At 66.7% G+C, this 53,966-nt stretch carries 55 protein-coding genes (2 of these 55 running past the window's edge); 22 read left to right on the top strand and 33 right to left on the bottom strand.

Annotation, left to right across the window (positions count from 1 at the left end):
* Together ACSQ89_RS29510 and ACSQ89_RS29505 are read right to left on the bottom strand one after the other, a co-directional pair.
* Positions 1 to 123 carry the beginning of a Bug family tripartite tricarboxylate transporter substrate binding protein gene (locus tag ACSQ89_RS29510; protein ID WP_436294143.1) on the bottom strand. It extends 858 nt beyond the left edge of the window, so only the first 123 of its 981 coding nucleotides appear in the window; its start codon is at positions 121 to 123; its stop codon lies beyond the left edge, outside the window.
* Between the two features lie 34 nt (positions 124 to 157).
* Positions 158 to 1,399, bottom strand: a complete 1,242-nt coding sequence (locus tag ACSQ89_RS29505) for a pyridoxal-phosphate-dependent aminotransferase family protein (RefSeq protein ID WP_436294144.1) — start codon at positions 1,397 to 1,399, stop codon at positions 158 to 160.
* A 112-nt stretch (positions 1,400 to 1,511) separates the two neighbouring features.
* Here ACSQ89_RS29505 and ACSQ89_RS29500 point away from each other — a divergent pair, with 112 nt between their 5' ends.
* On the top strand, positions 1,512 to 2,210 hold the full coding sequence (locus ACSQ89_RS29500) for a GntR family transcriptional regulator (RefSeq protein WP_436294145.1): 699 nt from the start codon (positions 1,512 to 1,514) through the stop codon (positions 2,208 to 2,210).
* Positions 2,211 to 2,224: 14 nt separating this feature from the next.
* Positions 2,225 to 5,269 (top strand): FAD-binding and (Fe-S)-binding domain-containing protein, encoded by a 3,045-nt coding sequence (locus ACSQ89_RS29495; protein WP_436294146.1) that lies wholly within the window; start codon positions 2,225 to 2,227, stop codon positions 5,267 to 5,269.
* A 9-nt stretch (positions 5,270 to 5,278) separates the two neighbouring features.
* On the opposite strand, the gene ACSQ89_RS29490 is transcribed toward ACSQ89_RS29495, so the two are convergent.
* Together ACSQ89_RS29490 and ACSQ89_RS29485 are read right to left on the bottom strand one after the other, a co-directional pair.
* Positions 5,279 to 5,692 (bottom strand): hypothetical protein, encoded by a 414-nt coding sequence (locus ACSQ89_RS29490; RefSeq protein WP_093107366.1) that lies wholly within the window; start codon positions 5,690 to 5,692, stop codon positions 5,279 to 5,281.
* 146 nt (positions 5,693 to 5,838) lie between these two features.
* Entirely contained in the window at positions 5,839 to 6,756 is a 918-nt protein-coding gene (locus ACSQ89_RS29485; RefSeq protein ID WP_436294147.1) for an EamA family transporter, read from the bottom strand.
* 74 nt (positions 6,757 to 6,830) lie between these two features.
* Between ACSQ89_RS29485 and ACSQ89_RS29480 the strand changes: the two genes are divergently transcribed.
* Genes ACSQ89_RS29480 through ACSQ89_RS29470 form a run of 3 tightly spaced genes read left to right on the top strand, consistent with a single transcriptional unit; the run spans position 6,831 to position 8,634 of the window.
* Positions 6,831 to 7,343 carry a MarR family winged helix-turn-helix transcriptional regulator gene (locus tag ACSQ89_RS29480; protein ID WP_436296604.1) on the top strand — a complete coding sequence of 171 codons (513 nt, stop codon included), beginning with the start codon at positions 6,831 to 6,833 and terminating at the stop codon, positions 7,341 to 7,343.
* 3 nt (positions 7,344 to 7,346) lie between these two features.
* On the top strand, positions 7,347 to 8,006 hold the full coding sequence (locus tag ACSQ89_RS29475) for an NUDIX hydrolase (protein ID WP_436294149.1): 660 nt from the start codon (positions 7,347 to 7,349) through the stop codon (positions 8,004 to 8,006).
* Between the two features lie 49 nt (positions 8,007 to 8,055).
* A complete protein-coding gene (locus tag ACSQ89_RS29470) occupies positions 8,056 to 8,634 on the top strand; it encodes a molybdopterin-dependent oxidoreductase (protein ID WP_436294150.1) in 579 nt (192 codons plus the stop codon).
* Positions 8,635 to 9,005: 371 nt separating this feature from the next.
* Here the strand turns inward: ACSQ89_RS29470 and ACSQ89_RS29465 are convergent, their stop codons facing one another.
* From ACSQ89_RS29465 to ACSQ89_RS29425, 9 genes are read right to left on the bottom strand one after another with little or no spacing between them, the layout of a single operon-like run.
* A complete protein-coding gene (locus tag ACSQ89_RS29465) occupies positions 9,006 to 10,031 on the bottom strand; it encodes a uroporphyrinogen decarboxylase family protein (protein WP_436296603.1) in 1,026 nt (341 codons plus the stop codon).
* Positions 10,032 to 10,053: 22 nt separating this feature from the next.
* Positions 10,054 to 10,758 (bottom strand): ABC transporter ATP-binding protein, encoded by a 705-nt coding sequence (locus ACSQ89_RS29460; protein WP_436294152.1) that lies wholly within the window; start codon positions 10,756 to 10,758, stop codon positions 10,054 to 10,056.
* The gene (locus tag ACSQ89_RS29455) at positions 10,751 to 12,499 is read right to left on the bottom strand and encodes a branched-chain amino acid ABC transporter ATP-binding protein/permease (RefSeq protein ID WP_436294153.1); all 1,749 of its coding nucleotides are present in this window, start codon (positions 12,497 to 12,499) and stop codon (positions 10,751 to 10,753) included. Before ACSQ89_RS29455 ends, ACSQ89_RS29460 begins: the two co-directional genes overlap by 8 nt.
* Positions 12,499 to 13,365 carry a branched-chain amino acid ABC transporter permease gene (locus ACSQ89_RS29450; RefSeq protein WP_436294154.1) on the bottom strand — a complete coding sequence of 289 codons (867 nt, stop codon included), beginning with the start codon at positions 13,363 to 13,365 and terminating at the stop codon, positions 12,499 to 12,501. The genes ACSQ89_RS29455 and ACSQ89_RS29450 overlap by 1 nt, the downstream gene beginning before the upstream one ends.
* Before the next feature lies 1 nt (position 13,366).
* Positions 13,367 to 14,581: an amino acid ABC transporter substrate-binding protein gene (locus tag ACSQ89_RS29445; RefSeq protein WP_436294155.1), complete on the bottom strand. Its 1,215-nt coding sequence runs from the start codon at positions 14,579 to 14,581 to the stop codon at positions 13,367 to 13,369.
* 47 nt (positions 14,582 to 14,628) lie between these two features.
* The gene (locus tag ACSQ89_RS29440; RefSeq protein ID WP_436294156.1) at positions 14,629 to 15,594 is read right to left on the bottom strand and encodes a Bug family tripartite tricarboxylate transporter substrate binding protein; all 966 of its coding nucleotides are present in this window, start codon (positions 15,592 to 15,594) and stop codon (positions 14,629 to 14,631) included.
* A 37-nt stretch (positions 15,595 to 15,631) separates the two neighbouring features.
* Positions 15,632 to 16,768 (bottom strand): CaiB/BaiF CoA transferase family protein, encoded by a 1,137-nt coding sequence (locus ACSQ89_RS29435; RefSeq protein WP_436294157.1) that lies wholly within the window; start codon positions 16,766 to 16,768, stop codon positions 15,632 to 15,634.
* Positions 16,765 to 17,571 (bottom strand): citryl-CoA lyase, encoded by an 807-nt coding sequence (locus tag ACSQ89_RS29430; RefSeq protein ID WP_436294158.1) that lies wholly within the window; start codon positions 17,569 to 17,571, stop codon positions 16,765 to 16,767. The genes ACSQ89_RS29435 and ACSQ89_RS29430 overlap by 4 nt, the downstream gene beginning before the upstream one ends.
* A 34-nt stretch (positions 17,572 to 17,605) precedes the next feature.
* Complete coding sequence (locus tag ACSQ89_RS29425) at positions 17,606 to 18,493, bottom strand: dioxygenase (protein ID WP_436294159.1); 888 nt, start codon at positions 18,491 to 18,493, stop codon at positions 17,606 to 17,608.
* A 107-nt stretch (positions 18,494 to 18,600) separates the two neighbouring features.
* Here ACSQ89_RS29425 and ACSQ89_RS29420 point away from each other — a divergent pair, with 107 nt between their 5' ends.
* Positions 18,601 to 19,509 (top strand): LysR substrate-binding domain-containing protein, encoded by a 909-nt coding sequence (locus ACSQ89_RS29420; protein WP_093107189.1) that lies wholly within the window; start codon positions 18,601 to 18,603, stop codon positions 19,507 to 19,509.
* Between the two features lie 93 nt (positions 19,510 to 19,602).
* On the opposite strand, the gene ACSQ89_RS29415 is transcribed toward ACSQ89_RS29420, so the two are convergent.
* The 5 genes from ACSQ89_RS29415 to ACSQ89_RS29395 form a co-directional block, all read right to left on the bottom strand.
* Positions 19,603 to 20,487, bottom strand: coding sequence for a hypothetical protein (locus tag ACSQ89_RS29415; RefSeq protein ID WP_436294160.1), 885 nt, complete (start codon positions 20,485 to 20,487; stop codon positions 19,603 to 19,605).
* Between the two features lie 83 nt (positions 20,488 to 20,570).
* Complete coding sequence (locus tag ACSQ89_RS29410) at positions 20,571 to 21,266, bottom strand: Crp/Fnr family transcriptional regulator (RefSeq protein WP_093107193.1); 696 nt, start codon at positions 21,264 to 21,266, stop codon at positions 20,571 to 20,573.
* Positions 21,267 to 21,362: 96 nt separating this feature from the next.
* On the bottom strand, positions 21,363 to 21,890 hold the full coding sequence (locus tag ACSQ89_RS29405) for a DedA family protein (RefSeq protein WP_436294161.1): 528 nt from the start codon (positions 21,888 to 21,890) through the stop codon (positions 21,363 to 21,365).
* A 134-nt stretch (positions 21,891 to 22,024) separates the two neighbouring features.
* Positions 22,025 to 24,262, bottom strand: a complete 2,238-nt coding sequence (locus tag ACSQ89_RS29400; RefSeq protein WP_436294162.1) for an NADP-dependent isocitrate dehydrogenase — start codon at positions 24,260 to 24,262, stop codon at positions 22,025 to 22,027.
* 182 nt (positions 24,263 to 24,444) lie between these two features.
* Positions 24,445 to 24,966 (bottom strand): winged helix-turn-helix domain-containing protein, encoded by a 522-nt coding sequence (locus tag ACSQ89_RS29395; RefSeq protein WP_436294163.1) that lies wholly within the window; start codon positions 24,964 to 24,966, stop codon positions 24,445 to 24,447.
* Positions 24,967 to 25,189: 223 nt separating this feature from the next.
* Here ACSQ89_RS29395 and ACSQ89_RS29390 point away from each other — a divergent pair, with 223 nt between their 5' ends.
* Together ACSQ89_RS29390 and ACSQ89_RS29385 are read left to right on the top strand one after the other, a co-directional pair.
* Positions 25,190 to 25,612, top strand: a complete 423-nt coding sequence (locus ACSQ89_RS29390; protein WP_436294164.1) for a tripartite tricarboxylate transporter TctB family protein — start codon at positions 25,190 to 25,192, stop codon at positions 25,610 to 25,612.
* Positions 25,612 to 27,117, top strand: coding sequence for a tripartite tricarboxylate transporter permease (locus ACSQ89_RS29385; RefSeq protein ID WP_093107201.1), 1,506 nt, complete (start codon positions 25,612 to 25,614; stop codon positions 27,115 to 27,117). Before ACSQ89_RS29390 ends, ACSQ89_RS29385 begins: the two co-directional genes overlap by 1 nt.
* A gap of 104 nt (positions 27,118 to 27,221) precedes the next feature.
* Here ACSQ89_RS29385 and ACSQ89_RS29380 read toward each other — a convergent pair whose 3' ends face one another.
* A complete protein-coding gene (locus ACSQ89_RS29380; protein ID WP_093107203.1) occupies positions 27,222 to 27,638 on the bottom strand; it encodes a DUF3037 domain-containing protein in 417 nt (138 codons plus the stop codon).
* Between the two features lie 99 nt (positions 27,639 to 27,737).
* On the opposite strand from ACSQ89_RS29380, the gene soxR reads away from it, so the two are divergent.
* The gene (gene soxR / locus ACSQ89_RS29375; protein WP_093107205.1) at positions 27,738 to 28,217 is read left to right on the top strand and encodes a redox-sensitive transcriptional activator SoxR; all 480 of its coding nucleotides are present in this window, start codon (positions 27,738 to 27,740) and stop codon (positions 28,215 to 28,217) included.
* A 10-nt stretch (positions 28,218 to 28,227) separates the two neighbouring features.
* Here soxR and ACSQ89_RS29370 read toward each other — a convergent pair whose 3' ends face one another.
* Together ACSQ89_RS29370 and ACSQ89_RS29365 are read right to left on the bottom strand one after the other, a co-directional pair.
* Positions 28,228 to 28,455 carry a hypothetical protein gene (locus tag ACSQ89_RS29370; RefSeq protein WP_093107207.1) on the bottom strand — a complete coding sequence of 76 codons (228 nt, stop codon included), beginning with the start codon at positions 28,453 to 28,455 and terminating at the stop codon, positions 28,228 to 28,230.
* A gap of 109 nt (positions 28,456 to 28,564) precedes the next feature.
* Positions 28,565 to 29,776, bottom strand: coding sequence for an MFS transporter (locus ACSQ89_RS29365; protein ID WP_436296602.1), 1,212 nt, complete (start codon positions 29,774 to 29,776; stop codon positions 28,565 to 28,567).
* 87 nt (positions 29,777 to 29,863) lie between these two features.
* Between ACSQ89_RS29365 and ACSQ89_RS29360 the strand changes: the two genes are divergently transcribed.
* A complete protein-coding gene (locus tag ACSQ89_RS29360; protein WP_436294166.1) occupies positions 29,864 to 30,493 on the top strand; it encodes a TetR/AcrR family transcriptional regulator in 630 nt (209 codons plus the stop codon).
* 24 nt (positions 30,494 to 30,517) lie between these two features.
* Here the strand turns inward: ACSQ89_RS29360 and ACSQ89_RS29355 are convergent, their stop codons facing one another.
* On the bottom strand, positions 30,518 to 30,907 hold the full coding sequence (locus ACSQ89_RS29355) for a hypothetical protein (protein WP_093107213.1): 390 nt from the start codon (positions 30,905 to 30,907) through the stop codon (positions 30,518 to 30,520).
* Between the two features lie 437 nt (positions 30,908 to 31,344).
* Here ACSQ89_RS29355 and ACSQ89_RS29350 point away from each other — a divergent pair, with 437 nt between their 5' ends.
* Positions 31,345 to 31,617, top strand: coding sequence for a hypothetical protein (locus ACSQ89_RS29350; RefSeq protein ID WP_139191689.1), 273 nt, complete (start codon positions 31,345 to 31,347; stop codon positions 31,615 to 31,617).
* Here the strand turns inward: ACSQ89_RS29350 and ACSQ89_RS29345 are convergent.
* The 3 genes from ACSQ89_RS29345 to ACSQ89_RS29335 form a co-directional block, all read right to left on the bottom strand.
* On the bottom strand, positions 31,614 to 32,198 hold the full coding sequence (locus ACSQ89_RS29345; RefSeq protein ID WP_093107215.1) for a BPSL1445 family SYLF domain-containing lipoprotein: 585 nt from the start codon (positions 32,196 to 32,198) through the stop codon (positions 31,614 to 31,616). The genes ACSQ89_RS29350 and ACSQ89_RS29345 overlap by 4 nt on opposite strands.
* Before the next feature lie 116 nt (positions 32,199 to 32,314).
* Complete coding sequence (locus ACSQ89_RS29340; RefSeq protein ID WP_093107217.1) at positions 32,315 to 32,503, bottom strand: hypothetical protein; 189 nt, start codon at positions 32,501 to 32,503, stop codon at positions 32,315 to 32,317.
* 56 nt (positions 32,504 to 32,559) lie between these two features.
* Positions 32,560 to 32,988: a hypothetical protein gene (locus ACSQ89_RS29335; protein ID WP_093107219.1), complete on the bottom strand. Its 429-nt coding sequence runs from the start codon at positions 32,986 to 32,988 to the stop codon at positions 32,560 to 32,562.
* 155 nt (positions 32,989 to 33,143) lie between these two features.
* Here ACSQ89_RS29335 and ACSQ89_RS29330 point away from each other — a divergent pair, with 155 nt between their 5' ends.
* The 4 genes from ACSQ89_RS29330 to ACSQ89_RS29315 are packed head-to-tail and all read left to right on the top strand — an operon-like array spanning position 33,144 to position 36,519.
* Positions 33,144 to 34,364: a helix-turn-helix domain-containing protein gene (locus tag ACSQ89_RS29330; RefSeq protein WP_436294167.1), complete on the top strand. Its 1,221-nt coding sequence runs from the start codon at positions 33,144 to 33,146 to the stop codon at positions 34,362 to 34,364.
* Positions 34,365 to 34,409: 45 nt separating this feature from the next.
* Positions 34,410 to 35,087, top strand: a complete 678-nt coding sequence (locus ACSQ89_RS29325; RefSeq protein ID WP_436294168.1) for a Vgb family protein — start codon at positions 34,410 to 34,412, stop codon at positions 35,085 to 35,087.
* A gap of 16 nt (positions 35,088 to 35,103) precedes the next feature.
* The gene (locus ACSQ89_RS29320; protein WP_436294169.1) at positions 35,104 to 35,874 is read left to right on the top strand and encodes a DUF899 domain-containing protein; all 771 of its coding nucleotides are present in this window, start codon (positions 35,104 to 35,106) and stop codon (positions 35,872 to 35,874) included.
* A 15-nt stretch (positions 35,875 to 35,889) separates the two neighbouring features.
* Positions 35,890 to 36,519 (top strand): hypothetical protein, encoded by a 630-nt coding sequence (locus ACSQ89_RS29315; protein ID WP_436294170.1) that lies wholly within the window; start codon positions 35,890 to 35,892, stop codon positions 36,517 to 36,519.
* Here ACSQ89_RS29315 and ACSQ89_RS29310 read toward each other — a convergent pair whose 3' ends face one another.
* Positions 36,520 to 37,296 carry an NAD(P)H-dependent oxidoreductase gene (locus tag ACSQ89_RS29310; RefSeq protein ID WP_436294171.1) on the bottom strand — a complete coding sequence of 259 codons (777 nt, stop codon included), beginning with the start codon at positions 37,294 to 37,296 and terminating at the stop codon, positions 36,520 to 36,522.
* Positions 37,297 to 37,363: 67 nt separating this feature from the next.
* On the opposite strand from ACSQ89_RS29310, the gene ACSQ89_RS29305 reads away from it, so the two are divergent.
* Complete coding sequence (locus tag ACSQ89_RS29305) at positions 37,364 to 38,266, top strand: LysR family transcriptional regulator (RefSeq protein ID WP_436294172.1); 903 nt, start codon at positions 37,364 to 37,366, stop codon at positions 38,264 to 38,266.
* 93 nt (positions 38,267 to 38,359) lie between these two features.
* Positions 38,360 to 41,734 carry an adenylate/guanylate cyclase domain-containing protein gene (locus tag ACSQ89_RS29300; RefSeq protein WP_436294173.1) on the top strand — a complete coding sequence of 1,125 codons (3,375 nt, stop codon included), beginning with the start codon at positions 38,360 to 38,362 and terminating at the stop codon, positions 41,732 to 41,734.
* A 16-nt stretch (positions 41,735 to 41,750) separates the two neighbouring features.
* On the opposite strand, the gene ACSQ89_RS29295 is transcribed toward ACSQ89_RS29300, so the two are convergent.
* Positions 41,751 to 42,452, bottom strand: coding sequence for a DUF899 family protein (locus ACSQ89_RS29295; RefSeq protein WP_093107235.1), 702 nt, complete (start codon positions 42,450 to 42,452; stop codon positions 41,751 to 41,753).
* A 148-nt stretch (positions 42,453 to 42,600) separates the two neighbouring features.
* On the opposite strand from ACSQ89_RS29295, the gene ACSQ89_RS29290 reads away from it, so the two are divergent.
* Entirely contained in the window at positions 42,601 to 43,734 is a 1,134-nt protein-coding gene (locus ACSQ89_RS29290) for a lipocalin family protein (RefSeq protein WP_436294174.1), read from the top strand.
* A gap of 30 nt (positions 43,735 to 43,764) precedes the next feature.
* Here ACSQ89_RS29290 and ACSQ89_RS29285 read toward each other — a convergent pair whose 3' ends face one another.
* The 4 genes from ACSQ89_RS29285 to ACSQ89_RS29270 form a co-directional block, all read right to left on the bottom strand.
* On the bottom strand, positions 43,765 to 44,643 hold the full coding sequence (locus ACSQ89_RS29285; protein ID WP_093107239.1) for a carbohydrate ABC transporter permease: 879 nt from the start codon (positions 44,641 to 44,643) through the stop codon (positions 43,765 to 43,767).
* Entirely contained in the window at positions 44,640 to 45,494 is an 855-nt protein-coding gene (locus ACSQ89_RS29280; RefSeq protein ID WP_093107241.1) for a carbohydrate ABC transporter permease, read from the bottom strand. The genes ACSQ89_RS29285 and ACSQ89_RS29280 overlap by 4 nt, the downstream gene beginning before the upstream one ends.
* A 79-nt stretch (positions 45,495 to 45,573) precedes the next feature.
* The gene (locus ACSQ89_RS29275; protein ID WP_093107243.1) at positions 45,574 to 46,902 is read right to left on the bottom strand and encodes an ABC transporter substrate-binding protein; all 1,329 of its coding nucleotides are present in this window, start codon (positions 46,900 to 46,902) and stop codon (positions 45,574 to 45,576) included.
* 45 nt (positions 46,903 to 46,947) lie between these two features.
* Positions 46,948 to 48,021, bottom strand: coding sequence for an ABC transporter ATP-binding protein (locus tag ACSQ89_RS29270; protein WP_093107245.1), 1,074 nt, complete (start codon positions 48,019 to 48,021; stop codon positions 46,948 to 46,950).
* 151 nt (positions 48,022 to 48,172) lie between these two features.
* Between ACSQ89_RS29270 and ACSQ89_RS29265 the strand changes: the two genes are divergently transcribed.
* Genes ACSQ89_RS29265 through ACSQ89_RS29255 form a run of 3 tightly spaced genes read left to right on the top strand, consistent with a single transcriptional unit; the run spans position 48,173 to position 51,779 of the window.
* A complete protein-coding gene (locus tag ACSQ89_RS29265; RefSeq protein ID WP_436294175.1) occupies positions 48,173 to 48,952 on the top strand; it encodes a FadR/GntR family transcriptional regulator in 780 nt (259 codons plus the stop codon).
* Positions 48,949 to 49,965, top strand: a complete 1,017-nt coding sequence (denD, locus tag ACSQ89_RS29260) for a D-erythronate dehydrogenase (protein ID WP_436294176.1) — start codon at positions 48,949 to 48,951, stop codon at positions 49,963 to 49,965. Before ACSQ89_RS29265 ends, denD begins: the two co-directional genes overlap by 4 nt.
* Complete coding sequence (locus tag ACSQ89_RS29255) at positions 49,965 to 51,779, top strand: IlvD/Edd family dehydratase (RefSeq protein WP_436294177.1); 1,815 nt, start codon at positions 49,965 to 49,967, stop codon at positions 51,777 to 51,779. Before denD ends, ACSQ89_RS29255 begins: the two co-directional genes overlap by 1 nt.
* A 13-nt stretch (positions 51,780 to 51,792) precedes the next feature.
* Here the strand turns inward: ACSQ89_RS29255 and ACSQ89_RS29250 are convergent, their stop codons facing one another.
* Together ACSQ89_RS29250 and ACSQ89_RS29245 are read right to left on the bottom strand one after the other, a co-directional pair.
* The gene (locus ACSQ89_RS29250) at positions 51,793 to 52,617 is read right to left on the bottom strand and encodes a YihY family inner membrane protein (protein ID WP_436294178.1); all 825 of its coding nucleotides are present in this window, start codon (positions 52,615 to 52,617) and stop codon (positions 51,793 to 51,795) included.
* A 3-nt stretch (positions 52,618 to 52,620) separates the two neighbouring features.
* Complete coding sequence (locus tag ACSQ89_RS29245; RefSeq protein WP_436296601.1) at positions 52,621 to 53,376, bottom strand: sterol desaturase family protein; 756 nt, start codon at positions 53,374 to 53,376, stop codon at positions 52,621 to 52,623.
* 118 nt (positions 53,377 to 53,494) lie between these two features.
* On the opposite strand from ACSQ89_RS29245, the gene ACSQ89_RS29240 reads away from it, so the two are divergent.
* Positions 53,495 to 53,966, top strand: the start of a protein-coding gene (locus tag ACSQ89_RS29240) for an alpha/beta fold hydrolase (RefSeq protein ID WP_436294180.1). The gene runs 1,238 nt beyond the window's last position; only the first 472 of its 1,710 coding nucleotides appear in the window; its start codon is at positions 53,495 to 53,497; its stop codon lies beyond the right edge, outside the window.

Below are 53,966 nucleotides of genomic sequence, written 5' to 3'. Positions count from 1 at the left end.
CGGCGGAAAGCCGACCACGATGCGCACCGGCCCGTTGGGCCATTCCTGCGCGAACACGCGCGGCACGCCGAGCGTGACTGCCGCCGCCGCGCCCGCGGCCTGGATGAGGGAACGTCGTTGCATGAGTCGCGGTCTCCTTGTTGGTGAATGAATGGGCTCAGGCGGCCTTCTGCAATGCCGCCGGCGCCGCGTGGCTCGCGAAGTGGTCCATCGTGGCCTGCACGCCGCTCGCGGCGAGCTTCACGCCCGAGAGCTTGAGCCCCATCTCGACGCCGGCCACCATCGCGACCAGCGTGAGGTCGTTGCTGTCGCCCAGGTGGCCCATGCGGAACATGCGGCCCTTGAGCTTGCCGAGGCCGGTGCCGAGCGAGAGATCGAAGCGCTGGTGAATGAGGCGCCGCACCGCATCCGCATCGACGCCCTCGGGCGTGATCACGCCGGTCAGCACCGGGGAGTAGACGGCCGGGTCGGCGCACTGGATCGGCAGGCCCCAGGCCTCGACCGCGGCGCGCACGCCGGCGGCCCAGCGCTGATGCCGCGCGAACACCTTGTCCAGGCCCTCGCCGAGCAGCATGTCCAGCGATTCGGCCAGGCCGTAGAGCAGGTTGGTGTTGGGCGTGTAGGGCCAGTAGCCGTCCTTGTTCATCTCGACGATCTCGTCCCAGGCCCAGAAGGCGCGCGGCAGCTTCGCGCTCTTCGATGCTTCCAGCGCGCGCGGCGAGAGCGCGTTGAAGCTGATGCCCGGCGGCAGCATCAGGCCCTTCTGCGAGCCGCTGATGGTCACGTCCACGCCCCACTCGTCGTGGCGGAAGTCGGCGCTCGCGAGGCCCGAGATGCTGTCCACCATCAAGAGCGCCGGATGGCCCGCCGCATCGATGGCCTTGCGGACCGCGGCGATGTCGGAGGTGACGCCGGTCGAGGTCTCGTTGTGCACCACGCACACGGCCCTGATCTTCTTCTCCGTGTCCTTGGCGAGGCGCGCCTCGATCAGGTCGGCCTGCACGCCGCGGCGCCAGCTCGGCGCATGCGGCAGCTGCTCGTCGCTGCCGGACCAGGCCAAGAACTCGGTCGACACGCCCAGGCGCGCGGCCATCTTCTGCCACAGCGCGGCGAAGTGGCCGGTTTCGTACATCAGCACGAGGTCGCCGGGGCTCAGCGTGTTGGCAAGCGCCGCTTCCCAGGCGCCGGTGCCCGAGGACGGGTAGATGACGACCGGATGCTTCGTCTTGAAGATCTTCTTGATGCCCGCCAGCACCTGCAGCCCGAGGGCGCCGAACTCGGGGCCGCGGTGGTCGATGGTGGGCAGGCTCATGGCCCGCAGGATGCGGTCCGGCACCGGGCTCGGGCCGGGGATCTGCAGGAAGTGCCTGCCGGTGGGATGGAAGTCGAGTTGAAGCATTCGGGACTGTCCTTTCTTTTTCAGTTTTGCATGCAAAATTCGATCTGTCGTGCTCGTTAACCCCTAGTCTCCTCGATTGAGCGGGCCACTATTTGCATTCAAAATGCATTTCATGGCGGAAATCATTGAAATCTCTCGGCTCGCGCTGCATGACCAGGTGGCGTCGCGGCTGCGCACCATGCTGGTCGAAGGCCAGATCGCACCCGGCGCCAAGCTCAACGAGCGCGAGCTCAGCGCGCAGCTGCGCGTCTCGCGCACGCCGCTGCGCGAGGCCATCAAGCTGCTGGCGGCCGAAGGCCTGGTGGACCTGCTGCCGAACCGCGGCGCGGTGGCCGTCAAGCTCACCGAGGCGGACGTGGTCAACACCTTCGAGCTGCTCGCCATGCTCGAAGGCATGTCGGGCGAACTGGCGGCCCAGCGCATCACCGAGGAGGAGCTCGCCGAGCTGCGCGCGCTGCACTACGAAATGATGGCCTGCTTCGCACGCCGCGATCTCTCGGGCTACTACCGCATCAACGCGCGCATCCACACCGCGATCAACGACGCGGCCAGGAACCCCGTGCTCGCGAGCACCTACCGCTCGATCAATGCCCGCGTGCAGTCGCTGCGCTTTCGCACCAACCAGAACGAGGCCAAGTGGAAGAGCGCGGTGGCCGAGCACGAGCGCATGGTCGAGGCCCTGGCCGCACACGACGCGGCCGCGATGCGCACGCTGATGATCGAGCATCTCAACCGCAAGCGCGACACCGTGCTGGAGCTGCTGCGCGCCGGCGAGATCTATCCCGCCAAGGCCCAGGCGGCCAAGAGCTGAATCGACGAGAACCCATGCGCATCGAGCCCGCGAGCCATCTCCAGCCAGCCGGTACCGTCCTGCCGCCCAACGAAACCTGCGAAGCGCTGGCACGGCGCCTCGCCGCCGAGACCGAGGGCGAGGTGCTGTTCGACGCCGCCTCGCGCGGCCGCTATGCGACCGACGCTTCGATCTACCAGATCATGCCGGCCGGCGTGCTGGTGCCGAAGACCGAGCGCGACATCGCGACCGCCATCGACATCGCGCGCGACCTCAAGGTGCCGGTGCTCGCGCGCGGCGGCGGCACCAGCCAGTGCGGCCAGACCACGGGCGCGGCGCTCGTCATCGACAACAGCAAGCATTTCCGGCGCGTGCTCGATCTCGACGTCGAGGCGCGCCGCGCCACGGTCGAGCCGGGCATCGTGCTCGACCACCTCAATGCGCAGCTCTTGCCGCACGGGCTCTGGTTCCCGGTCGACGTGTCGACCAGCGCGCAGGCCACGCTCGGCGGCATGGCCGGCAACAACTCCTGCGGCTCGCGCTCCATCGCCTACGGCAACATGGTCCACAACGTGGCGGGCGCGAGCGCCTGGCTGTCCGACGGCGAGCTGGTCGACTTCGGCCCGGTCTCGGAGCTCGGCGCGCGCGCGTCCGACATCGCGCTGCACGTGCAGCAGCTCGCCAGGCAGCACCGACACGAGATCGCCGAGCGCTGGCCCAAGGTGATGCGGCGCGTCGCCGGCTACAACCTCGACATCTTCGACAACCAGAGCGAGAAGCCCTACACCGCCGACGGCAGCGTCAACCTCGCGCACCTGCTGATCGGCGCCGAGGGCACGCTGGCCTACACGCGCAGCCTGACGCTGAAGCTCGCCGAGCTGCCGCGCGCCAAGGTGCTCGGCATCGTCAACTTCCCGAGCTTCCATGCGGCGATGGACGCGGCGCAGCACATCGTGAAGCTGGGGCCGACGGCGGTCGAGCTGGTCGACCGCACGATGATCGAGCTGAGCCTCGCCAACCCCGCGTTCAAGTCCACCGTCGAAACCGCCCTGATCGGCCGGCCCGCGGCCATCCTGCTGGTCGAGTTCTCGGGCAGCGAGAAGGCCTGGCTGCTGCCCAAGCTGAAGGACCTGGCCGACCTGATGGGCGACCTCGGCCTGCGCGGCAGCGTGGTCCAGATGCCCGACGACGCGGCGCAGAAGAACCTGTGGGAAGTGCGCAAAGCCGGCCTCAACATCATGATGAGCCTCAAGGGCGACGGCAAGCCGGTGAGCTTCATCGAGGACTGCGCGGTGCCGCTCGAGCACCTGGCCGAGTACACCGATGGCCTCACCGCCGTGTTCGCCAAGCACGGCACCCGCGGCACTTGGTACGCGCACGCGTCGGTCGGCACGCTGCACGTGCGCCCGATCCTCGACATGCGCACCGACGGCGCCGCGAAGATGCGCGCCATTGCCGAAGAGGCGAGCGAGCTGGTGCGCAAGTACAAGGGCGCCTTCAGCGGCGAGCATGGCGACGGCCTGTGCCGCGGCGAATGGATCGAATGGCAGTTCGGCCCCGCGATCAACGAGGCCTTCCGCGCCATCAAGAACAAGCTGGACCCGCTCAACCTCTTCAACCCCGGCAAGATCATCGATCCGCCGAAGATGGACGACGGTGCCCTGTTCCGCTTCGCGCCGCCGTCGGCGCCGAGGCCCTACAGGCGCATCCCGCTGGTGCCCGTGCTCGACTGGTCGGCCTGGAACGTGCAGGCCGACCCGGTGACCGAGGAGACCACCGCGCCCGGCACCGGCGGCGACGTCAGCGGTGGCTTCGCCAAGGCCGTCGAGATGTGCAACAACAACGGCCACTGCCGCAAGTTCGACGCCGGCACCATGTGCCCGAGCTACCGCGTGACGCGCGACGAGAAGCACCTCACGCGCGGCCGCGCCAACACCTTGCGCCTCGCGGTCTCCGGCCAGCTCGGGCCCGAGGCCTTCACCAGCGAGGCCATGTACGAAACCATGGACCTGTGCGTCGGCTGCAAGGGCTGCAAGCGCGACTGCCCGACCGGCGTCGACATGGCGAAGATGAAGATCGAGTTCCTGGCCCACTACAAGAAGAAGCACGGCCACACGCTCAAGGACCGGCTGATCGCCCGGCTGCCCGACTACGCGCACGCCGCGAGTCGCTTCCCCTGGCTCATGAACCTGCGCAACAGCGTGCCGGGCGCGGCCTGGCTCGGCGAGCGGCTGCTGGGCCTCTCGGCCAAGCGCTCGCTGCCCGCATGGCGCAGCGACACCTTCTGGCGCGCCGGCGATGCCTCGATGTTCGTGAATCGCGACATGGCCATCGCCGCCGCCTGCGTGGGACGCAAGGTCGCGGTGCTGTTTGTCGACACCTTCAACGGCACCTTCGAAAGCGAGAACGCATTCGCTGCGGCGCGCGTGCTCAAGGCCGCGGGCTACATGCTGCACACGGTCGAGAAGGACGGCGGCCACCACTGCTGCGGCCGCACGTACCTCGCCAATGGCATGGTGGACGAAGCCAAGGCCCGCGCCGGCGCGCTCGTCGATGCGCTGCTGCCGCTGGCCGAGGCCGGCATCGCGATCGTGGGCCTCGAGCCTTCGTGTCTGCTGACGCTGCGCGACGAAACGCTGGTGATGGGCCTGGGCGCGAAGGCCGAGACGGTCGCGAAAGAAGCGCTGCTGTTCGAGGAGTTCATCGCGCGCGAAGCCAAGGCCGGCCGCTTCAAGCTGGGGCTCAAGCCTGCCGGCAAGCCGATCCTGCTGCACGGCCACTGCCACCAGAAAGCCTTCGGCGCGGTGAGCCCGATCCTCGATGTGCTGCGGCTCATTCCCGACGCGAAACCGGAGTTGATCGAAAGCTCCTGCTGCGGCATGGCCGGCAGCTTCGGCTACGAAGCCTCGCACTACGAGGTGTCGATGCAGATGGCCGAGGCCAGCCTGCTGCCGGCAGTGCGCAAGAACCCCGACGCGATCATCGTCGCCGACGGCACCAGCTGCCGGCACCAGATCGCCGACGGTGCGCAGCGCGAAGCGGTGCACGTGGCGCGGCTGCTCGACGCGCTGAGGGGCTGACCCGACGGCTTAGCGGACGGTCGACATGACCGTGGCACGGCACCTGGGTTGTTCACGCGGCGCCAGCAGGACGCAGTTGTCCAGCGCGCGTCGCTGCATGTCGCTCAGCCTTGGCCGCTCCACGGGGCGTGGACCATACCGATAGTCCGGCTCGTAATAGACCGGCGGTGGCGGTCCGTAGTACCTCGGCGCCGGACGGTAGTAAGCGGGCGGCGGCGGCGGCTCGTAGTAAGTGGGGGGCGCTGGTTGATAGTAGACCGGCGGCGGGCTCGAGTAGACGGGTTCCGGCTCGTAGTAAGTCGGGGCGTCGATCCCGATGGACCAGCTCACCTCGGCATGGGCCGCAGCGGAAGCCGAGAGTGCGGCGGCCACCACGGCGGTTGAAAAGGCGCCTTTGACAAATGCACAGCGATTGAAGCTCACGGGATTCTCCGAAAGAAGGGCGAAAGCGCCTGCGGCAGTCCCAAACGCTCCATCCGCAGGCTTCGTGGACACGATGATGCTCCTGCAACCGCTGTTCGAGCGGCGTCAGCGCGCGCCCTGAAGGGACGTCGTCGAAGCCTGCGGGCTCAGTAAGTAACCTCCGCGCTGCGCGCTGCGGTATTCGCCTTGGGAGCGGCCCGGCGGCTCATGGCCCATTGCACGGCGAGGATACTGACCGGCACCGCGACCAGCCCCACGAGCGACAGCCCGCGCATCGCCTGGCCCAGCAAGGCCCAGCCGAGGATCACTGCCGTGAGCGGGCTCAGCAGGCCGAGCGAGGACACCGCCACCGGCGACAGGCGCGCGATGCCGCGGAACCACAGCGCATAGGCCAGCAGCGCGCCGACGATCGAGAGATAGGCATAGGCCGCGACTTGCGTGCCGGTCAGCTGCGGGAGCGGCGGATCGATGGCCCAGGTCATGGGCAAGAGAATCAGCCCGCCCAGCAGCAACTGCCAGCCGGTGAGCGCCAGCACCGGCATCGCGGGCTGCCAGCGTCGCGTCAGGTAGGTGCCGGCCGCCATGCAGGCGGCGCCGGCCAAGGCCGCGGCGATGCCGACCGGATCCCACACCGAACCCGGCGACAGCAGCAGCGCCGCCATGCCGGCGATGCCCAGCACCGCGGCGCCGACCGCCAGCTGCGGCGGCCGGCGCTGGTCGAGCGCCCAGGCAAGGCCCATCACCAAGAGCGGCTGGATCGCACCGACCACCGCGGCCAGTCCGCCGGGCAGCCGGTAGGCCGCGACGAAGAGCAGCGCCTGGAAGAAGCCGATGTTCAACGCCGACAGCACGATCAGTCGGCCCCATTCGCCGCGCGCCGGCAGGCGCCGGCAGTACAGCGCCAGCAGCAGGCCGGCCGGCAGTGCGCGCAGCAGGGCCGCGGTGAAGGGCCGGTCGGGCGGCAGCAGCTCGGTCGCGACGATGTAGGTCGAGCCCCAGATGGCGGGGGCGAAAGCGGTCAGGAGGACGTCGGTCCAGGCGATCGAGCCTTGTGTGTTGCGCATCGCATTTATCTCTACGTCAAGATAAATGGAGCCTAGCAGATAATCTTGACTTCAAGATAAATGGGGTTTTGCCGATGGGTGCGAAGAAGCGACCGGCGGATGCGGTGGACGCGATCCTCGATCAGTGGCGCCGCGAGCGCCCGGACCTCGACGTGGGCGCGATGGGCACCATCGGCCGCATCAAGCGCTGCGCGGCGCTGCTGCAGCGCGAACTGGACCGATGCTTCTCGGACTTCGGCATGACGCGCTGGGAGTTCGACGTGCTGGCCACGCTGCGGCGCTCCGGCGCGCCCTACTGCCTGGCGCCGACCGCCCTCTTTTCGTCATTGATGATCAGCTCGGGCACCATGACGCACCGCCTCAAGGGGCTGGAGTCGCGCGGCCTCGTGAAGCGCGTGGCCAACCGCGAAGACGCGCGCAGCACGCTGGTGCAGCTCACGCCCGCCGGCCTGAAGCTGATCGATCGCGCGGTGGACGCGCATGTCGAGAACGAGCAGCGGCTGCTCGCCTCGATCAAGTCTGCAGACCTCGCCGCACTCGATGCGCGGCTGGCCTTGCTGCTGGCCGCGCTGGAGCCTCGGGAGTGATCGATGCTGCTCGATGACACACTGCGTGCCCTGATCGCCGGTCGGCTTGGCGGCTTCGAGCGGCAGGCGCTGAGCGCCCCCGGCTCGAAGCGTGCGGCCGTGGCGCTGGCGCTCGTCGAGGAAGGCTTCGGCGCAGCGCTGGCGGGGCTTCGCACACCTGCGGCGTGGAGTCAGGACGCCGCCGTGCTCCTGACCCGACGCCCGTCCCACATGCGCAACCACCCGGGGCAATGGGCGCTGCCGGGCGGCAGCATCGACGGCGCCGAGTCTCCGGAAGAGGCCGCGCTGCGCGAACTGCACGAAGAAGTCGGCCTTGAGCTCGACGAGGGCGCGATCCTCGGCCGCCTCGACGACTTCGTCACCCGCTCCGGCTTCGCGATCACGCCGGTCGTCGTCTGGGCAGGCGCCGCACGCGCGCTGGTGCCGAGCGAAGCCGAGGTCGCCAGCATCCATCGCATTCCCCTCACCGAGTTCATGCGCGCGGATGCGCCCCTGCTCGATCCCATCGAGGACAGCGAGCACCCGGTGCTGCGCATGCCGGTCGGAGACACCTGGATCGCGGCGCCGACGGCGGCCTTCCTCTATCAGTTCCGCGAGCTGTGCATCGCCGGGCGCACCGTGCGCGTCGCGCATTTCGAGCAGCCCTTGTTTGCGCGCAAGTAGGGGCTGCGCAGCGATGGACGAATGCAGACGCACCGCCCACAATCGACCGATGAACAAACGACACTTCCTTGGCACCGCCACGCTCGCCGGGCTGTTGCCTGCAATTCACGCATCGGCTGCAGAGCCGACCCGCAAGAGTCCGGGTCTGTTGACCGTTAGCGGAGCGATAGCCAAGTCCAACCGAGGCCCCGTCGATCCGGCGCTCGACCAATTGATGGCGAAGCACAGCGTCAAGTTCGACAAGGCCTATGTGTTCGACTCCGAGGCATTGCGCCGCCTGCCGGTCGTTCGAATCAAACCGACGCTCGAGTACGACGCCAAGGCGCATTCGCTCGCGGGCCCGCTGTTGACCAGCGTGGTGGAGGCCGCGGGTGTGGCCGGCGACGCGATGCTGGCCCTTCGTGCGGTGGACGGCTACGTCGTACCGCTGCGCATGGCCGACGCGCGCAGCTATCGGATGATCGTTGCCACCGAGATCGACGGCGCTCCGCTCGCGCTGGGAGGGCTGGGCCCGCAGTGGGCGATCTATGAGGCCGATACGCTCGCCGCGTTCAAGGACAAGCCGCTCAAGGAACGATTCGCCCTCTGCCCCTGGGGGCTCTACAGCATAGAGGTCACGCGCGGTTGATTGTTGGCGAAGGTGCGTGGGTGTCGGCCGTGGAGAAAAGAAGCGTACTCAATGCAAGAGCAAAGCATGCGAGCAGCACGGGCCAGCCAAAGGCAAGGACCAATGCCAACGTCGCGAAGGGGCTGAAAAGGAGGGCGGCAGATCGCATACGTGTCTCCGAATTTGATTCCTACTGACAGACCCGTCGCGTCAATTCGAGTGGCGGGCCTTGCCTGGGGCCTCAATGTAGGCGTGAAGGCAAACGTGGACATGAGCGCTGCGCCCTTGTTTGAGGAGGACAGAACGCTTGTCTTCGTGCTGCTTCAGGCATGACAAAACGCTTACCAAGGTGCTCGCTGCCTTCGGCGAGCGGCCGGCACCACGCGCGGGCCCTAGGCCGCGTGTTCCTTGCGCAGCACCTTCGCCGCCGCGACCATCGCCCGCAGCTTGCCAATAGCCGCATCGCGCGGCAGATACTTCATGCCGCAGTCGGGCGCGAGGATCACGTTCTCGGGTTTCACGTAGGGCAGCGCGCGCTGGATGCGCTCGACGATGGTGTCGACCGATTCGACCTCGGGCGTCGAGAGGTCGATGCAGCCCACCATCACGCGCTTGCCGTCCAGCGCGGCCAGGGCCGAGCAATCCAGGCGCGACTGCGCGGTCTCGATCGACACCTGCTTGCAGCTGCACTGCGCGAGCTCGGGCAAGAAGGAATAGCCGCTCGGCCGCTCGTGGATGATGGCCGCGTAGCCGAAGCAAATGTGCACCGCGGTCGTGCCGGTGATGCCGTCGAGCGCGCGGTTCAGCGCGTTCAAGCCGTACTGCCGCGCCTTCTCGGGCCGCGCCTGCATGTAGGGCTCGTCGATCTGCACCACGTCGGCGCCGGCGGCGAAGAGATCGCGGATCTCCGCGTTCACCGCGTCGGCATAGTCCATCGCCGCCTCTTCCTCGCTGCCGTAGAAGTCGTTTTGCGCCTGCTGCAGCATCGTGAACGGCCCGGGCACGGTGATCTTCACCTGGCGGTCGGTGTGGGCGCGCAGGAACTTCAGGTCGTCGACCTCCACCGCATGGCGGCGGCGGATGCGGCCCACGATGCGCGGCACCGGGTTCGGATGGCCCGAGCGGTCCAGCGCCGTGCCCGGGTTGTCGAGGTCGATGCCGTCGAGCGCGGTCGCGAAGCGGTTCGAATAGCTCTCGCGCCGGATCTCGCCGTCGCTCACGATGTCGAGGCCCGCCTCTTCCTGCGCGCGGATCGCCATCAGCGTGGCGTCGTTCTGCGCCTCCTCCAGGTACTGCGGCGGAATGCGCCACAGCTCGCGCGCCCGCACCCGCGGCGGAAAGCGCCCCGCCAGCTTGGCGCGGTCGATCAGCCATTCGGGCTGCGGGAAACTGCCGACGATGGTGGTGGGGAAGAGCATGGTTTCTCCAGATAAGAGTGGTTCAAACGCCCAGGTAGGCGCGCTGGATCTCGGGCCGCGCCAGCAGCTCGTCGGGCACGCCCTCGGCCACGATGCGGCCTTCCTCGAGCACGTAGGCGCGCTGCGAGACCTCCATCGCCATCGCGACGTTCTGCTCCACCAGCAGCACCGACATGCCGTCCGCATTGATGCGCCGGATCGCGGCGAACATGTCGCCCACGATGCGCGGCGACAGGCCGAGCGACGGCTCGTCGAGCAAGAGCAGCCGCGGCCGCGCCATCAGCGCGCGCGCGATCGCGACCATCTGCTGCTGTCCGCCCGAGAGCTCGCCCGCCGGACTGGCGAGCTTCTCGCGGATCACCGGGAACAGCTCGATCACCTGCGCCAGCGTCTCCTGCCGCTTCGCCTTGGCATGCGGCAGGTAGCTGCCGAGCTCCAGGTTCTCCTGCACGCTCATGCCGGTGAAGAGGCGCCGGCCCTCGGGCACCAGCGCGATGCCGGCCTCGCAGAAGCGGTGCGCGGGCAGCTGCGTGATGTCCTGCCCGTTGAGCATGATGTGTCCGCTGCGCGCACGCAGCATGCCGGCGATGGCGTTGATCAGCGTGGTCTTGCCGGCGCCGTTCGGCCCCACCACGCACAGCAGCTCGCCGGGCCGCACCTCGAGCGACACGCCCCACAGCGCCTGCGCCGCGCCGTAGGCCACTTGCAGATCGCGTACCTCAAGCATGGGCGGCCTTTCCCAGGTAGGCGGTCATCACCTCGGGCCGCTGCATCACGTCGGTGGCCGCGCCTTCGGCCAGCAGCTCGCCGTGGTTGAAGACCACGATGCGATCGGTCAGCGCCATCACCGCGCGCATCACGTGCTCGACGAAGACGATGGTGGAGCCCTGCTCGCGGATGCGCCGGATCAGCGCCACCGCGCCGTCGATCTCGTGCGGCGTCAGGCCGCACAGCACTTCGTCGAGCAGCACCAGCCGCGGCCGCGAGGCGAGCGCGCGGGCGAGCTCGAGGAACTTGCGCTGGTGCAGGTTGAGGTCGTCGGGCCGGGCGTGCGCCTTGTCCTCGAGGCCGGTGAATTCCAGCCAGGTCCGCGCCTGCTTCGCGGCCGCCGTCGGGTCGCGCACCGCGCCGCCGAACATGGTCGCGATCGCCACGTTCTGCAGCACGTTCAAGTGGCCGAAGGGCCGCGGGATCTGGTAGGTGCGCGCGATGCCGCTGCCCGCGATGCGGTGTGCCGGCAGCCCGTTCATGCAGCGGCCCTCGAACCAGATCGCGCCGCCGGTGGGCGCGTAATGGCCGCTGACGACGTTGATGAAGGTCGACTTGCCCGAACCGTTGGGCCCCAGCAGGCCGAGGATCTCGCCGCGCCGCACGTCGACATCCACGCCGCCGAGCGCGCGCACGCCCTTGAAGGCCTTGCTCAAGCCCTGCACGCGCAGCAGCACATCGCCCTGCGCGACCGCGGTTGAAGTGCGGACCGGCACCTCGGCCGCTGCAGGCAAGGCCGGCTTCGCGGCCGGTGCGCGCCGCAAAGTGCGTCCCAAGGTGCGCCGCACGCGTTCCAGGATGCCGTCTGGCATGAACAGAATCGCCGCGATCAGGATGACGCCGATCAGCGCCTTGCCGGCCACTGCATGGTCGGCGGCCGTGAAGCTGTAGAGCAGCCCGGTGATTGCGACCGCGCCGATTGCCGGCCCGGCCCAGTGGCGCGTGCCGCCGAGCACGCTCATCAGCACCACCGTCAGCGGCACCGTGATCGTGAACACCTCGCCCGCCGTCACGTACGAGAGGAACAGCGCGTGGATGCCGCCCGCCACGCCGGCCAGCGCGCACGAGACGGCCAGCGCCACCAGCTTGTAGCGGTAGGTCGGCACGCCCATCACCTCGGCCGCGTCCTCGTCGTCGTGGATCGCGAACAGGCCGGCGCCGAACTTCGACACCTGGATGCCCCACGCGATCAGCAGCGTGCCGATCGCCGCAGCAAGCGCGAGCAGGTAGAAGGTCGACGACGGCGTCGGCCCGATCTTCGGCACCGGCACCGCCGCGAGCGAGACGCCGTTGCCGCCGTCCAGCGGCGTGTTGACCACGATGGTGCCGATCACGAAGGTGATCGCCAGCGTGAGCAGCGCGAACAGCTCGCCGCGCACGCCCTTGACGCGGAACACCACCGCACCCAGCGCCACGCCCAGCACCGCGGCCACCAGCGCAGCCGCGGGCAGCGTCCACAGAAAGGGCCAGTCGTAGCGCGCCATCAGGTTGGCGCTGGTGTAGATGCCGGCGCCGAAGAAGGCACCGTGCCCGAAGGAGAAGTAGCCCGAATAGCCCGACAGGATGTTCCACGAGGTCGCGAGCACGATCCAGTGCAGCATCAGGTAGAGCAGCGAGTCGTAGAAGGCCGGCAGGCCGAGCTGCGGCACGACGGCCAGCGCGACGCCCGCGGCGAGGATGATCAGTGGAGTGCGTTTCATCAGCCCGTCTTCCCCGGCCTGAAGATCAGGATCACGATCAACAAGGTGAACGAGACGATCGGCGCCCACGAGGGCGCGGTCACCGCCATCGTGATGGCCTCGCTCACGCCGATCAGCGTGCCCGCGACCAGCGGCCCGAGCGCGCTGCCCAGCCCACCGAGCATCACGGCCGCAAACACCACGCCGACCCACGCGTACATCTGCGAAGGCGCGAGCGTGAAGCTCAGGGCCAGGCACACGCCGGCCACGCTGGCGAGCGCCGCGCAGGTGCCAGCGAGCACCAGCCCCAGCGCCTTCTGGTTGACGCCGAAAGCGGCGGCCACCGGCGCGTCTTGCGCGGCGGCGCGCATCGCGCGGCCCAGGTCGGTGAAGCGCAGCACCGCCCACACCGCGAAGGCCAGGCCCACGGCCAGCACCAGCGTGATGAGCTCGGGCACCGGCACGAAGAGCCCGCCGATCCTGAACTTCTCTTCGCCGTAGCTCGATTCGAGCTTGCGAAAGTCGGCGGTCCAGATCGACTGGATCACGCTCTCGGCGATGCCGGTGAGCCCGAAGGTCAGCAAGAGTGAATTGAAGGGCGTCACCTTGAAGCGCACCATCACCCAGTGCAGGCCCGCGCCGAGCGCGAAGAAGAACGGCACGATGACGACGAGCGTCAGCAGCGGGTCCATGCCCATCGTCGCCATCTGGTAGCAGAGGTAGGCGGCGAGAAAGGCGAAGGCGAAGTGCGCGAGGTTGATGAGCCGCAGGAGGCCCCAGCTCAGGCTGAGGCCCAGGCCCATCAGCCCGTACAGCGCGCCGACGAAGATGCCCGAGAGGATGGACTGGGACAGCAGCGAGATGCTGGGCAGCGTGAAGCCCGACATGTCAGTGCGTGATCAGCTTGGCGCCGCCGGAGGTGACCTCCTTGGGCCACACCACCACCCACTTGCCGCCCTGGATCTGCTTGATGCGCATCAGGTCGTCGCCGAAGTTGCCGGTGCCGTCGAAGCGCAGCTTGCCTTGCAGCGTGTCGACCTTGTTCGCCTTCAGCCAGGTGCCGATCGCCTTGTCGTCCAGGCTCTTGGTCGCGACCACGCCGGCCTCGAGGATCTGCCACGCGGTGTACGAGGCAGCGGCCTGGGTCTCGACCGAGGTGTCGGTGAAGCCGGCCTTCGCGGCTCGCTCGGCGTAGAGCTTGACGAATTCGGCCGCGCCGAAGTTGGAAGTGAAAGGCGGCTGCGCCTCGAAGATCGTGGCCGAGAGCGCGTTCTTCGCATCCGGTGACGCGAGCAGCGGCCCGGGCGCGGGGTACAGGTAGAAGTGCTGCGGCGGCGAATAGTCGATCTTCTTCATCGCGTCGAGCAGCAGGTTGCCCTCCAGGCCGATGGCGCCGACCCACACGAAGTCGGGCTTGGCGTCCTTCACGCGGTTGGCGATCGGGCCGAAGTCGCGGTTGCCGAAATCCCATTCGAGGAACAGCACTTCGGTCAGGCCGCGCTTCTTGATCACCTCGCGCGCACCCGCGCTCATGAACTGGATCGAGGGGAACTTGCTGGTCACCACCGCCACTGTCTTCGGCGGCTTGGGCGAGGCGGCGAGCGCGTCGAACAAGGTGTTGGGCACGGTGGTCGCCGGGTCGGAGCCGATCGACCAGGCGGGGAACTGCATGTCGTACTTGGCGAGCGAGGGAATGCCCAGCGTGTGATGCACCAGCACCTTGTTGTAGCGCTGCGCCACGCCCATCGCCGAAAGGATCGCGCCGGTGGCATAGGGCCCCATCAGCAGGTCGACCTTGTCGGCGGTGACCAGCTGCTCGTACAGCGTGCGTGCCAGGTCGGGCTTGGACTGGTCGTCCTTCACCACCCACTCCACCGGCCGGCCCAGCAGGCCGCCGCGCTTGTTGAGCTGCTCGATGTAGATGTCGCCCACCACCTTGTGGATCTGGGCCGTGGCCGAGAGCGGCCCGGTCAGCGCCAGCGTGCTGCCGATGCGGATCGGCGCACCCGTTGGCTGCTGTGCCATCGCGAAGCCGGCCGCGGCCAGTGCGATGGCGCCCATGGCGGTGCGCCGCCCGATGCTTCTGAGGTTCTGCGTCTTCATGGTTCCTGTCTCCTTTAGGTTCTTGTGAGCGAAACGAACGAAAGCTGTCAGTCGACTTGCGCACCCGAGCGCTTGACCAGCCCGGCCCATTTGCCGAGCTCGGTCTTGTTGAAGGGCTGCATCTCCTCGGCGCGCATCGGCTTCGATTCGATGCCCTGGTCACGCAGGCGCGCCATCACATCGGGTTGCGCGAGCGCGGCGGCGCTGGCCGTGCGCAATTGCGTCAGCGTGGCGGCGGGCGTGGCGGCCGGCGCGTACAACATGAACCACGCAACGAGGTCGAAGTCGGCGATGCCCTGCTCCATCAGCGTCGGCACATCGCTCGCCGCCGCGCTGCGCACCGCACCGCTGGAACCCAGCGCGCGCAGCTTGCCGGCCTTGATCTGCGGCATCACCGCGGCCGGGTGATAGAACATGAAGTCGACCTGCGACGAGATCACGCCCGTCAGCGCCATCGCGCCTTCCTTGAAGGGCACGTGGAGCATCTTGCCGCCCAGGCGCTGCGCCAGCAGCTCGCCCGCGAGGTGCCCCGAGGTGCCGTTGCCGGCCGAGGCGAAGGTCACGCCCTGCGGCCGCGCGGCGGCCTGGGCCAGGTCCTTCAGCGACTTGAGCGGCGACTCGGCCGCCACCACCAAGAGCGTGGGCGTATAGCCGATGAAGGCCACCGGCGCGAAGTCGCGCATCGGGTCGTAGGGCAGCTTGCTGAAGAGCGCGGCGTTGATGGCGTGCGTGCCCACCGTGCCCATCACCAGCGTGCGGCCGTCGGGGGCCGACTTGGCGACCATGTCGCTGCCGGTCGAGCCGCCCGCGCCCGCGCGGTTGTCGACGATCACCGTCTGCTGCAGCGCCTTGCCCAGCCCCTCGCCGACCACGCGCGCCACCGTGTCGGTGGTGGTGCCGGCGCCGAAGGGAACGACCATCTTGATCGGCCCCTTGTCTTGCGCCTGAGCCGTGCCCAGCATGAGCAGCACGCCCGCGGCGAGCAGGGTGCGCATCGTTGTCTTGATCGTCATCGCTTGTCTCCGTTGTCTCTATTTATCTACTTGCTATCTACTTGCGTTTCAGCGCGGCACGTATCTCGTCGCTGTGCTCGCCCAGCATCGGCGGCGGCCGCACCTCGAGCGCGCGCTCGCCGTCGAAGCTGACCGGCGAACGCACCGTGCGAAACAGCCCCATCACCGGATGCTCGGCCGAGGTCATCAGCTGCAGGTGCTTGGCCTGCGGGTCTTCCAGCGCCTCGCTGGTGTCGTACATCGGCGCGTTGGGCACGTCCTCGCGCTGCAGGCGGCGGCACCATTCGTCGCGCGTCTGCGTGCGGAAGCGCTCGCCCAGCAGCGCGATCAGCGCCTCCTGGTTGTCGATGCGCGCGTCGCGGGTCGCGAAGCGCGGGTCCTGGAAGATGTCGGGCTGCTCGATCGCTACCGCCAGGCCTTGCCAGAACTTCTCGGGCGAGGACATGTGCAGCGCGATCCACTTGTCGTCCGCGCAGCGCAGCACGTAGGACTGCGACACGCTCGGCCGGCTGTACGGCCCCATCACCTCGTCGACCTGGAAGAAGTGCGTGAACGCATCGAGGTTGAAGTGCGCCATCGCCTCCAGCATCGACACCTCGACCTTGCGGCCGATGCCGGTGTGGCTGCGCTCGTACAAGGCGCCCAGCACGCCGTAGGCCGCGTAGAAGCCGGTCAGCGAATCAGCAATGGCAGGGCCGACCACGCGCGGGTTCTCGGGGTTGACCAGCAGATTGAGAAACCCGCTCGCCGCCTGCGCGACGGTGTCATAGGCCGGCCGGTTGGCCGCAGGCCCGGTGGCGCCGAAGCCGCTGATCGCCACGTAGATGAGCTTCGGGTTCAGCGCCTGCAGCCGCTCCGCGCCCACGCCCAGCTTCTCCGCCACGCCGGGCCGGAAGTTCTGGATGTAGACGTCGGCATCGGCAATCAGCGCGTCGAGCACTTCACGATCGGCGCTGTCCTTGGTATCGAGCGTGATGCTGCGCTTGTTGCGGTTGTAGGTCTGGTAGTGCGGGCTGTACAGGCCGTTCTTGAAGGCGCGGAAGGGGTCGCCCGTCTTCGGCTGCTCGACCTTGATCACGTCGGCCCCCAGGTCGCCCAGCAGCATGCCGGCCGCCGGCCCCGTGATGAAGGTGCCCTGCTCGATGACCTTGAGGCCTTTCAATACAGGGATCATTCGTGCTTCCCGAAGCCCGGAGGCAGCTCGCCGTCGTATTCCATCTCGCGCGTCGCCTGGTAGGAGAGCGCAAAGCCGATCGGCTGGCGGATCTCTTCCACCATGTGCGCGATCAGCCCCGCGGTGCGCGCGAGCATCGGCACGCCCTTGAGCCCTTCGACCGGAAAGCCCGCGCCCAGCAGCACCGAGGGGATCGCGCCCGACACGTTGAGCTTGAGCGGCTTGCCCAGCACCTCGGGCAGCAGCCTTTCGCATGCTTCCGCGATCTCGACGAAGCGCAGGTCGGTGCCCGCCGCCTTGGCCACATCGAACAGCGCGCCCACGCGCTCGTCGCGCTCCTTGTGCAGCGGATGGCCGTAGCCGGGAATCGAACGGCCCGCCGCGCGCCAGGCCTTCATCACCGAAAGCGCCGCCTCGTCGAGCGCGCTGCCGGCCTGTACCTGCTCATCGATCTCGGCATACATGCGCCCCGCCGTCTCCGACGAGCCCAGGACCACCGAGCCGCAGCCGAGGATGCCCGCCGCCACCGCGCCCTGCATCGCATCGGGCGCCGCGGCGAAGGTCATGCGCGCGGCCTGCACGCTGGGCACCAGCCCATGCTCTGCGATCGCGACCAGCGTGGCGTTGAGCACCGCGGCCTGGCCCGGTGTCGGCATCTCCCCGGTGAGCAGCAGGAAGAAATGGTCGACGAAGGAGAGCTTGCCGATCAGCTCCTTCGACAGGTCATGGCCGCGAATGACGATGGTGTGGGCGTCCGAAGTGCAGATGGACGTGCGCGGCACGGTGGCCTTGCCGATCTTCATAAAAATCCTTGCAAAAAAAGAAGAGAAGTGGAGTTCAGGCCGACACCGGCGCAAGCCGCACATCGAAGCTCGCCGAGTGGTACGGCACGCGCATCTCGCGCCCGTCCACCGCCTTGCCCGGCGCATGCGTCTCGAAGTCGACCACCAGGCTGTCGCGCTTGCCGAAGACCGCGTCCTGGTCGATGTAGGGGCTGCCGCCCACGAACACCTGCGTCGTCAGCGTCACATGGCCCGGCGCCGAGACCTGCAGGTGGATGTGGCCGGGGCGGTAGATGCTGCGCTCAGTGGCATGCATCATCCGGCCCACCGGGCCGTCGTCGGGAATCGGGTAGTAGGCGGGCCGGATCGACCAGAACCAGTAGCGCCCCTGCGCATCGGTGCGAAAGCGCCCGCGCGCGGCCATCGTGGGCTCGCTGCTCAGCTGCACGTCGTACTTGCCCTCGCCGTCGCCCGACCACACGTCGAGCAAGGCGCCTTCCAGCGGTGCGCCGTGCACATCGGTCACCCGACCCATGTAGAAGGTCGGCTCGCCGCGCGCGCTACCGCTGATGTCGGCGCCCAGCGGCATGTCGGGCGCGCCGGGCCAGTAGAACGGGCCCTCCACCGTGGCCTCCGTCGCCTCGGTCGCGCCCTGTGCGCCGCCGCTGGCGCGCGCCTGATCCAGCGCCACCACCATCATCGACAGGCCCAGCGTGTCGGAGAGCAGGATGAACTCGGGCCGCTTGTCGGTCGAGATCTGCCCCGTGGCTTCGAGAAACTTCATCGCCGCCAGCCACTCGTCGGGCTTCAGGTCGACCTCGCGCGCAAAGGCGTGAATGTGCTTGACCAGCGCCGTCATCAGCTCGCGCAGGCGCGGGTCGGGCGTCGCCGCGAAAGCCTCGAGCACGTCCTGCGTAATGCTGTCCTGGTTGTAGTCCGCCATGTCTTGTCTCCTGGTTCTGGCCGGACGATAGGCCGCGCAGGTGGCCCCGACAAATGATGAATTTCCATGGATATGATCGATGGCATCGATCATTCGCGGGGGTTTGTATGGAGATGAGGCATCTGCGCTACTTCGTCGCGCTGGCCGATTGCCTGAGCTTCACGCGCGCGGCCGAGCGCGTGCACGTGACCCAGTCGACCCTTTCGCACCAGATCAAGCAGCTCGAGGACGAGCTGGGCCAGCCGCTCTTCGAGCGCATCGGCAAGAAGGTGGTGACCACCGAGGCCGGCGAGCTGCTGCGCGGCTACGCCTCGCGCGCATTGAAGGAGGTGGACCAGGGCGTGGCGCTGCTCAAGCCCGGCGCCGGCAACCTCACGGGCAAGGTGCGCATAGGCGCCACGCACACCTTCAACATCGGCCTCATCCCCGAATGCGTGGCGCAGTTCCTCGCGCGCCATCCGACCGTGCGCATCAGCGTGGAGGAACTCGCCGCGGAAGTGATCGCCGCACGGCTTAGGGACGGCGAGATGGACCTCGGCATCTCCTACCGACCGCAGGACTCGGCCGGCCTGTGGTTCGAGCCGCTCTACAACGAGGAGATGGTGCTGGTCGTCTCCACTCACCATCCGCTCGCCGGCCGCAAGCGCATCCGCATGGTGGAGCTGCACCGGCAAGACCTGGTGCTCGTCTCATCCGCCTTCTCGACCCGCACCATGCTCGACGAGTGCTTCCACGCCTGCGGCGCCGAGCCGACCGTGGTGGCCGAGATGTCGACCGTGGCGCCGATGCTCGCGCTGGTGGCGCGCACGATGATCGGCTCGATCGTGGCGATCAACGCGGTGCCGGAGGCGATGGCGGGGCTGAAGGTGATTCCGCTGGAGAGCCCGACGCCGATACGCACGCCAGGGATCTTGTGGCGGCTGAAGGAGGCGAAGCCGGCTGCCGTGCAGTCGTTTGCTGTGATATTGAGGAAGACGGCGTTGAGTAACAGCCTCAGGCGCGAAGGGCCGGGGTAAGGGAGGCTGCCGGTGACGAGCTAGATGGAATCCCTTTGCTTCTCGATTGGGATGACGTGCGGCAGGCTCTAGTGCGATTCCGCCCCGGCGCGCTTACTCCGGCAAGGGGTTTGCAAGGCGCTTGTATTCGTTGCGCTTCATGGCGAGATAGTCGTCCCGCTCCACTTCGTGCAGTTGCCGCGCATAGCGCTCCGTGCTGTCGAACCATGTCGCGAGGCGCGGCGCCAGTTGTTTGGGGGCGTCCATGTAGGCGTCGATGGCGAGGTAGTAGCGCATGGTGTTGCGCTCCACCACGCCGCGCACGCCGCCCACGTATTCCGGCTGGCCCGCCGAGTCCTTGCCCATCGCGGTGAATCCCACCTTGTCTGCGCCGATGGTCGCGAGGTAGCCCCGCATCGCGATGCGCGCTGCCGCCCCGTAGGCATAGGCGTAGCCGAGATGAATGAAGGTCTTGCCGTTGCCGAGCGGCGTCGCCTCGAGTTCGATGCGGTAGTCGCGGGTGGACAGCGGCCCCTTGTCGGCGCTCAATCGCACGCTGAGGTAGTCGTCGGTGATGGTCGGCGGCTGCCAGACGAAGTTGACGCGCTGCGCCTCCGAAAGCGGCTGGTCGAATTTGCGGCCGACCGAGACGACGAGTGTCCTGGCACTTTCTGTCCCGCGCACCACACAGTACTTGGTGTTGAGGTGCAGCATCAGCACATCGCACCAGACGCCGGGCTGGCTCAACGAACCGTTCACCTGGTCGACCGGGTGATTCAACACTGCGAAGATATCGCCGCTCAATTGACCGGCGGCTTCCGTCGATTCGAGCACCAGCGGTCGCCCAAAGGCGTTCTGGTCGAACTGCGACTGAACGGCGTCATATTTGGCCCGCAAGGCAGCGGCGCTTCCGAGCTGTGCCTGCGCCTGGGCGAGCACCGGCAGGATCAGGAGCCAGACCCACAGCGCCAGGCGGCGAAGTGTTGTCGCGCGTTTCATGATGTTTCACATTGTCATCCCGCATCGGGAGCCTGGCTAGTTGTTGAGTTGCAATAGGTCGTTCGCGCTGGGTCATCGCATGATCAGGTGACCAGCGATTCGGCCGCGAGCCGGTCTTCCAGGCGCTGCCGGTCAGCCAGGAGCCGTCCAGCCACCAAGGTCACCACCTCGAATCCAAAGGCCGGGTTCTGGAAATAGAGCGACTTGAAAGTCATCTCGTCCATCTGCAGCACGGTGCAGTTCGTGGCGCAGCGGGCGGTCAGCGTGCGTTGCTTGTCAGGCGCAAAGAACCCAATCTCGCCGAACAAGCGGCCAGGCTCCATGGTCTGCCCGATCTCGACAAACTCGATCTGCCCTTCAGCGAGGAAGTACAGGCGCTTTGCCGCATCGCCTTTGCGAAACAGGATTGCATCTTTCTTCAGTCGCCGCCGGCGCATGTAGGGGCGCAGCCAGACGCCGGAAAAGTCGCTCGACGCCGCCGCGACCTGCACGCGGCGCGTGAGGCGGACCATCTGGGCTGCGCGGAAAATGTTGATCGGCAGCAGTGCGCCGTGCAGGAGCACCAGGATCAGCGACGGATGCAGCGCGCCGTAGATCAGAAAGCCCAGGTTGCCGCCGATCGCAAGGCAGCGCAGGGGGATCATGGTCTTTACGAAGGAACTCACGATCACCAGCGTGCCGGCGGCCCCAGCCGAGCAGAGCGCAACGATGCCGGACGGAGTGGCCAAGGCCGAGGTCAAGCCGGCAACCGCGGTGTCGAACAGTGCGAGCGTTGACATGAGCTTTCCCTCTCGGTGCGGTCCTGGACGGTGTGATGATGAACGAACTGAGCGTTGGTGGACGTTCAATTGCAATCCGAACTCACCCCGAGCTCTTCACACCCACTGCTGCAGCCACTTGAGGCCGAACGCGCCGGGAGCCAGGATGCCGGTCGCCCACACGACAGCTGAAGCGATGTTGGCAATCTGAAACGTAGACGCGGGCATTTCGCAGATGCCTGCCACCAATGGCACAGACGCGCGAAGGGGGCCGAGGAAGCGCCCGAAAAATACGCCGACCACTCCCCAGCGCTCGAAGAGCCTATGACCGCGCGGGATCAGGTCCGGATGGCGAGACAGGGGCCAATAGTTGCCGACATTGCTCTTCAGCCGTCCGCCGATCCAGAAGGACAACCAGTCCCCCAGGACGGCCCCGACGACGGCCGCGCACCACAGCGGCCAGAACGCAATGCCGCTCCCCCCGATGAGCCAGCCGACACCAAACAAGATCACGGTCGCCGGCAACAACAGGGAAATGAACGCCAACGATTCCCCGAAGGCGAGGGCCAGCACGATAGGAGCGCCCCAGGCCTCATGCGCTCGGATGAAGGCGATGGTTGCCTGAGTGATTTCGTCAAGACTCATTGGCCGCACGGCACCGCGAATACCTCGACCGGTGATGCCTTGCCAATCTGGTCGCTTCGCAGCTTGACGTTCTTCGTCGCCATTCTCAGACTTCCTTCTGCCTCTCAATGTCTGGTCTTGGCCGCGCCCTGCCTTCAGCCCGACACGGCGGCCAGCGCCGCGTTGAACGTTGCGCTCGGCCGCATCACCGCATCGGTCTTGCGCACATCCGGCAGGTAGTACCCGCCGATGTCGGCCGGCTTGCCTTGCACGGCGGCGAGCTCGTCCACGACCTTCTGCTCGTTGGCGGCCAGGGCATCGGCGAGCGGCTTGAAATGGGCGGCCAGTTCCTTGTCTTCGGTCTGCTCGGTCATGGCCTGGGCCCAGTAGAGCGCCAGGTAGAAGTGGCTGCCGCGATTGTCGAGCTGACCGGTCTTGGGCGAGGGGCCCTTGTTGTTGTCCAGCAGCTTGCCGGTGGCGGTGTCGAGTGACTTGGCCAGCAACTTGGCCTTGGCGTTGCCGGTCTTGATGCCCAGTTCCTCCAGGCTCACGGCCAGCGCGAGGAACTCGCCCAGCGAATCCCAGCGCAGGTGGTTCTCCTCCACCAGCTGCTGCACGTGCTTGGGTGCCGAGCCGCCGGCGCCCGTTTCGTACATGCCCCCGCCAGCCATCAGAGGGACGATGGACAGCATCTTGGCCGAGGTGCCCAGCTCCATGATGGGGAACAGGTCGGTCAGGTAGTCGCGCAGGATGTTGCCGGTGGCGCTGATGGTGTCCAGCCCGCGGATCACGCGCTCCAGCGTGTAGCGCATGGCGCGCACCTGGCTCATGATCTGGATGTCCAGTCCGGCGGTGTCGTGCTCGTGCAGGTACATCTTGACCTTGGTGATGAGCTGCGCCTCATGTGGGCGGTAGGCGTCGAGCCAGAACACCACCGGCATGCCCGAGTTGCGCGCGCGCGTGACGGCGAGCTTGACCCAGTCGCGGATGGCGGCGTCCTTGACCTGGCACATGCGCCAGATGTCGCCCGCTTCCACGTTCTGGCTGAGCAGCACCTCACCCGTATCGAGATCGGTGATGTTGGCCACGCCGTCCTCGGGGATCTCGAAGGTCTTGTCGTGTGAGCCGTATTCCTCGGCCTGCTGCGCCATCAAGCCGACGTTGGGCACGGTGCCCATGGTCTTGGGGTCGAAGGCGCCGTGCCACTTGCAGAAGTTGATGATCTCCTGGTAAATGCGGGCAAAGGTGCTCTCGGGCATCACGGCCTTCACGTCCTTCAGCCGGCCGTCGGCACCGTACATCTTGCCGCCGTTGCGGATCATCGCGGGCATGGAGGCGTCCACGATCACGTCGTTGGGCGAATGGAAGTTGGTGATGCCCTTGGCGGAATCCACCATCGCCAGCTCGGGGCGATGCTCGTGGCAGGCGTGCAAGTCGCGCCTGATCTCATCCTGTGTACTTTCAGGCAGCGTGGCGATCTTGTTGTACAGGTCGACCATGCCGTTGTTGACGTTCACGCCCAACTCCTCGAACAGCTTGGCGTGCTTTTCGAAGGCGTCGCGATAGAAGATCTTGACGCAGTGGCCGAACACGATGGGGTGCGACACCTTCATCATGGTGGCCTTCACGTGCAGCGAGAACATCACGCCTGTCTTGTGCGCGTCCTGGATCTGCCGCTCGTAGAAATCGAGCAGGGCCTTCTTGCTCATGAACATCGAGTCGATCACCTCGCGCTCGAGCAGCGAAACCTTCGGCTTGAGCACGATGGCCTTGCCGCTCTTGGTGATCAGTTCCATTTTCACGTCGCGCGCCTTGTGCAGCGTCATCGACTTCTCGCCGTGGTAGAAGTCGCCGTGGTGCATGTGCGAGACGTGCGAGCGCGACGCCTGACTCCACTCGGCCATGTGATGCGGGTTCTTGCGCGCAAATTCCTTCACTGCCTTGGGCGCGCGGCGATCGGAGTTGCCCTCCCGCAGCACCGGGTTCACCGCGCTGCCGATGCACTTGTTGTAGCGCGCGCGGATATCCTTCTCCTCGTCCGTCTTCGGGCTCTCGGGGAAGTCGGGAACCTTGTAGCCCTTGTCCTGCAGTTCCCTGATGGCGGCTTTCAGCTGGGCCACCGAGGCGCTGATGTTGGGCAGCTTGATGATGTTCGCTGCGGGCCGCAGCGTCAGCTTGCCCAGCTCTGCCAGGTTGTCCGGCATCCGCTGCGTTTCGGTCAGCACCTCAGGAAACTGCCCCAGGATGCGGGCCGCCACCGAGATGTCGCTGGTGGCGACGTCGATGCCCGCCGGCGCGGCGAAAGCTTGGATGATGGGCAGCAGCGAGGCCGTGGCCAAGCGCGGCGCCTCGTCGGTGAGGGTGTAGATGATCTGGGAGTTTCCGGCGGTCATGGTGGCTTTCGGGCGGGCTGAACAACAACGCAATGCCACGAGATTGACTGCGTGGCGAACGGGCGCAAACTTTAACAAGTTTGAGGCGCGGCGCGCACGGCATTGTGGGGGCTTGGGCCGTGGCTCGCCGGTGCCGGGCAACTGTTGAGGCGCCGCCGTTCAAGCCGGTGTATAGGCCAGGTTCACGGTGGTGAAGAACTCCTGCGCATGACTCGCCTGGCCGCGCCCGCGGCGATAGCGTGAAGGTGCTTGGTCAAGAGGACGGCCGCAACTTCAGAGAGGTGGGCAACAACGATGGCCCGCTGCGGATAGCTCGTCTTGAGCACGCTACCGACCGACCGGTCTTGGGTGAATTCTGCGGCGTCACGGCCTTCCTGACCATCCCCGAGTGCCTTGCGCAGACCCGCGATATGAACTCTGAGATTGCCGTCCACGACGACGTTTCGCGGCCAGACTCTTTGAACAATCTTGGCGTTGCTCACGAACCTGCCGGCGTTCTCTACCAACAACAACAGGATCTCGAGCGCACGGCTGCCGAGTCGCACCGGCCGCCCCGCATCCTGGAGGATGTGTGTGGTGGGCGACAGACTGAACGGACCGAAGTGGATCAGATCCTCCGAAGAGGTGCCGGCGGGCGCGTGACGCCGTTGCAGCGGGCTGAGGGCATCGGCCGATTCGACGGGCCACATTCTCACGTTGCTCATCTCGGTTTCTCCGCGACGCCCGCATCGCCGTTTGATACGGGCAGAAACGCAATTAAACCTCAGCCATCGGACATTGCCGTGGAAGCGAAGCGGACGCTCGCATCACCGCATCGAACGTCCGCCCGCTACGTATTTCCCCTCACGGGCTGGTCAGATTCCGATCAGTGGCAAGGCAGGACCATTCGCGCCGGTCAGCAACTGCCACACCGGAGACAAACATCCCATGATCGATCGAAACCTCGCCCGAGGGCTCTTCCTCATCGCGATCTCGCTGGCCTTCGGGCTCCAGTCCCTGCGCTACCCGATCGGCGATTTCAGCCGCGCGGGGCCGGGCCTCTTCCCTGCCCTGGTCAGCTCCCTGCTGTTCCTCGTCGGCCTGGCGACCGTGATCCGTTCGCGTTTTGTCGAACGCGTGCACCTGGACCTCAACCTCAAGAACATTGCCATCATCCTCACGAGCCTCTGCGGACTGGCCGCGATCTCGATGTACGTGAACATGATCGCGGGCATCGTCTTCATGGTGTTCTGCTCCACCCTGGCCGGCACCTCCTACTCATGGGTGCGCAACGTCAAGATCGCCGCCGGCCTGGTCACGATGGCCCTGGTCCTCCAGAAACTGCTCGGCCTGAACCTGCCGCTCTACTGATGGACGTCCTGCACAACCTGGCGTTCGGCTTCTCGCACGCCCTCACCCTCCAGAACCTGATGTTCTGCGCCCTCGGCTGCACCGTGGGCACGCTCGTCGGCCTGCTGCCCGGCCTGGGCCCGCTGGCCACCATCAGCCTGCTGCTGCCGCTGACCTATTCCATCCCCACGGGTGGCGCGCTCATCATGCTGGCCGGCATCTACTACGGCGCGCAATACGGCGACAGCGTGAGCGCCATCACGATGAAGATCCCGCACGCCAGCAGCATCGTGGCCTGCATCGACGGCTACGCGATGACGCTCAAGGGAAAGACCGGCCTGGCCCTGTTCACCGCCGGCGTCTCCAGCTTCATCGGCGGCACGATCGCCATCGTGGTGCTCGCATGGCTGGCGCCCGTGCTCGGCGAAGTGGCCTTCCTCTTCGGCCCTGCGGACTACTGCGCCATGATGATGGTCGGCTTCGTGTGCGTGAGCTTCGTCACCACGGGCAGCCTGCTCAATGGCCTTGCCATGTGCCTGATCGGCGTGCTGCTCGGCCAGATCGGCACCGACGTGAATAGCGGCACCGCGCGCTTCACCATGGACCTGCCCTTCCTGATGGACGGCGTCGGCATTGTGAGCATCGCGCTCGGCTGCTTCGGCATCGCCGAGATCACCAAGAACCTCGACGCCCGCGAGGAGCGCTCGCCTTTCAACGGCAAGATCAACCTGATCCCGACGTGGGCCGAGTTCAAGCGGATCATCCCCAGCGCCTTGCGCGGCGGCGCGATCGGCTCCTTCCTGGGCATCCTGCCCGGCGGCGGCCCCACCATCGCGCAGTTTGCCGCGTATGCGATCGACAAGAAGGTCAGCAAGTACAAGCACGAGATCGGCACCGGCTGCATCGAGGGCGTGGCCGGCCAGGCCGCGGCCGACGAAGCGGCAGCGCGCACCAGCTTCATCCCGCTGATGAGCATCGGCATCCCCGAGAACGCGGTGATGGCGCTGATGCTGGCCGCCTTCGTCATCAAGGGCATCCAGCCCGGGCCGAACATGATCGCCAGCCACCCCGACCTGTTCTGGGGCCTGGTGGCCAGCATGTGGGTGGGCAACGTCTTCCTGCTCGTGCTGAACGTGCCGCTGGTGCGCTACTGGCTGTCGGTGTTCAAGATCCCGTACAGCGTGCTGTTCCCGTCCATCCTGTTCTTCTGCTGCATCGGCACCTACAGCGTGAACAACAGCATGGAAGACATCTTCATCACGGCTGCGTTCGGCTTCGTCGGCTACATGTTCATGCGGCTGGAGCTGGATGCCGCCCCGCTCATGCTCGGCTTCATCCTCGGCCCCATGCTGGAAGAGAACTTCCGCCGCTCGCTGCTCCTGAGCCGCGGGAGTTTCACCATGTTCTTCACCCGGCCCATCAGCGGCACCTTGCTTGCGTTGATCGGCGTGTTCGTCGCGTGGCAGGTGGTGGCGTTTGTGTTCCATGCGCGCAAGCGGGGTGTGCTTCAGCAGCCGGTTGCGTAGTGGACTTTGAATCGAGAAAGCTGGTAAGCATGTCGTGCGTTCAGTCGTCTTCGTGCTGCTGCTTCCTCCACATCAACAACGAGGCGCAAGACGAGGCATTTCACTCAACGCCCGCGTCGAGAGTCATGCCTGGTGACGAAGCGCTCGTAGAGCAACTGCAGCGTCGCGGCCAGCGGACCGCCGATGCCTGAGCCAGTAGGCGACCAGTGGAGTGCGCTGTCTTCCAACGGCAGCACGCAACGGATCAATCCCTCGATGGACATGCCTTCGCGGGCGTGCACCTCGGAACACCGGGCGGCATCGATAGCGTCGAAGCACGCCTGCAGGCGCGTCATGCGGGCGAGAAAGATCTCGGTTTCCAGAGATGGAAAGGCACCCTTGGCGCGGCGGTAGTCGGTGTTGAACTTCGCCGCAACGCAGGGCGCATCGCACGAGGCGACAACGACACCGACGTTGATGAACTCGGCCGTGCCGACGTCGTGCACGTAGCGAAGGACCCTGTAGGTGTAAGGGCCTTCCATCACTCGATCGTGGACGAGCGCCAATGCGTTTGCTCTACGAATAACGTAGACAAGCTACGGGACCAAAACCTCAACTAAAGTTGAGGCCGAGAGGTCCCGATGAAATCCAAGCCAGAACCCATAGATCGTTCCGCCACGCTTTCCGTCGGCGAGGTCGCGCAACGCAGCGGCGTCCCGGTCTCCACCCTTCATTTCTACGAATCCAAAGGCCTCATCGCGAGCCATCGGGCGCCGAGCAACCACCGTCGCTATGCGCGTGAGGTGCTCCGGCGTGTGGCGTTCATCCGTGTCGCGCAGCGGGTGGGCATCGCGTTGGCCGACATCTCCGATGCCCTGGCGACCCTCCCCACCTCGGCGGCGCCCAGCCGCGCGGACTGGGCGCGGCTTTCCGCCGGCTGGCGCGCGGAGCTGGACGAGCGCATGGCTCAGCTCAAGAAGCTGCGCGACACCTTGGACGACTGCATCGGCTGCGGCTGCCTGTCCATCGACCGCTGCCGGCTGCGCAACCCTGGCGACAAGCTGGCATCGCAGGGACCCGGCGCACGCCGCCTGGTGGTCATCCAGCGCGCGGAGGGCTGAGGGCCTGCTGTCACCCCGCGTCGATGGGGAGCAGCAGCGACATCAGCTCGCTCTTCTCCACCGAGTTCATCGCGCGCGCCAGCCGGCCGAGCTGGGCCTGGTAGCAAGGCAACATCAACGCCGCGGTCAGCGCGTGGACATCGTTGTTCCGCGTGAGATGGTCACTGCACGCGGCAATGCTGCGATGGATTTCGAGCGCGTGCGCGACGCGGCCGGAGGGTTGGGAATCACAGTTCATGCGCCGCACTGTGATCCCTCAACCTAACTTGAGGTCAAGCGGAAATTTAGTCAGGAGGCAAGAAAACAGAGCCCGCCACGTCGTGGTGGCTGGCCGCCGCACTTCGAGTTCAGGCGGCTGCCGGGCACCGGTCGCCGATGCAGTGCGAAACCGTAAGGCCACGCTGGCCGAGGAGTGCGGTGAGAAAGGCGACGCCACCGGCTGCGACTGAAGCCCAGAATCCCTGGCCAGGGCCGAATGCGTCGATGACCCAGCCGGAGGCGAACGAGCCGATGGCCATGCCGATGCCGATCCCGGTCATCACCCAGGTGATGCCTTCAGTGAGCTTGGCGGCCGGGACGAGCCGTTCGACCAGGCCGAAGGCCGTGATGAAGGTTGGCGAGATCGCTGCGCCGCTGATGAACAGGGCGAGTGCCAGCATTGGAACGTTGCCTACGAACAGCAGCGGCACGGTCGTCGCCGCCGCGATGGCGATCGCGATGGCGAATTGGCGCGAAAGCGGCATTCTGGGCTTCAAGGCGCCGAACACCAGGCCGACGAACATGGAGCCGAGGGCATAGCCGCCAAGCACCAGACTGGCCGCGGCCGCGTTGCCGAATTCGGCCGTGAGCGCAATGACGGTCACCTCCGCCGTACCGAAGATCGCGCCGATGGCCACCATCGCGAAGGTCAGGATCTGGACCGGGCGCAGTTTGATGGTCGGCGCGCCGCCGCTCTTGGCCGTCGGCTGCACCTTGGGCTCGGTACCCTTCTGCAGGATGAAGGCTGCGGAGCCGACGGCCAGGAACAGGGTCGAGGCGAGCGGGCCGGCCTCCGGGAACAGGGAGACGCTGAGACCGACGGCCAGGGCCGATCCCGATATATAGACAAGCTCGTCTGCGACCGACTCGAAGGCGAAGGCCGTGTTGAGCTTGGGTGTGCCGCGGTACAGCTGCGTCCACCGCGCCCGGACCATGGCCGGCATGCTGGGCATCGCGGCGGCGAGCAGCGCGAATGCGAACAGCGTCCAAACCGGGCCGCCGAAATGCGTCGCGACCAACAGACCGATGAAGCCCGCCACCGAAAGCGTCGTCGCCGGCGTCAGGATGCGACGTTGGCCGAGCCGGTCCACGAGACGGGAAATCTGCGGCGCGACGAGCGCGTTGGTCAGCGCGAACGTGGCGGCGACCGCACCCGCGAGCCCATACGCGCCGTGCGTCTGGGACAGCATGGCGACGATGCCGATCGTGGACATGGCAACCGGCAGGCGGGCGATGAAGCCGGCCGCCGCAAAGCCCTTGGCTCCGGGCGGCTTGAAGATCTCGCTATAGAGGTTGAGCATCGGGAAACACCTTGCAAATGAGCAGTGGCACAATGACATACGCAGTGTATGTCAAAAACATACGCCGCGTATATGAAAGGAAAAGCAATGGCACACAGACCGCGCAAGGAGATGCTTGCCGAGACACGGGCAAAGCTCGTGGATGCGGCGCGCCAGGCGTTCGGTTCGGTCGGCTACGCGGCCGCGTCGATGGACGACTTCACGGCCGCAGCCGGTCTGACGCGTGGCGCCCTCTATCACCATTTCGGTGACAAGAAGGGGCTGCTTCAGGCGGTCATCGCCGAGATCGACGAGGAGATGTCGCAACGTCTGCGCGCCATCGCTGCCAAGGCGAAGGACCCGTGGCGCGGCTTCGTCGATGAAAACATCGCCTACATCGAGATGGCCCTGGAGCCCGAGATCCGGCGCATCGTCATGCGCGACGGCCCCGCGGTGCTCGGTGATCCCTCGACCTGGGCGAGCCAGAGCGAATGCAACCGCTCGATGACCGAGAGCCTCAAGGCGCTGAAGAAAGACGGCTACATCATCGACGTTGATCCGGAGGGTGCCGCCCGTCTGCTCAGCGGCGCCGCGTTGCACGCGGCGCAATGGATCGCCAATGCGGACGATCCGGCCGCCACGTCGAAGCGCGCGGTGAAGGCGTTCAAGGCGTTGCTGAACGGGCTTCTCGTCGAGGGCGCGAAAATGTCGCGGCGGCGGGTCAGTAGGACGTGCTGACGGCGGCGGAGTTTCTTCGCAGTGCTATTCAAACCGTATCTCGGCCACCGTCGGGGCATCGGGCCCCTTGGTATTTGAGTTCGCGATGGCGCCGTCTTTCGTGAACCAGTAGCGGCAGCCGGTTCGCATCACCATCGTGACGCACATATAGCCATCGGCGTTGAGGATCCACGTGCCCGACGCGCTGCCGGGGCCGCTTCGGTTGACGAAGTCGACGTGGCCGTCCGAATGGAATTCCCAGCGCGAGATCATTCCGGTCGCAAGATTGTTTGAAACAATGGCCCTGCCGATCAAGGTTCTCTCGATCTCGTCCTTGCTCAGAAACACGCGATCCTGGGCTGGCATCGGCTCTTCGGAGATGGCGGGCATGGCAGCGATGCACAACAGCATGCGGACGATGCAACGGGTGAACATGACGGCCCTCGGCGTCTATTCATAGGGGTTACACCGCAGTAACCAAAAAGTTCTACTTCTCTGCGTTCCAGGCGCGAGCCATGCACGCGAATCCAGCCTGCTCTGTCCAGCGACGGCGGTGCTCTCTTCGAGCCCGTGAACGTCAGGCGGCTTCCGTGATGCCAGCTGGCCAGAAATGCGTAAGGACACGATCTGTGCTCCGGTTGCCTCTCTGCGAGTGGCCGAGAGACGGCGTGAGATCACTTTGCCGGCCCCTTCGACGTCGCATGTACTCCGGATGTAAGCAGCAAACATCGTCCTCCGACCGTTGTGCCGAAAGTGCAATCTCTCGTCCGCACTGCTCCTACGTCGCGCATCCCTCGGCGCTGACACGCGAGCTGGGGCGCTGTCGGGAGGATTTGTTCGCTGTCTCTGCAGTTTCAAGCGAAGGGACTTTGATGAATCCGAAGAACCCCGATGACGCGACCCCAACCGTCGCGGATGAAGCCAGTGCCGTTGTTGACGACGAGCAGGTGATATCGAAAACGCTGCCTTGCACACCGATACCGGTGGGCGCAGCGCCACTCAAGGCCCATGTCGATCGAGCGCTGGGCGTGACGCGCGAATTCGTGATCGAGCAGCCCGTGCGAGCGGTGCTGATCGCTGCTGCCGCAGGTGCTGCGCTGTCCGCCTTGGCGAGCGTCTGGTTGCGCGACGACCTGGATCGCTAGAGCTGAACCTCGGTGATCTTCGCGCCGTGGAGCGAAACGCCGGCCTCCAGGCCCACATTGGTCAACACGAAGCCGACCACCGGTTGGCGGATCGTGTTGGTATCGATTCTGCCGTTGGCCCCGATGGTCGCGGCGGCTACCGTGGCGTCCGCCCCAGCCGTCCAGCCCTTGCTGTTGCGGAACTTGTCCAGCGCTTCCTGGGTGGTGAACAGATAGATCATTGCCTTCGACTGCGCGCCGGCCTGGAAGCCGATCGAGCCCGCCGTCGTGCTGTAGTAGGCCTGGGTGCGGCCGCCGACGCGCAGCGCGCCCCGGCCGTACTCGGCGCCGATCCCCAGCTTCGCGCCAACCACCGACGGGAACACCAGCACGCCCCTGGACTTGGCCACCAGCTCGCGTGAATCCGGTACGGCGTCGTAAAGCTTGGACAGGGAGGCGTCGACCTGCGCGTCGATGGACGTCCGCGAAGAAGCGGTGCTTGCACGGTCGTCGGGACGTGTCGTGGTGCAGCCGACGAAGGCGATGCTGCAGGCGGCAAGAGCTGCCGCGGTGCAGAAGGTTCGGAGATTGATGGCGTTCATGGCTCGCTCCTTTCCAGCATCAAAAGTGCGAGCCCTGATTCCTGATGGTGCAAGCCTGTTGCGCATGACGATGTAGGACGACCCTCCACGCGGGCATGCGTTGAGACGTCGCAACGTCATTCCACGCCTCGTCCGCTGTCACGGTCTTCCCGGGCCATGCGCGCGACCTCGTCGGCGAAGGCCATGAGTTCGCTCGACAGCGTCTCGCCGGGCGCCAGCACGCCGAAGCGCTCGGCCAGGGCCTGGTAAACCGCCCGCTGGGACGCCAAGCCGGGTGGAAGTGGAATATTGGGGTTTTCGGGCATCGTGGGCTCCTGTGGAATGGTCAAACTCTCTTCGCGCGCTCGCCTGGCGTGGGTTTCTACGCTTGATTGGATACGAGCCATTCATCCACGCAAGCCCCGAACAGCGCGATGTTCTCGTCGACTTCGTCGTGCAGGAACCGTCGCGCTCCGGCCTGGGCCACCGTGTCGGCTGCTATCCAGGCTTCCTGCGCATCGACGCTCGCAGGAGGAGCGGAAGCGCCCCACACCTGCGCGAAGATCGCGAGGGTTTCGGCGGCCGACAGATCGACCCAGATCATTCCTACCTTGGAGAGGATGCCCGGGCCGTCGCTCAGATCGATGCCGGTGAGTACGTGGCCGCCCTCTTCGACGATCACCGGGCTCAGGCCACCGCGCAGCATGACGCGCAGCAGATCCTTCGGCTCGGCGCGGCGAATCCACTCGTCCGCTCGCCGGACCAACTGCGCGGCGATGTCTGCCTTGTCGGGATGCGCGTGCTTCAGCATGTCGTTGCGATGGCGGGCGGGTCCTTTCGCATTTGCCTGCGTTCCATGGTGCATATCGCGCGCTCGATGACCGGTAGGCAAAGCTGCTTACGCTTCGAAGTCCTGTTCCTGCAAACAGGCGCGGCGCGGGATCAGCGGTGGGGTAGCCTGTCGTCATGGACTCCCTGATCGCCGCCTCCGCGCGCGCCCTCGCCGCCGGCGACGCGCTCGGCGCCCTCAAGCGGGTTGCCCTGCGCGACGACCCGCCGGCGCTGGCCCTGCGCGGCATCGCCATGGCCCAGCTCGGCGAGCACCCGCGCGCCCGCGAGCTCCTGCGGCTCGCCGCCCGCGGCTTCGGCGCCCACGAGGCGCTGGCGCGCGCTCGCTGCGTCGTTGCGGAGGCCGAGGTGGCGCTGGCCATGCGCGACCTCGGCGGCTCGCCGCGCTCGCTGGCGGCAGCCTCGGCCACGCTCGAGGCGCACGCCGACCATGCCAACGCGCTGCAGGCGCGGCTGATCGCGGCGCGCCGGCTCCTGCTGCTCGGCCGCCTCGACGAGGCCGCGGCCACGCTGGCGCCGCTCGATGCGCGCGGCCTGCCGCCGACGCTGGCGGCGGTGGCCGAGCTGGCCGCGGCCGAGCTCGCGCTGCGCTCGCTGCGCCCCGGCCCGGCGCAGGCGGCGCTCGCCCGCGCGCACGAGGCGGCCGATCGTGCACGCGTGCCGGCGCTCCTGGCCGAGGTGGCGGAGGCGCGGGCTGCGCTCGATCGTCCCGCCGCCCGGCGCCTGTCCGACGGCGGCGAGCAGGCGCTGCGCCTCGACGAGGTCGCAGCGCTCCTGGCCTCGGACGCGCTGGTGGTTGACGCCTGCCGTCGCGGGGTGGGTGCCGGCGACGCGTGGCGGCCGCTGGCGCGCCGGCCGGTGCTGTTCGCGTTGGCGCGTGCGCTCGCCGAGGCGTGGCCCGGCGATATCGATCGCGAAGCCTTGATCGCGTGCGCGTTCCGCACCCGCCACCCCGACGAGACACATCGAGCGCGCCTGCGAGTCGAGATCGGCCGCCTGCGCGCGCTCGTCGCAGCGCTGGCGCAAGTCGAGGCCACCGCGCGCGGCTTCGTCCTCAGGCCGCGCGACGCGCGCGATGTCGTCGTCCTGGCGCCGCCCATCGACGGCGAGCAGGCATCGCTGGTGGCGCTGCTCTCCGACGGCGCGGCCTGGTCGACCTCGGCCCTGGCGCTGGCCCTGGGCGCCAGTCAGCGCACCGTCCAGCGCGCGCTTGTCGAGCTCGAGGCAGAGGGGAGGGTGCGCGCTATCGGGCGGGCGCGGGCGCAGCGCTGGCTCGCGCCGCCGCTGGCCGGATTCACGACGATCTTGTTACTCCCCGCTGCGCTCGCGCTTGATTAGAGTTGTCTCCAGGCGCCGATCCGAGGCGCACCACAAGGAGCAACGATGAGCAGCAAGACCAGCAAGGACAGACCTCAGGCAACGGCGCGTGCGGCCGAGATCGTGCGCGAGTACGGTCCCTTCCCTGGGGCCGACAGCGTGCACGGCGTGACCCACGATGGCCAGCGCGTCTGGGCCGCCACCGGGGCCAGCCTGATCGCCTTCGATCCCGAGAGCGGCGAGCCCACGCGCACGCTGGCCCACGCCTGCGACGCCGGCACCGCCTTCGACGGCACGCACCTCTATCAGATCGCCGAGGCACGCATCGACAAGATCGATCCTGTCAGCGGCGACGTGGTGGCCTCCATCCCGGCGCCCGGCAATGGGAGCGACTCGGGGCTCACCTGGGCTGAGGGCAGCCTGTGGGTGGGCCAGTACCGCGATCGCAAGATCCACCAGATCGATCCGGCGACCGGCGCAGTCATTCGCACCATCGAGTCCAACCGCTTCGTCACCGGCGTGACCTGGGTCGACGGCGAGCTGTGGCACGGGACATGGGAAGGCGACGAGAGCGAACTCCGCCGCATCGACCCGAAGAGCGGCACCGTGCTCGAGCGGCTGGAGATGCCGCACGGCATCGGCGTCAGCGGGCTCGAGTCCGACGGGGCCGATCTCTTCTATTGCGGCGGCGGCGCGAGCGGAAAGGTCCGCGCCGTGCGGCGTCCGAAAGGCCTCAGGTCATAAAGCAAAGGAGCACACCATGAACACCACCGAAACAAGCACAGTGAACCATCCCGTCGTGTCGAAGGAGCGATGGGTTGCCGAGCGCAAGACGCTGCTGGCCCGCGAAAAGGAGCTGACGCACCTGCGCGACCAGATCGCCCGCGAGCGCCGCGCGCTGCCGTGGGAGCGCATCGAGAAGGACTACGTCTTCGACGCGCACGAAGGCCGCCGCGCGCTCGCCGACCTCTTCGAGGGCCGCCGCCAGCTGCTGGTGCAGCACTTCATGCTCGGCCCGGGATGGGAGCAAGGGTGCCCGAGCTGCTCCTACATGGCCGACCACACCGACGGCATGAACGTGCACCTGGCGCATCGCGACGTCACGTTCGTGGCCATCTCGCGCGCGCCGCTGGCCGAGATCGAGCGCTTTCGCCGGCGCATGGGCTGGCAGTTCAAGTGGGTGTCCTCTAACGGCAGCGACTTCAACTACGACTTCGGCGTCAGCTTCACGCCGGAGGAAGTGGCCAAGGGCAAGCTCCACTACAACTACGGCGAGTGGCCCCTCGCTGGGGAGGAGTGGCCCGGCATCAGCGTGTTCTATAAGGACGACGCGGGCGAAGTCTTCCACACCTACTCGACCTACGGGCGCGGCGTGGAAGTGATGATGGGCACCTACAACCTGCTGGACCTCACGCCCAAGGGCCGCGACGAAAACGCGGGCCAGGGCATGGCATGGGTGCGCCACCACGACCGCTACGAGCCGGCAGCGGCCGCGAAGCCGGCCGCTGCGGCCGGATCGTCCTGCCACTGACATCGAGCATGCGTCATGGCAAGCCTTTGGCCATGGCTGGCGGTCGCAGGGGTCGGCGCCCTTCACGGGCTGAACCCTGCCACCGGCTGGATGTGGGCCGCCGCCTGGGGCCTGCGTTCGCGCGATCGGGCGCAGGCGCTGCGGGCCTTGATGCCCATCGCCGTTGGGCATGCCGTGTCGGTTGCGATCGTGGCCTGCGCCTTTGCACAGGGCATGTCGATGGACCGCACGCTGGTCCAGGGCCTGGCCGGCGCACTGCTCGTCGGCGCGGCGGCCTACCGTTGGCTGCGCGGCGCCGGGCAGCGCACGCCCATCAGCACGCAGGCCGGCCACGCCGGCATCGCGCTCTGGTCCTTCCTGATGACCACCGCGCACGGGGCCGGGCTGATGCTGGTGCCGGCGCTCGTGCCGCTGTGCCTTGGCGACAATCCGGCGCGCGAGATCACCGCGTCGGGCTCGCTGGTCCTGGCACTGGCGGCCGTCGGCGTGCACACGGCTGCGATGCTGGTCACGACCGGCGTCATCGCCATCGGCGTGTGCCGCGGCGTCGCCATGCACCCTCGCCTGCTGAGCGGCACGGCGCCGCGCCAGGCCTGGACCGCGGCCCTGGCCCTCACCGGCGTGCTGTTGATGGCGCTTCGCTAGCTAGCAAGCAGATTCGACATGCGCCGGCAGTCCGCTCTGGCCGACGGCGACATGGCTTGCCAGCACATGGCCGTCCGGATAGTCCCCGCCGTTCTGCCGCCGGAAGGGAATGGGTGCGTCCTCGAAGAGGCCCGCTAGACGCGAACGCCAGGCTTCCTTCGTCGCGCTCAGCGCTTCCCCTCTCATGCGCCCGGCGCCATAGGCCGCAAAGGTCGGCAGCACGTCGAAGCCAGGGAAGTAGAGCGAGCCGTGCGTGATGGGAAAGAGCAGCTGCTCGAGCGGCCCGTTGATGCCTCGCGGCGAATAGTCCTTCGCCGGCCCACCGGCCGCGACGCACAGCATGGCCCGCTTGCCCTTGAAGGCGCCATCGCCGTAGCGATATGTGTTGCCGGCGTTCTTGTAGCCATACGCGAGGCCGTAGGCCCACACCCTGTCCAGCCAGCCCTTCATGATGGCCGGCATGCCGTACCACCAAAGCGGAAACTGAAAGATGACTGCGTCCGCGGCAAGCACCTTCTGCTGCTCCGCGGCGATGTCGGCGGCCTGGCGTCCGTTGGCATAGGAATGCCCGGACTCGTCCACGAAGGACAGCCGCTCCGAATCGGCACGGGCGGGGAAGTCGTGTTCGTCGAACACGGCTTTCCAGCGCATGCCGTACAGGTCCGACTGCAGCACTGCATGCCCTTGCTGCCGAAGCGTCTGCCGGGAGACCTCGACCAGCTGCCGGGTCAGCGATGTGGGCTCGGGGTGGGCATGGACGATCAAGACTTTCTTCATGCACGCAAGTCTCGGTCGCTCGCAGCCATCCGTGAAATCGCAAAATTGTTTGGCTACCATCCATCCAATGGATAGCAAACGCCTCGACCTCAATCTGCTGGTCACGCTGGAGGCCTTGCTGGTGGAGCAGAACGTGACGAAGGCGGCCGCCCGCCTGCACCTGAGCCAACCAGCGGTCAGTGCCCAGTTGAGCCGTCTGCGGGATGTCTTCGATGACCCGCTGCTCATTCCCGCACATCGAGGGATGACGCCGACCGCCAAGGCGGTCGACCTGCTCGACCCGCTGCGCCAGGCCCTCGATCAGCTTCGTGCCACGGTCGCCGCCCACAGCAACTTCAACCCTGCCAAGGCCAGGCTGACCGTCGCCATCGCCTGCACGGACTACCTGCACGCCGCGCTGGTCAAGCCGCTCGTCGTGCAACTCAGGACGAAGGCGCCCGGGGTGCGTGTGGCGCAGCGCAATCTGGACATCCCCGAGTTGGAAGCACAGATGGCGCGCGGCGATGTCGACCTGGCGCTCATGACGCCGCAAGCCGCGCCGCCCAGTCTTCGCACCCGGCATCTGTTCGACGAGCGCTATGTGCTCATCGGCCGGCGAAAGCACCCGCGGCTGCGGGCCGGGATCACTGTCGAGGAATTTGCCCGGCTGGAGCATGTCGTCGTGTCCCTTTACGGAGGCGGCTTCGTTACGCCGGTGGACGACGCCCTGGCTGCCTTCGGACTCAAGCGCAACGTGGTGCTGTCGGCGGCTTCGTTCCTGGTCGTCCCAGATATCGTGTCCCAGTCGGACTTCGTGGCCCTGGTCCCGGAACGGCTGGTACGCGACCGTGCCGACCAGCTGAAGTTGATCGACTGTCCGTTCCCGGTGGAAGGCTTCGCGGTGGGGATGGTGTGGCACGAGCGCAGCCACGGGCACAGCGGCCAACGCTGGATCCGGGAGACCGTCGCCTCTCTGATCGGTCAATCCTGAGCGTGCATCCCGCCTTCTGGCGAGCGCTGGAATCTCGCAGAAACAGAAACCAAAGGCGTATCCTCGCAAGTTCGCTCCAGAGGGTGGCGAACAATGCAAACAATTGTCCAGTGGCTTGCTGAGATCGGCATGGAGCGCTATGCGCCGATGTTCGAGGCGCAGCGCATTGAACTGGACGTCATCGCCGGCCTCACCGACGCAGACCTCAAGGAAATCGGCATCGCGGCGCTGGGCGATCGCAAGCGGATCCTGTTGGTGATCGCGCAGGGTATCCAAGAGGTCCCCACGAGCCACATCACGCAGGCTGCGGCTAGCCTGCCTGCGACAGCGCATGTCGCCGAGCGGCGGCAACTGACGGTGATGTTCTGCGACCTGGTCGGTTCGACCCAATTGGCCGGCCTGCTCGATCCCGAGGATCTGCGGGCCGTCATCGGCGACTACCATGCCGCGGTGACGGCGGCGGTGGCTGCACACAACGGCTACGTCGCACAGTTGCTCGGCGACGGGGTGCTCGTGTATTTCGGCTACCCGCACGCCAACGAGGACGATGCAGCGCGCGCGATCCATGCAGCACTGGACGCGATCGCTGCAGTCGGCCGACTCGCAGCGGGTGGCCAGCACGCCTTGCACACCCGCATCGGCATCGCGACGGGCCTCGTCGTCGTCGGCCAGATCGGATCCGGCACGCCGGCGGCCGAGTTGAGCGCCAGCGGCGAAACGCCGAGCCTGGCGGCCAGGCTGCAGAGCCAGGCAGCGCCTGACTGCATCGTCATCGCAGATCGGACCCGGCGGCTCATCGGTGAAGAGTTCGAACTCGACTCGCTGGGTCTGCTGGAGCTCAAGGGCTTCGAAGCGCCGGTGCATGCGTGGCAAGTGCTGCGCGAGCGCCGGACCGCAAGCCGTTTCGAAGCCATTCACACACAACAACTGTCCCAGTTGATCGGACGCGACAGCGAACTGGCGCTGCTGCTCGAGCGGTGGAACACCGCGTGCGAGGGCGAGGGCCAGATCGTGCTGCTCTCCGGCGAACCGGGGATCGGCAAGTCGCGGATCACCCAGGCCCTGCGGGAACGCACAGCCGCCGGAGCCCGCGAGACGATGGTGCTGCAATGCTCGCCCTCTCACAGCAACAGCGCCCTCTATCCGCTGGTGCGCGGTCTGGAAAACGCGGCGAACCTGACGCCGGCCGATCCACCGGCCCAGCGCGCCGCGAGCTTCGAACGGTATCTGAGCGACCATGGGGTATCGCTCGTGCCCGATGCGCTGGGTTGCCTGCTCAGGCTGATGATGCTGCCGGATGGAGGCCGGCCGGCCCCGGCCGGCCAGACGCCGCAGCAACAGAAAAGCTCGACGCTGCAGGCGGCGATCGACGTCATCGACGGTGTTTCCCGTCGGGCGCCGCTGCTCATGCTGGTCGAGGACGCGCACTGGATCGATCCGACGACCGAGGAATGGATCGGCCTGGCCGTCGACGGCCTGCGCGACGCGCGCGTCCTGATGCTGTTGACCTGCCGTCCGCAATACGTGCCGTCCTGGGGCAACCCTTCGACCCGGTTGACGATGAACCGGCTGAGTCACCGGCAGTCGGCGGCGCTGATCGAAACCGTCACCGCCGGCAAGTCGCTGCCTGTGGAGTTGATCGACGAGATCATCCGCAAGACCGACGGCGTACCGCTGTTCGTCGAGGAGCTGACCAAAACCGTGCTGGCCTCCGCGCTCGTCGAGGACACACCGGCGGGCTACCGGCTGCACGGTCCTCTGCAGACGCTGGCGATTCCGTCGACGCTGCAGGATTCATTGATGGCGCGGCTTGACCGGCTGGCTCCCGCCAAGGAGATCGCACAGGTCGCAGCAGCCATCGGACGCGATTTCAGCCATGCGCTGCTCGCGCAGGTGCTGCAGATGCCGCCCGCGCAGCTCGACCAGGCGCTGGATGAGCTGCTTCGTGCCGAGCTGGTGTTTCGCCGCGGTACGCCTGCGGACGCGGGCTATGCGTTCAAGCATGCGCTGATCCGGGACACGGCCTACAACAGCATGGTCAGGAGCCAGCGCGCGCTGCGGCATGCGCAGATCGCGGACGCACTGGAGCGCAGCGAGCCGCAGACCGTCGCTGCGCATCCCGAACTGCTGGCTCAGCATCATCAGGAAGCCGGCCACGGCAGCGAAGCCCTCCGGTACTGGACGGCGGCCGGCGACCTGGCGCAGCGCCGATACGCCAGCCGCGAAGCAGCGAGCCACTACAACGCCGCCATCGCACTCGTGTCCCGCTTGCCTGCCGGGCCGGCGCGCAGCGAGCTCGAGCTGGCTCTCCAGCTGAAACTCGGCAATGCGCTGACGGTCTCGGAGGGCTACGCCTCCAGCGCCACGTACCAGAGCTACGCGAGGGCGCGCGAACTGGCGCGAGAACTCGGACGGGTCGAGGACTACGTGAGCGCGTGGGTCGGCTCGGCGCCGACGATGAACTCGGTCAGCAACAGCGAAATCATCGAAAGCATCCGCGAGATCGAACCGGCGCAGCTGGCGTCGCTGCAAGCGCGGTTGCGCGTCAGCGTATCGATCGTTCTCGGTAGCGCCCGCTATCTGCGCGGCGAGATCGGCGAGGCGTGGGCGCACCTGGAAGAGGCCAAGGCGCTCGACGACAGCGTGCAGCTCACGCATGAACACCCCATCGCGGGGGCGGATCCGGCGGTCATGATTCGCGCCATCAGCATGAGAGTGCGCGGGATGCAGGGCTATCTGGAGCAGGCCGAAGCGCTCGCGGCGCAAGCGTTGCAGATCGCCGAAGCCAGAGGTCATCCCCCGACGATCGCAATGGCCAGGCAAACCTGGATCAGGGTCCTGCTGGCTAAAGGCGAGCCGGCGCAGGCAGCTTCGGAAGCGAAGCAGATGCTGGAGCTGTCCGAACGTTTCGGCATCCAGACGCGGGTTGCCAACGCCTTGATTTTCCTCGGACGGACCAGCGTTGCGCTGGGCGATGTCGAGGCCGGGATCCTTCTCCTCAGGAAGGGCTATGACCTCTGGAGGTCCGCCGGCGGAAAGCAACAAGGCTCGCAGTACGGGGCGCAGGCGGCAGACGTGTTGTTGCGGGCCGGGCGAAGCGACGAAGCACGGCGATTCATCGCCCAGGCGCAGGCTGCCCAGGGCGAGACCGACGAGCGCTTCTACGAGACCGAACTGCTGCGGCTTTGCGGCCGGTTTCTGGAGATCGACGGCGACGACACCGGCGCCGAAGCGCACTACCAGAACGCCATCGCCATCGCCGAGGAGCGCGGCGCCAAGCTCTTTTCATTGCGCGCGGCCCGCGACCTGGCGGGGTTCTGGCAGCGTCAGGGGAAAAGCACCGAGGCGCGGCAGATGCTGCAGCCGCTCTACGGCTGGTTCACCGAAGGGTTCGGGTTCAGCGATCTTCGCGAAACGAAGGCGCTGCTCGACTCGCTGCAGAAAGGGCAGACGAAGCTCGACCGTTGAGGCAGTGGTTCGCCCCTCAGTACTTGAGCTTCGGATACCAGTCGGTCCCGCGTCCGTCCGGAGTCAAGTCCAGCATGGACCAGAGCGAGGCGATGTCGGGCGCGTCGCGCGGGTCCTGGCCGGGGTCGGCCATCTCGCTGGTCATCTCACTCGCCCAGAACAGCCGGACCTTGCTGCCGTCGCGCCTGAACACGTTCAGCGCCGGGTACTCGCTCCCGTCGGGCATCAGGATGCCGAGGTCGTTGGCGTAGTCGTCGCCGATGGTCTGCACGAAATTCAGGTCACGCCAGCCGCGCTCCTGCGCGAAGGCGTATTGCCGCTCCACGGACGAGCGCCCCAGGATCTTGAGCGCAACCCGCTGCTTGATGTCGGCGGCATTGCCGTTCACCGCGCCCAGCCAGTTGGTGCACATCGGACACGGCCGTTCACGCTGCGGCCCGTACATCCAGAAGTAGGTGACGAGCGTGTCCTTGTCGCCGAACAGATCGATGAGCCCGACCTCGAAGGCCTGCTCGTCCTTGAAGCGGTAGTCCTTCTCGATCACCGGCCCAGGCGGCAGCGCGCGGCGCTGCTCGCCCAATCGAGTCATGTGGCGACGAAACTCGATCTCTTCCGCCAGCAGCGCTTGGCGCGCGGCGTCGTATTCGGCCGTCGCGCCCGGGAACGGCGTCTTCGCCTTCTTCGCGAGTTCTGCGGCGGGGGTGAGCGGATCTTTCATGTCTTGCTCCTGTGTTCGGTGCCGGCCGAGGCGCGGCGCTCCACAGTGCATGGTGCGCGTTCGACGAGCGGTAGACAAGGCTGCTTGCGCCGCTGCAAAGAAGAGCGGTGCTAGGCTGCGGCCCTATCCCTCATCCCCGGTAGGACAGATGAAAGCCGACGACCACGCCAGGAAATACCGCAGACGCTCCGGCAACAAGGGCTTGAGACCTTACGTTTTGGTTGCCGTCTTCGCGGTCATCGGCGCATGCCTTCTCTATGCATGGACGTCCGAGCCGCTGCCGGCCTCCGCGGCGTCTGCCGGATCGATCGACTCGGGCAGGAAGCCGATTGAACGAACGGCCGCACTTCCGCCCCTGAACCTGCCGGCCGACGACGCGCCTCATGGGTCCGGCATGGAATGGTGGTACTACAACGGAATCCTCGACGCGAAGACAGGCCATCGCTATGCATTTCACGTTGTTGTCTTCGTAGCCAACGGGCTGGTCAAGCACACGGTCATGCACGCGGCGTTGACCGACCTCCAGACCGGGCAGCGCTATTCCAGCCAAACGCGTACCGGCGGCGTTCCTGCGAAGAGCGCCGCAAACGGCCTGGACTTCAGGCAGGACGGCTGGCAAGTCGCTGCTGCGGGTCCATCTCATGCAGTGCACGCCTCTCTTGAAGGAGGTGCTTCGATTGCGCTCGATCTGAGCGATTCGCACCAGCCTGTCCCCCATCGAGCTGCAGGTTCGGAAACCCCGGGTCTGCTTGATTTCGGCATGAGCGGGATCAGTTACTACTATTCGCGTCCCCGCATTTCCGCCCAAGGCGAAGTCTCCATCGGAGGGAAGCCGGTCCAGGTCAGCGGCGACGTGTGGTTCGACCATCAATGGGGCGATTTCGATGTGTTGAGCCTCGGATGGAACTGGTTTGCGTTGCATCTGGCTGATGGTTCCGACGTGATGCTCTATGCGCTTTTCGACACGGCTGGCCGGCAAGTCATGACAGCCGGCACGGTCTCGAATGCACGCGGGTCTCATCCATTGAAGCCGGACGAGATCGAGCTGGTGCCCGTCAACAGATGGACGAGTCCGAGCACGAAGATCAGCTACCCCGTCGATTGGCGCATCAGGCTCCCCTCCGGCGAGTTGAGCATCAAGCCCTTCTTTGCCGACAGCGAATTCGATTCGCAGAAAACGACTGCGAACATTTATTGGGAAGGGCCCGTCCGGGTGACGGGAAGTTCCACGGGCGAGGGTTTTCTGGAGCTGAGCGGATACGACCGCTTGAAGATTCGATGACCTGAAGCGCCCACGCGTTGAGCAGGCCTCTCACTCCTTCACCGACCCCGTCAACCCCGACACGTAGTACTCGACGAAGAAGGAGTAGATGAAGGCCACCGGCAGCGACCCCAGCAGCGCGCCTGCCATCAGCGGCCCCCACTGGTACACGTCGCCCTGCACGAGCTCGGTCACCACGCCCACCGGCACGGTCTTGATCTCCGACGACGAGACGAAGGTGAGCGCGTAGATGAACTCGTTCCACGAGAGCGTGAAGGCGAAGATGCCTGCCGAGATCAGGCCGGGCACGGCGAGCGGCAGCACGATCTTCACCAGGATCTGCCAGCGGCTCGCGCCGTCGATCAGCGCGCACTCCTCCAGCTCGAAGGGGATGGAGCGGAAGTAGCCCATCAGCAGCCAGGTGCAGAAGGGGATGAGGAAGGTCGGGTAGGTCAGGATCAGCGCCAGGCGCGTGTCGAAGAGACCGAGGCCGAACACCACGTTCGCGAGCGGAATGAACAGGATCGACGGCGGTACCAGGTAGGCGAGGAAGATCGCGAGTCCCACCTGCCGCGAGCCGTTGAAGCGCAGCCGCTCGATCGCATAGGCCGCGAACACCGAGCAGGCGAGCGAGCAGAAGGTCGACACCACCGACACCAGCAGCGTGTTCCAGATCCACTGCGGGTACGAGGTCTCGAACAGCAGCTTGTGGAAATGCGCCAGCGTCGGCGCCACCACCCAGAACGGGTTGCCCTCGCGCGTCAGCAGCTCGGCATCGGGCTTCACCGAGGTGATCGCCATCCAGTAGAACGGGAACAGCAGCACGATCAAAAAGACCACGAGCGGCAGGTACACGGTCACCACCTTGCGCGGCAGCGATTCGAGATAGCTCATGCCGACCATGTCGGTCGTTGCGGCCTTCGCGTTCATTTGTCCGATCCCCCTTGCTGCCACTTGCGGCGCTGCAAGCCGAAGTAGCTGAACAAAACGCAGGCCAGCAAGAACGGCACCATCGCGATCGCAATGGCTGCACCCTCGCCCAGCGCCCCGCCCGAGATCGCGCGCTGGAAGGACAGCGTGGCCATCAGGTGCGTCGCGTTCAACGGACCTCCGCGCGTGATCACGTAAATGAGCTGGAAGTCGGTGAAGGTGAAGAGCACCGAGAAGGTCATCACCACCGCGATGATCGGCGTCAAGAGCGGCAGCGTGACGTGCCGGAACTGCTGCCAGGGCGAGGCGCCGTCGATGGCCGAGGCCTCGTAGTACGAGGGCGAGATGGTCTGCAGCCCCGCCAGCAGCGTGATGGCGACGAAGGGGATGCCGCGCCACACGTTGGCCGCGATCACGGACCAGCGCGCATTCCAGGGATCGCCGAGGAAATCGATGTAGGCGTCGATCAGCCCCATCTTCATCAGCGCCCAGCTGACGATCGAGAACTGCGAGTCGTAGATCCACCAGAAGGCGATGGCCGATAGGGCCGTCGGCACGATGTAGGGCAGCAGGATGACGGCGCGGAAGAAGGTCTTGAAGCGGATGTTCTTGTTGAGCAGGAGGGCCAGCCACAGCCCCAGCACGAACTTGAACACGCTGGCCACCACCGTGTAGAGCAGCGTGTTGAAGAGCGCCAGCCGCGTGACCGCGTCGTCCCAGAGAAACTCGTAGTTCTCCAGCCCGATCCACTGGCCTCCGCGGCCGACCTTGGTGTCGGTGAAGCCGAGCCAGATGCCCAGGCCGAGCGGATAGGTGAGAAACAGCAGCAGCAGCCCCGCCGCCGGCAGCATGAAGAGCAGGCCGAGGAAGTTGCGGCTGTCGGTCAGCCGCGCCGTCCACGGACGCGCCGCAGGCGCGTCCGTGGCAGGCTCAGACCTTGTAATAGCGTTCGGCACGCTTTTGCGCCCGTTCGGCGGCTTCCTTCGGCGACTTGGAGCCGCTGGCCGCCTCGGCCACCATGTTCGTCACGATGAAGTCCGCTCCCGCGCCGGCCGACGCATAACCCAGCGTGCCGGCATACCCGGTCGGCCGCATGTTCTTCGTGCAGTCGCGGTACGGCGTGTGCTTCGGGTCGACGGTCCAGACGGCGCTCTTCTCGTAGGCTGCGAGCGGCTGCGAGATGTAGCCGCCTGCGGCCTGCAGCCACGGGTCGAACTGCTCCTGTTCCATCATGAAGCGCAGGTACTCCTTGGCCGCCTGCGGGTACTTCGTGTACTTCATGACCATCTGATTGAAGAACAGGTGCGACTCGGTCGGCACGCCCGCCGGCCCGATCGGGTAGGGCGCGTGGTTGATGTCCTGCGCCATCTCCTTGAGCTTGTCGTCCTTGGAGTTCTTCGTCGCGTAGTAGATCGAGATGCCGTTATTGGTCAGGCTGATCTGGCCGTCGAGGAAGGCCTTGTTGTTGTTCGGGTCCAGCCACGACAGCGTGCCGGGCGCGAAGGTGGCGTACATCTCCTTGGCGTACTCGAGCGCCTTGATGGTCTCCGGGCTGTCGATGACGACCTTGTTGCTCTTGTCGACGAGCTTGCCACCGTGCGACCAGATCAGCCAGTTGGTCCACAGCCCGTCGCCGGTGGCGTTGCCGAGCGCGAAGCCGGCGGGCGTGCCTTTCGCCTTCATCGCCTTGAGCAGCTCGAGGAAGCTGTTCGTGTCCTTCGGGAAGGTGTCGAAGCCGGCCGCCTTCACGTGGCTCTGGCGGTACACCAGCATCGCGCCGGCGGTGCCGAGCGGCACGCCGATCCACTTCTTTCCGTCGGGCCGCAGGTAGGCCTCGCACCCCTGGTACCAGCCGCCGTACTTGCGGCCAAGGTAGGTGCACAGGTCGGTGACGTCGAGCAGTTTCTCCGGGTAGAGGTTCGCGTCGTCGTTGGTCGACAGGATGATGTCGGGCCCCGCGCCGGTGTTGGCCGCCACCGCCGCTTTGGGTCGCACGTCCTCCCAGGTCTCGTTGTCGACGCGCACCTGGACGCCCGTGGCCTCGGTGAACTTCTTCACGTTGGCCATGTAGGCATCGATGTCGCCCTGCACGAAACGGCTCCAGCGCAGCACGCGCAGCGTGGCGCCCTTCTCGGGCTTGAAAGTCATCGACTGCGCATGCGCGGCGGTGGAGAAGAGCGCGGTGCCGGTGCCGAGCGTGGCCGCGGCGGCGACGCCGGCCGAGCCTTCCAGAAACTTGCGGCGGTTGAACTCATTCATTCGTGTTGTCTCCTGTGCGTTGTGAACGGACTGCCGATGGAAACCTCAGGACACCAGCCGTTCGCCGGTGCCTGCGTCGAAAAGATGCGCGCGCTGAAGATCGGGCTGCAGGTGGATCGTGGTGCCGGGCGCGAAGTCGTGGCGCTCGCGGAACACCGCGGAGAGTTCGGCGCCCTCGTGGCGGCACGAGACGAAGGTGTCCATGCCGGTCGGTTCCATCACCGCCACGCGCGCGGGGATGCCGCTGCCGTCGGCGAGCGTCAGGTGCTCGGGCCGGGTGCCGTAGACCACCGACTGACCGTCGACGCCGCCGGCGTGCACGGGCGCATCGAGCTGCGTGCCGTCCTGCAGTTCCACGCGCGCCGTGCCGGCGCTGCGCCTGAGCGTGCCCGGCAGGAAGTTCATGGCCGGCGAGCCGATGAAGCCGGCGACGAACTGGTTGGCGGGGTTGTCGTAGAGGTCGAGCGGGCTGCCGGTCTGCTCGATGCGGCCGTCGCGCATGACCACGATCTTGTCGCCCATGGTCATGGCCTCGATCTGGTCGTGCGTGACGTAGATCGAGGTTGTCTTCAAACGCTGGTGCAGCTCCTTGATCTCGCCGCGCATCGCCACGCGCAGCTTGGCGTCGAGGTTGGACAGCGGCTCGTCGAACAGGAACACCTGCGGGTCGCGCACGATCGCGCGGCCCATCGCCACGCGCTGGCGCTGCCCGCCCGAGAGCTGGCGCGGAAAGCGGTCGAGCAGAGGAATGAGACCGAGAATCTCGGCAGCGCGCTTGACCTTCGATTCGATCGTCGCCTTGTCCAGCTTGGCGAGCGCCAGCGCGAAGGCCATGTTGTCGCGCACCGTCATGTGCGGATAGAGCGCGTAGTTCTGGAACACCATCGCGATGTCGCGTTCCTTCGGCGGCAGGTCGTTGACGCGCCGCTCGCCGATGCGGATCTCGCCGCCGTTGATCTCCTCCAGCCCGGCGATCATGCGCAGCAGCGTCGACTTGCCGCAGCCCGAAGGCCCCACCAGCACGGTGAAGGAACCGTCCTGGATGTCGATGTCCACGCCATGCAGGATGGGGACATTGCCGAAGCTCTTCTTGACTGCCTGGATCGTGACACTTGCCATGCACTGGAATCCTGAAGTTGCGCGAAGCTCGCAGGCGACGCGGGACCCCTGCATCGCAGACGCGGAGTATCGGCACTGGGTTGCCGGGTCGCTATCAGGGCAAACCGGTACGTGTTAACCCCTCGATGATTTGTATGATGACCTGATCACCGTGCTCCATTCCGCCACGCCCGCGCAGGCGCCCGCCCCCTCCGAACCCCTGCGGTCGGCAGCCGATCGGCTGTCCGACCGCCTGGCGCTGCGCCTCGGCGCCCTCATCGAATCGGGCGAGCTCGCGCCCGGCGACCGCCTGCCCACCGAGCAGCAGCTGGCGGCGACGCACGGCGTCTCGCGAACGGTGGTGCGCGAGGCGCTGCATCAGCTCAAGTCCAGGTCGCTGGTGGTGTCGCGCCAGGGCTCGGGCGTCTTCGTGGCGCCCACGCCGCAGAACCAGCCGCTGGCCTTCGACCCGGCCGTGCTGGGCTCCGTGCAGGCCGTCGTGCACGTGGTCGAAGTGCGGCGGGTGCTCGAAGGCGCCATCGCGGCGCTGGCGGCCGAGCGCGCCACCCGCGCCCACATCGCGGCGCTGCGCCGCGCGCTCAAGGCCATCGACGCCGCGGTGGCCGAGGGGCGCGACGGGGTGGCCGAGGACCTGGCCTTCCACCGCATCATCGGCGAGTCCACGGGCAACCCGCAGTTCCGCCTCCTGCTCGGCTTTCTCGAGCAGTACCTGCGCGAAGGCATGCGCATCACGCGCGGCAACGAAGCGCGCCGCAAGGACTTCATGGAGGCGGTGCAGCTGGAACACCGCGCCATCGTCGACGCGATCGCAGCGCGCGATCCTGTCGCAGCACACGACCACGCCACCCGGCACCTGATCCTCGGCGAAGAACGGCTCGTCGAGGGCGGCATCATTCCCAGCCGCAAACGAAGATTGAAGGAGAAGAAATGAAACTGCTGATCACCGGAGGCGGCGGCTTCGTCGGCGCGCGCCTCGCCCGCACCCTGCTCGCGCGCGGCACGCTCGCCGGCGAGCGCATCGACCGCATGGTCCTCACCGACATTGCGCCGCCGCCGGCCGACCTGCTGGCGGATGCGCGCGTCGAGGCGCGCACCGGTCCGCTGCTGGCGCAGACCGACGCATTGCGCACCGAGGCCTTCGACGGCGTGTTCCACCTGGCCTCCGCCGTCTCCGGCGAATGCGAGCTCGACTTCGATCTCGGCCTGCGTTCCAACCTGGACAGCACGCGCGCGCTGCTCGATGCGCTGCGCGCCAACGTCAATGCCGGCGGCAAGGTCACGCGCGTGGTGTTCTCGAGCTCGGTCGCGGTCTTCGGGCCCGACGCGGCCGTGCCGCTGCCGAAACTGGTCGCTGACGACACGCTGCCCGCGCCGCAAACTTCCTACGGCACGCAGAAGCTGATCTGCGAACACTTGATCGCCGACTACACGCGCAAGGGCTACATCGACGGCCGTGCCGCACGGCTGATGACCGTGACCGTGCGCCCCGGCCGGCCCAACGCCGCGGCGTCCTCCTTCTTCAGCGGCATCATCCGCGAGCCGCTGGCCGGCGTGGAAGCGATCTGCCCGGTCTCGCCCGAGGTCTCGCACCCGATGTCTTCGCCGACACGCACGGTGGACGGCCTGATCGCCGTCTACGAAGCCAGCCGCGAGGCCTTCTGCGGCCGCACCGCGCTCAACCTGCCGGCCCTCAACGTGCGCGTGAGCGACATGCTCGACGCGCTCGAGCAGGTCGCCGGATCCGCCGTGCGCGCGCGCGTGCGCTTCGAGCGCGACGAGCGCATCGCCGGCATCGTGGCCAACTGGCCCGGCGGCGCAACGGCCGCGCGCGCCGCGCGGCTCGGCCTGCTGCCGCACGAGAGCTTCGCGGACATCATCCGGCAGTACATCGACGATTGCCGCGCGCTTCCGAACGCCAACGAAACCCTGAAGGGAATGTCCTGATGAAACCGAAGAACAACAACAAGAAGCCGAAGCAGGCCCTCAAGCTGCGCTCCCAGGCCTGGTTCGACAACCCGGCCAATGCCGACATGACGGCGCTCTACCTCGAGCGCACGATGAACTTCGGCCTCGGCTTCGACGAGCTGCAGTCGGGGCGGCCGATCATCGGCATCGCGCAGACCGGTTCGGACATCGCGCCCTGCAACCGCCACCACCTGGTGCTGGCCGAGCGCGTGCGCGAAGGCATCCGCGATGCCGGCGGCATCGCCTTCGAGTTCCCGATCCATCCGATCCAGGAAACCTGCAAGCGCCCGACGGCGGCGCTCGACCGCAACCTGCAGTACCTGTCGCTGGTCGAGGTGCTCTACGGCTACCCGCTCGACGGCGTGGTGCTGACCACCGGCTGCGACAAGACCACGCCGGCGCAGATCATGGCCGCCGCCACGGTGGACATCCCCGCCATCGCGCTCAATTCGGGGCCGATGCTCAACGGCTGGTACGAGGGCGAGCGCACCGGCTCGGGCACCATCGTCTGGAAGGCGCGCGAGCTGATGGCCGCGGGCAAGATCGGCTACCAGGAGTTCCTGAAGCTCGTGGCCTCCTCGGCGCCGTCGACCGGCCACTGCAACACCATGGGCACGGCGTCGACCATGAACTCGCTGGCCGAGGTGCTGGGCATGACGCTGCCGGGCGGCGCTGCGATCCCGGCGCCCTATCGCGACCGCCAGGAGATGGCGTACATGACGGGCAGGCGCATCGTCGAGATGGTGCGCGAGGACCTGAAGCCTTCGGACATCCTCACGCGTGCCGCCTTCGAGAACGCGATCGTCGTCAACTCTGCGCTCGGCGGCTCGACCAATGCGCCGGTCCACCTGAACGCCATCGCGCGCCACATCGGCGTCGAGCTGACGACGGCCGACTGGGAAAAGCATGGCTACAAGATTCCGCTGATCGTGAACCTGCAGCCGGCCGGCGAGTACCTCGGCGAGGAGTACTACCGCGCCGGCGGCGTGCCCGCGGTGGTCGCCGAGCTGATCGCCCAGGGCAAGATCCAGCCCGCCCTCACTGCCAACGGCAAGACGCTGGTCGAGAACTGCGAAGGCAAATTCACGAGCGACCGCAAGGTGATCTTTCCGTACGCCAAGCCGATGAAGAAGAACGCCGGCTTCCTCAACCTCAAGGGCAACCTGTTCGACTCCGCGATCATGAAGACCAGCGTGATCACGCCGGAGTTCCATGCGCGCTACCTCGAAAACCCGAAGGACCCGATGGCCTTCGAAGGCACGGCGATCGTCTTCGACGGGCCGGAGGACTACCACCACCGCATCGATGACCCGAAGATGAAGCTCGATGCGAACAGCATCCTCTGCATGCGCGGCGTGGGGCCGGTCGGCTATCCCGGCGCGGCCGAGGTGGTCAACATGCGCGCGCCCGACTACCTGCTCAAGAAAGGCATCACCGCGCTGCCCTGCATCGGCGACGGCCGGCAGTCGGGCACCTCGGGTTCGCCGTCGATCCTCAATGCCTCGCCGGAGGCCGCGACGGGCGGTGGGCTCGCACTGCTCAAGACCGGCGACCGCGTCCGCATCGATCTCAAGAAGCGCACCGCGAACATGCTGGTCTCGGATGAAGAGCTTGCCAAGCGCCGCGCGAAGCTCGAAGCCGCCGGCGGCTATCCGTATCCGCCGAGCCAGACGCCGTGGCAGGAGATCCAGCGCGCCGTCGTCGACGAGCTCTCCGAAGGCATGGTGCTGAAGCCCGCGGTCAAGTACCAGAAGATCCACGCGACCTTCGGCATTCCGCGCGACAACCACTAGCGCCTGTCAGCGTCTAGGCACGCGAAGCCTTGCTTGCCTGTCGCGGCGCTCCGTGCGCCAAGTTGGCGGCAATGAGTGCCGCGGTCAGTGTCACGAGCCACGAAAAATACACCCATAGCAAGAAGACGGGAAAGACCGCGAAGGCTCCGTAGACGGCCTTGTAGGTGGGAATCTTGAGAAGGTAGGTCGCGAAGCCGCGCTTACCCAACTCGAGAGCGATGCCGGCGATCAAGCCACCCGCGATCGCATCACGCCGCCGAACCTTGGTGTTCGGGACGAAGTAGAACAGGCTCGTCACGACCACCATGCAGAGCGCCACCGGGCCCAGGTTCAGTACGAACCTGGCCGAGGGTGGCAGGGTTCCGATCAAACCCATCGACGCACCCAGCACATGCGACGTCGCCCACAGACTCACCCCCAGGGCCGGTGGCCCCACGGCCAGCATCAACAAATACAGGCCCACTCGCTTGTAGAACGGACGATTTCTTTTCACGTTCCAGATCTGGTTGAAGGCGTTTTCTACGGTGAGCATTAGCGCAATCGCCGCCACCAGCAGGAACAATGAGCCGACCAAGGTGAGGCCACTCGCATTGGCGGCGAACTGATGGAGGTACTTCAGCACCGTGCGTGAGATGTCTGCCGGAAGCAGGCTCTTCAACAAGTGCTCTTCGAGCGCATCCTCGAAGCGCTTGAACATCGGGAACCGCGTGAACAGCGCGAGGCTCACCGCGAGAAACGGCGCGATGGACAGGACTGTCGTGAAGGTCAGGCTGCCGGCGACCTGGGCCAGGCGCTCTTTCCTGGCGCGGCGGATCGTGAGTCGGGTCAGGCTGAGCATGCGTCATCGAGGTTTGGGAGTCGGCCGAGATTCTCGCCTGGAGGAGGTGCCGGAGGAGATGGCACGTGGCCGCGAGACGTCCTGAAACAGGAGCATGTCCCGCACGCGCCGCGAGGCACCGTCGTAGAAGCCCTGCGTCGGCTGCTCCTGCGCGGCTGGATTGGAGAAAGTGCCGAAGACGATGTCCCACAGAGGAAGGTCGGCATAGTTGTGCGCATGCACGCCGCGCGCGTGGTGCACAGCATGGCTTTCGGGCCGCTGCACGATATAGCCGAGCCAGCGCGGCGTGCGCACGTCGGCGTGCTGAAAAACGCTGGCAAACGTCAACATCGCGGCAGCGAGTGCGCCGGCCTCCGGGCTCAGGCCGAGCAACGGATAGAGCACCAGGCTGGACAAGGAGGTGAACGCCGCGGCATCCAACGGGTGCAGGTAGTAGGCCCCCCAAGCATCGAGCGTCTCGGCGCTGTGGTGCATCTGGTGCCCCATTCGCCACAGCACGTCGAAGCGGTGTGCAGCCCGGTGGTACGCATAGTGGGCCAGTTCATAGGTGAGCACACCGACAAGCGCCCCGGCGGTCATGCCCATGACGTGACCGTCGAAGACGCTGCGCCCTCCGAACATCCGGGCCCAAGCCGCACCGATTGCCAGGGAAAGTGCGACGTTGGTGGATGTGACGAGAAGCGCGCGGACGCGCCATCCAGGCGCCGCCCTCGGGTTCTGACCGCGCAGTCCCAGGTCGAGCAAGAGGAAGGCGGGCAACACGGCAAGTGCGAGGATTTCAAGGAGTGACATACATGGACCTGTGATGTGAGGCGTCGGGTAGAGCAAGCACGGCATCGAGCCGCCGCCGTGAATGGAAGGACGCCAAGTTAGGGCCATGCCGTCCCTTGAACGTCCCTTGCTGGTGGCGCAGCGGTCGGGCTATAACCGCGAGATGCTGGAACCGGCGGCCTCTCATCAGCTTGAACTCCGGGTCTTCGGCGTTCCCGCTCTGCTGCGAAACGGCGTGGACACCGGACTTGCGCTCAAGCGAGCGTTTGCGCTTGTTGCCTACCTTGCGCATGCGAACCAGCCGGTTTCCCGATCGGTGCTCGCGGGACTCCTTTGGCCGGATGCGCCGGAAGCACAAGCCCGCACCCGGCTGCGGAGGCTGCTTTACTCCATCGACAAGACAGCGGGCGGCGGGCTCTTCGAAGTCCGTTCCGCCTCCGTGGGCCTGCAGGTCGGCCGCCTGGAAGTCGATTTCCTTGCTTTCGCCAATGTGGCCAGAAAAGTGGCCTTGCCGGAGTCGTGCGGCACGTTGCCGCTAGCAACGTTGCGCGCCTGGTCCGATCGCGCCTCGCAGCCGA

The organism is Variovorax sp. LjRoot175, from assembly GCF_964253805.1.
Taxonomy (GTDB): domain Bacteria; phylum Pseudomonadota; class Gammaproteobacteria; order Burkholderiales; family Burkholderiaceae_C; genus Variovorax.
Note: the sequence above shows the minus strand (reverse complement) of the source record. Positions and strands in the feature narration are given on the sequence as shown.

Coding starts and splice junctions, on each gene's coding strand:
- ACSQ89_RS29465 (WP_436296603.1), bottom strand. CDS start 10,031: ATGCTCTTCCCCACCACCATCGTCGGCAGTTTCCCGCAGCCCGAATGG.
- ACSQ89_RS29410 (WP_093107193.1), bottom strand. CDS start 21,266: ATGTCAACGCTCGCACTGTTCGACACCGCGGTTGCCGGCTTGACCTCG.
- soxR (WP_093107205.1), top strand. CDS start 27,738: ATGAAATCCAAGCCAGAACCCATAGATCGTTCCGCCACGCTTTCCGTC.
- denD (WP_436294176.1), top strand. CDS start 48,949: ATGAAACTGCTGATCACCGGAGGCGGCGGCTTCGTCGGCGCGCGCCTC.
- ACSQ89_RS29485 (WP_436294147.1), bottom strand. CDS start 6,756: ATGCGCAACACACAAGGCTCGATCGCCTGGACCGACGTCCTCCTGACC.
- ACSQ89_RS29455 (WP_436294153.1), bottom strand. CDS start 12,499: ATGAAACGCACTCCACTGATCATCCTCGCCGCGGGCGTCGCGCTGGCC.
- ACSQ89_RS29270 (WP_093107245.1), bottom strand. CDS start 48,021: ATGGCAAGTGTCACGATCCAGGCAGTCAAGAAGAGCTTCGGCAATGTC.
- ACSQ89_RS29430 (WP_436294158.1), bottom strand. CDS start 17,571: ATGAAGATCGGCAAGGCCACCGTGCCGCGCACGTCCATCTGCACTTCG.
- ACSQ89_RS29450 (WP_436294154.1), bottom strand. CDS start 13,365: ATGTCGGGCTTCACGCTGCCCAGCATCTCGCTGCTGTCCCAGTCCATC.
- ACSQ89_RS29350 (WP_139191689.1), top strand. CDS start 31,345: ATGAATCCGAAGAACCCCGATGACGCGACCCCAACCGTCGCGGATGAA.
- ACSQ89_RS29495 (WP_436294146.1), top strand. CDS start 2,225: ATGCGCATCGAGCCCGCGAGCCATCTCCAGCCAGCCGGTACCGTCCTG.
- ACSQ89_RS29305 (WP_436294172.1), top strand. CDS start 37,364: ATGGATAGCAAACGCCTCGACCTCAATCTGCTGGTCACGCTGGAGGCC.
- ACSQ89_RS29460 (WP_436294152.1), bottom strand. CDS start 10,758: ATGCTTGAGGTACGCGATCTGCAAGTGGCCTACGGCGCGGCGCAGGCG.
- ACSQ89_RS29325 (WP_436294168.1), top strand. CDS start 34,410: ATGAGCAGCAAGACCAGCAAGGACAGACCTCAGGCAACGGCGCGTGCG.
- ACSQ89_RS29345 (WP_093107215.1), bottom strand. CDS start 32,198: ATGAACGCCATCAATCTCCGAACCTTCTGCACCGCGGCAGCTCTTGCC.
- ACSQ89_RS29390 (WP_436294164.1), top strand. CDS start 25,190: ATGATCGATCGAAACCTCGCCCGAGGGCTCTTCCTCATCGCGATCTCG.
- ACSQ89_RS29255 (WP_436294177.1), top strand. CDS start 49,965: ATGAAACCGAAGAACAACAACAAGAAGCCGAAGCAGGCCCTCAAGCTG.
- ACSQ89_RS29310 (WP_436294171.1), bottom strand. CDS start 37,296: ATGAAGAAAGTCTTGATCGTCCATGCCCACCCCGAGCCCACATCGCTG.
- ACSQ89_RS29290 (WP_436294174.1), top strand. CDS start 42,601: ATGAAAGCCGACGACCACGCCAGGAAATACCGCAGACGCTCCGGCAAC.
- ACSQ89_RS29360 (WP_436294166.1), top strand. CDS start 29,864: ATGGCACACAGACCGCGCAAGGAGATGCTTGCCGAGACACGGGCAAAG.
- ACSQ89_RS29250 (WP_436294178.1), bottom strand. CDS start 52,617: ATGCTCAGCCTGACCCGACTCACGATCCGCCGCGCCAGGAAAGAGCGC.
- ACSQ89_RS29470 (WP_436294150.1), top strand. CDS start 8,056: ATGAACAAACGACACTTCCTTGGCACCGCCACGCTCGCCGGGCTGTTG.
- ACSQ89_RS29275 (WP_093107243.1), bottom strand. CDS start 46,902: ATGAATGAGTTCAACCGCCGCAAGTTTCTGGAAGGCTCGGCCGGCGTC.
- ACSQ89_RS29505 (WP_436294144.1), bottom strand. CDS start 1,399: ATGCTTCAACTCGACTTCCATCCCACCGGCAGGCACTTCCTGCAGATC.
- ACSQ89_RS29405 (WP_436294161.1), bottom strand. CDS start 21,890: ATGAGTCTTGACGAAATCACTCAGGCAACCATCGCCTTCATCCGAGCG.
- ACSQ89_RS29425 (WP_436294159.1), bottom strand. CDS start 18,493: ATGGCGGACTACAACCAGGACAGCATTACGCAGGACGTGCTCGAGGCT.
- ACSQ89_RS29295 (WP_093107235.1), bottom strand. CDS start 42,452: ATGAAAGATCCGCTCACCCCCGCCGCAGAACTCGCGAAGAAGGCGAAG.
- ACSQ89_RS29435 (WP_436294157.1), bottom strand. CDS start 16,768: ATGATCCCTGTATTGAAAGGCCTCAAGGTCATCGAGCAGGGCACCTTC.
- ACSQ89_RS29480 (WP_436296604.1), top strand. CDS start 6,831: ATGGGTGCGAAGAAGCGACCGGCGGATGCGGTGGACGCGATCCTCGAT.
- ACSQ89_RS29335 (WP_093107219.1), bottom strand. CDS start 32,988: ATGCTGAAGCACGCGCATCCCGACAAGGCAGACATCGCCGCGCAGTTG.
- ACSQ89_RS29420 (WP_093107189.1), top strand. CDS start 18,601: ATGGAGATGAGGCATCTGCGCTACTTCGTCGCGCTGGCCGATTGCCTG.
- ACSQ89_RS29440 (WP_436294156.1), bottom strand. CDS start 15,594: ATGACGATCAAGACAACGATGCGCACCCTGCTCGCCGCGGGCGTGCTG.
- ACSQ89_RS29500 (WP_436294145.1), top strand. CDS start 1,512: ATGGCGGAAATCATTGAAATCTCTCGGCTCGCGCTGCATGACCAGGTG.
- ACSQ89_RS29340 (WP_093107217.1), bottom strand. CDS start 32,503: ATGCCCGAAAACCCCAATATTCCACTTCCACCCGGCTTGGCGTCCCAG.
- ACSQ89_RS29400 (WP_436294162.1), bottom strand. CDS start 24,262: ATGACCGCCGGAAACTCCCAGATCATCTACACCCTCACCGACGAGGCG.
- ACSQ89_RS29315 (WP_436294170.1), top strand. CDS start 35,890: ATGGCAAGCCTTTGGCCATGGCTGGCGGTCGCAGGGGTCGGCGCCCTT.
- ACSQ89_RS29320 (WP_436294169.1), top strand. CDS start 35,104: ATGAACACCACCGAAACAAGCACAGTGAACCATCCCGTCGTGTCGAAG.
- ACSQ89_RS29415 (WP_436294160.1), bottom strand. CDS start 20,487: ATGAAACGCGCGACAACACTTCGCCGCCTGGCGCTGTGGGTCTGGCTC.
- ACSQ89_RS29285 (WP_093107239.1), bottom strand. CDS start 44,643: ATGAACGCGAAGGCCGCAACGACCGACATGGTCGGCATGAGCTATCTC.
- ACSQ89_RS29300 (WP_436294173.1), top strand. CDS start 38,360: ATGCAAACAATTGTCCAGTGGCTTGCTGAGATCGGCATGGAGCGCTAT.
- ACSQ89_RS29380 (WP_093107203.1), bottom strand. CDS start 27,638: ATGGAAGGCCCTTACACCTACAGGGTCCTTCGCTACGTGCACGACGTC.
- ACSQ89_RS29370 (WP_093107207.1), bottom strand. CDS start 28,455: ATGAACTGTGATTCCCAACCCTCCGGCCGCGTCGCGCACGCGCTCGAA.
- ACSQ89_RS29395 (WP_436294163.1), bottom strand. CDS start 24,966: ATGAGCAACGTGAGAATGTGGCCCGTCGAATCGGCCGATGCCCTCAGC.
- ACSQ89_RS29445 (WP_436294155.1), bottom strand. CDS start 14,581: ATGAAGACGCAGAACCTCAGAAGCATCGGGCGGCGCACCGCCATGGGC.
- ACSQ89_RS29365 (WP_436296602.1), bottom strand. CDS start 29,776: ATGCTCAACCTCTATAGCGAGATCTTCAAGCCGCCCGGAGCCAAGGGC.
- ACSQ89_RS29475 (WP_436294149.1), top strand. CDS start 7,347: ATGCTGCTCGATGACACACTGCGTGCCCTGATCGCCGGTCGGCTTGGC.
- ACSQ89_RS29280 (WP_093107241.1), bottom strand. CDS start 45,494: ATGCTGCCGGCGGCGGGGCTGCTGCTGCTGTTTCTCACCTATCCGCTC.
- ACSQ89_RS29330 (WP_436294167.1), top strand. CDS start 33,144: ATGGACTCCCTGATCGCCGCCTCCGCGCGCGCCCTCGCCGCCGGCGAC.
- ACSQ89_RS29355 (WP_093107213.1), bottom strand. CDS start 30,907: ATGTTCACCCGTTGCATCGTCCGCATGCTGTTGTGCATCGCTGCCATG.
- ACSQ89_RS29385 (WP_093107201.1), top strand. CDS start 25,612: ATGGACGTCCTGCACAACCTGGCGTTCGGCTTCTCGCACGCCCTCACC.